Source organism: Bradyrhizobium sp. ERR14 (genome assembly GCF_014198235.1).
Taxonomy (GTDB): domain Bacteria; phylum Pseudomonadota; class Alphaproteobacteria; order Rhizobiales; family Xanthobacteraceae; genus Bradyrhizobium.
Genome location: NZ_JACIHD010000009.1, coordinates 55,371 through 111,885, shown reverse-complemented (window position 1 = coordinate 111,885; position 56,515 = coordinate 55,371). Strand labels below are relative to the sequence as shown.

54 protein-coding genes and 1 tRNA gene (1 of these 55 running past the window's edge) are annotated in these 56,515 nt (G+C 65.5%); 25 read left to right on the top strand and 30 right to left on the bottom strand.

Going from position 1 to position 56,515, the window contains the following annotated elements; genetic code table 11:
• From GGD62_RS24450 to GGD62_RS24435, 4 genes are all read left to right on the top strand, one after another.
• Positions 1–264, top strand: the 3' portion of a protein-coding gene (locus GGD62_RS24450) for an HIT domain-containing protein (protein ID WP_183710628.1). The gene continues 156 nt to the left of window position 1, outside the view; 264 of the gene's 420 nt are visible here — the last part of the coding sequence; the start codon falls outside the window, past its left edge; it ends in the stop codon at positions 262–264.
• Between the two features lie 10 nt (positions 265–274).
• On the top strand, positions 275–1,213 hold the full coding sequence (gene nudC / locus GGD62_RS24445) for an NAD(+) diphosphatase (protein WP_183710626.1): 939 nt from the start codon (positions 275–277) through the stop codon (positions 1,211–1,213).
• Positions 1,214–1,219: 6 nt separating this feature from the next.
• Entirely contained in the window at positions 1,220–2,143 is a 924-nt protein-coding gene (locus GGD62_RS24440; protein ID WP_183710625.1) for a sugar kinase, read from the top strand.
• A 97-nt stretch (positions 2,144–2,240) separates the two neighbouring features.
• A complete protein-coding gene (locus GGD62_RS24435; RefSeq protein ID WP_018320799.1) occupies positions 2,241–2,750 on the top strand; it encodes an Lrp/AsnC family transcriptional regulator in 510 nt (169 codons plus the stop codon).
• A gap of 162 nt (positions 2,751–2,912) precedes the next feature.
• On the opposite strand, the gene GGD62_RS24430 is transcribed toward GGD62_RS24435, so the two are convergent.
• The 4 genes from GGD62_RS24430 to GGD62_RS24415 form a co-directional block, all read right to left on the bottom strand.
• Positions 2,913–4,412, bottom strand: coding sequence for a phosphomannomutase/phosphoglucomutase (locus GGD62_RS24430; protein ID WP_183259372.1), 1,500 nt, complete (start codon positions 4,410–4,412; stop codon positions 2,913–2,915).
• A 190-nt stretch (positions 4,413–4,602) separates the two neighbouring features.
• Positions 4,603–5,115, bottom strand: a complete 513-nt coding sequence (locus GGD62_RS24425; protein WP_183710624.1) for a TIGR02281 family clan AA aspartic protease — start codon at positions 5,113–5,115, stop codon at positions 4,603–4,605.
• A gap of 119 nt (positions 5,116–5,234) precedes the next feature.
• A complete protein-coding gene (gene hrpB, locus GGD62_RS24420; protein ID WP_183710623.1) occupies positions 5,235–7,709 on the bottom strand; it encodes an ATP-dependent helicase HrpB in 2,475 nt (824 codons plus the stop codon).
• A 130-nt stretch (positions 7,710–7,839) separates the two neighbouring features.
• A complete protein-coding gene (locus GGD62_RS24415) occupies positions 7,840–9,156 on the bottom strand; it encodes a UDP-glucose/GDP-mannose dehydrogenase family protein (protein WP_183710622.1) in 1,317 nt (438 codons plus the stop codon).
• A gap of 194 nt (positions 9,157–9,350) precedes the next feature.
• Here GGD62_RS24415 and GGD62_RS24410 point away from each other — a divergent pair, with 194 nt between their 5' ends.
• The 3 genes from GGD62_RS24410 (at position 9,351) to GGD62_RS24400 (ending at position 14,525) form a co-directional block, all read left to right on the top strand.
• Positions 9,351–10,418, top strand: coding sequence for an acyltransferase family protein (locus GGD62_RS24410; protein ID WP_183710621.1), 1,068 nt, complete (start codon positions 9,351–9,353; stop codon positions 10,416–10,418).
• Between the two features lie 194 nt (positions 10,419–10,612).
• Positions 10,613–13,708, top strand: a complete 3,096-nt coding sequence (polA, locus tag GGD62_RS24405) for a DNA polymerase I (RefSeq protein WP_183710620.1) — start codon at positions 10,613–10,615, stop codon at positions 13,706–13,708.
• A gap of 181 nt (positions 13,709–13,889) precedes the next feature.
• A complete protein-coding gene (locus tag GGD62_RS24400) occupies positions 13,890–14,525 on the top strand; it encodes a LysE family translocator (protein ID WP_104465485.1) in 636 nt (211 codons plus the stop codon).
• Between the two features lie 120 nt (positions 14,526–14,645).
• Here the strand turns inward: GGD62_RS24400 and GGD62_RS24395 are convergent, their stop codons facing one another.
• Positions 14,646–15,272 carry a glutathione S-transferase family protein gene (locus GGD62_RS24395; protein WP_183710619.1) on the bottom strand — a complete coding sequence of 209 codons (627 nt, stop codon included), beginning with the start codon at positions 15,270–15,272 and terminating at the stop codon, positions 14,646–14,648.
• Positions 15,273–15,443: 171 nt separating this feature from the next.
• Between GGD62_RS24395 and pyrE the strand changes: the two genes are divergently transcribed.
• Together pyrE and GGD62_RS24385 are read left to right on the top strand one after the other, a co-directional pair.
• Positions 15,444–16,007 carry an orotate phosphoribosyltransferase gene (gene pyrE / locus GGD62_RS24390; protein WP_018320808.1) on the top strand — a complete coding sequence of 188 codons (564 nt, stop codon included), beginning with the start codon at positions 15,444–15,446 and terminating at the stop codon, positions 16,005–16,007.
• Positions 16,008–16,257: 250 nt separating this feature from the next.
• Complete coding sequence (locus GGD62_RS24385) at positions 16,258–17,031, top strand: DUF2865 domain-containing protein (RefSeq protein ID WP_183710617.1); 774 nt, start codon at positions 16,258–16,260, stop codon at positions 17,029–17,031.
• A 163-nt stretch (positions 17,032–17,194) separates the two neighbouring features.
• Here the strand turns inward: GGD62_RS24385 and GGD62_RS24380 are convergent, their stop codons facing one another.
• The 7 genes from GGD62_RS24380 to GGD62_RS24350 form a co-directional block, all read right to left on the bottom strand.
• Entirely contained in the window at positions 17,195–17,626 is a 432-nt protein-coding gene (locus GGD62_RS24380; RefSeq protein ID WP_183710615.1) for a hypothetical protein, read from the bottom strand.
• A 293-nt stretch (positions 17,627–17,919) separates the two neighbouring features.
• Complete coding sequence (gene pdeM, locus GGD62_RS24375) at positions 17,920–18,591, bottom strand: ligase-associated DNA damage response endonuclease PdeM (protein ID WP_049815010.1); 672 nt, start codon at positions 18,589–18,591, stop codon at positions 17,920–17,922.
• Positions 18,592–18,633: 42 nt separating this feature from the next.
• Complete coding sequence (locus tag GGD62_RS24370) at positions 18,634–21,306, bottom strand: ligase-associated DNA damage response DEXH box helicase (RefSeq protein ID WP_312014285.1); 2,673 nt, start codon at positions 21,304–21,306, stop codon at positions 18,634–18,636.
• 78 nt (positions 21,307–21,384) lie between these two features.
• Positions 21,385–21,750, bottom strand: coding sequence for a nuclear transport factor 2 family protein (locus tag GGD62_RS24365; RefSeq protein WP_183710612.1), 366 nt, complete (start codon positions 21,748–21,750; stop codon positions 21,385–21,387).
• Positions 21,751–21,966: 216 nt separating this feature from the next.
• Positions 21,967–22,317: a RidA family protein gene (locus GGD62_RS24360; protein ID WP_018320814.1), complete on the bottom strand. Its 351-nt coding sequence runs from the start codon at positions 22,315–22,317 to the stop codon at positions 21,967–21,969.
• 134 nt (positions 22,318–22,451) lie between these two features.
• Complete coding sequence (locus GGD62_RS24355) at positions 22,452–23,372, bottom strand: PHB depolymerase family esterase (RefSeq protein ID WP_183710610.1); 921 nt, start codon at positions 23,370–23,372, stop codon at positions 22,452–22,454.
• A 3-nt stretch (positions 23,373–23,375) separates the two neighbouring features.
• Entirely contained in the window at positions 23,376–25,034 is a 1,659-nt protein-coding gene (locus GGD62_RS24350; RefSeq protein WP_183710608.1) for an FAD-binding dehydrogenase, read from the bottom strand.
• Between the two features lie 279 nt (positions 25,035–25,313).
• Between GGD62_RS24350 and GGD62_RS24345 the strand changes: the two genes are divergently transcribed.
• From GGD62_RS24345 to GGD62_RS24325, 5 genes are all read left to right on the top strand, one after another.
• Positions 25,314–25,784 (top strand): hypothetical protein, encoded by a 471-nt coding sequence (locus tag GGD62_RS24345; protein ID WP_018320817.1) that lies wholly within the window; start codon positions 25,314–25,316, stop codon positions 25,782–25,784.
• A 221-nt stretch (positions 25,785–26,005) separates the two neighbouring features.
• On the top strand, positions 26,006–26,200 hold the full coding sequence (locus tag GGD62_RS24340) for a hypothetical protein (protein ID WP_179740025.1): 195 nt from the start codon (positions 26,006–26,008) through the stop codon (positions 26,198–26,200).
• A 24-nt stretch (positions 26,201–26,224) separates the two neighbouring features.
• Positions 26,225–26,815, top strand: coding sequence for an SCO family protein (locus GGD62_RS24335; RefSeq protein WP_183710606.1), 591 nt, complete (start codon positions 26,225–26,227; stop codon positions 26,813–26,815).
• A 250-nt stretch (positions 26,816–27,065) separates the two neighbouring features.
• Positions 27,066–28,001 (top strand): transporter substrate-binding domain-containing protein, encoded by a 936-nt coding sequence (locus GGD62_RS24330; protein WP_183710786.1) that lies wholly within the window; start codon positions 27,066–27,068, stop codon positions 27,999–28,001.
• A gap of 174 nt (positions 28,002–28,175) precedes the next feature.
• The gene (locus tag GGD62_RS24325; protein ID WP_183710604.1) at positions 28,176–29,819 is read left to right on the top strand and encodes a lysine--tRNA ligase; all 1,644 of its coding nucleotides are present in this window, start codon (positions 28,176–28,178) and stop codon (positions 29,817–29,819) included.
• 111 nt (positions 29,820–29,930) lie between these two features.
• Here the strand turns inward: GGD62_RS24325 and GGD62_RS24320 are convergent, their stop codons facing one another.
• Complete coding sequence (locus tag GGD62_RS24320; RefSeq protein ID WP_018320822.1) at positions 29,931–30,683, bottom strand: carbonic anhydrase; 753 nt, start codon at positions 30,681–30,683, stop codon at positions 29,931–29,933.
• A 107-nt stretch (positions 30,684–30,790) separates the two neighbouring features.
• Positions 30,791–31,402, bottom strand: a complete 612-nt coding sequence (locus GGD62_RS24315) for a TetR/AcrR family transcriptional regulator (RefSeq protein ID WP_179740023.1) — start codon at positions 31,400–31,402, stop codon at positions 30,791–30,793.
• A 100-nt stretch (positions 31,403–31,502) separates the two neighbouring features.
• Between GGD62_RS24315 and GGD62_RS24310 the strand changes: the two genes are divergently transcribed.
• Complete coding sequence (locus GGD62_RS24310) at positions 31,503–31,961, top strand: ester cyclase (protein WP_312014284.1); 459 nt, start codon at positions 31,503–31,505, stop codon at positions 31,959–31,961.
• Between the two features lie 29 nt (positions 31,962–31,990).
• The gene (locus GGD62_RS24305) at positions 31,991–32,482 is read left to right on the top strand and encodes a DUF3237 domain-containing protein (protein ID WP_183235640.1); all 492 of its coding nucleotides are present in this window, start codon (positions 31,991–31,993) and stop codon (positions 32,480–32,482) included.
• Positions 32,483–32,533: 51 nt separating this feature from the next.
• On the opposite strand, the gene GGD62_RS24300 is transcribed toward GGD62_RS24305, so the two are convergent.
• A complete protein-coding gene (locus GGD62_RS24300; protein ID WP_018320826.1) occupies positions 32,534–33,184 on the bottom strand; it encodes a helix-turn-helix transcriptional regulator in 651 nt (216 codons plus the stop codon).
• Between the two features lie 319 nt (positions 33,185–33,503).
• Between GGD62_RS24300 and GGD62_RS24295 the strand changes: the two genes are divergently transcribed.
• Complete coding sequence (locus GGD62_RS24295; protein ID WP_018320827.1) at positions 33,504–33,848, top strand: DUF952 domain-containing protein; 345 nt, start codon at positions 33,504–33,506, stop codon at positions 33,846–33,848.
• Positions 33,845–34,942 (top strand): quinone-dependent dihydroorotate dehydrogenase, encoded by a 1,098-nt coding sequence (locus tag GGD62_RS24290; RefSeq protein ID WP_018320828.1) that lies wholly within the window; start codon positions 33,845–33,847, stop codon positions 34,940–34,942. Before GGD62_RS24295 ends, GGD62_RS24290 begins: the two co-directional genes overlap by 4 nt.
• 133 nt (positions 34,943–35,075) lie before the next feature.
• Here the strand turns inward: GGD62_RS24290 and GGD62_RS24285 are convergent, their stop codons facing one another.
• From GGD62_RS24285 to GGD62_RS24265, 5 genes are all read right to left on the bottom strand, one after another.
• Positions 35,076–36,401 carry an MATE family efflux transporter gene (locus GGD62_RS24285; protein WP_183710602.1) on the bottom strand — a complete coding sequence of 442 codons (1,326 nt, stop codon included), beginning with the start codon at positions 36,399–36,401 and terminating at the stop codon, positions 35,076–35,078.
• Between the two features lie 3 nt (positions 36,402–36,404).
• Complete coding sequence (locus GGD62_RS24280; protein ID WP_183710600.1) at positions 36,405–37,139, bottom strand: MBL fold metallo-hydrolase; 735 nt, start codon at positions 37,137–37,139, stop codon at positions 36,405–36,407.
• A gap of 21 nt (positions 37,140–37,160) precedes the next feature.
• Positions 37,161–37,466, bottom strand: a complete 306-nt coding sequence (locus GGD62_RS24275; RefSeq protein ID WP_018320831.1) for a DUF6460 domain-containing protein — start codon at positions 37,464–37,466, stop codon at positions 37,161–37,163.
• Positions 37,467–37,771: 305 nt separating this feature from the next.
• Complete coding sequence (locus GGD62_RS24270) at positions 37,772–39,646, bottom strand: ATP-dependent DNA ligase (protein ID WP_183710598.1); 1,875 nt, start codon at positions 39,644–39,646, stop codon at positions 37,772–37,774.
• Complete coding sequence (locus GGD62_RS24265; protein ID WP_179740038.1) at positions 39,643–40,680, bottom strand: ligase-associated DNA damage response exonuclease; 1,038 nt, start codon at positions 40,678–40,680, stop codon at positions 39,643–39,645. Before GGD62_RS24265 ends, GGD62_RS24270 begins: the two co-directional genes overlap by 4 nt.
• Before the next feature lie 131 nt (positions 40,681–40,811).
• Between GGD62_RS24265 and GGD62_RS24260 the strand changes: the two genes are divergently transcribed.
• A complete protein-coding gene (locus GGD62_RS24260) occupies positions 40,812–41,738 on the top strand; it encodes a class I SAM-dependent methyltransferase (protein WP_183710596.1) in 927 nt (308 codons plus the stop codon).
• A 115-nt stretch (positions 41,739–41,853) separates the two neighbouring features.
• Positions 41,854–43,083, top strand: a complete 1,230-nt coding sequence (locus GGD62_RS24255; RefSeq protein ID WP_183710594.1) for an ABC transporter substrate-binding protein — start codon at positions 41,854–41,856, stop codon at positions 43,081–43,083.
• 197 nt (positions 43,084–43,280) lie between these two features.
• Here the strand turns inward: GGD62_RS24255 and GGD62_RS24250 are convergent, their stop codons facing one another.
• From GGD62_RS24250 to GGD62_RS24205, 10 genes are all read right to left on the bottom strand, one after another.
• The gene (locus GGD62_RS24250; protein ID WP_183710592.1) at positions 43,281–44,123 is read right to left on the bottom strand and encodes an amidohydrolase; all 843 of its coding nucleotides are present in this window, start codon (positions 44,121–44,123) and stop codon (positions 43,281–43,283) included.
• A gap of 3 nt (positions 44,124–44,126) precedes the next feature.
• Positions 44,127–45,104 (bottom strand): aldo/keto reductase, encoded by a 978-nt coding sequence (locus GGD62_RS24245; RefSeq protein ID WP_183710590.1) that lies wholly within the window; start codon positions 45,102–45,104, stop codon positions 44,127–44,129.
• Between the two features lie 102 nt (positions 45,105–45,206).
• Complete coding sequence (locus tag GGD62_RS24240) at positions 45,207–46,139, bottom strand: sugar-binding protein (protein ID WP_179740001.1); 933 nt, start codon at positions 46,137–46,139, stop codon at positions 45,207–45,209.
• A 95-nt stretch (positions 46,140–46,234) separates the two neighbouring features.
• On the bottom strand, positions 46,235–47,317 hold the full coding sequence (locus tag GGD62_RS24235; RefSeq protein ID WP_183710589.1) for an ABC transporter permease: 1,083 nt from the start codon (positions 47,315–47,317) through the stop codon (positions 46,235–46,237).
• Positions 47,317–48,075: an ATP-binding cassette domain-containing protein gene (locus GGD62_RS24230; RefSeq protein ID WP_183710588.1), complete on the bottom strand. Its 759-nt coding sequence runs from the start codon at positions 48,073–48,075 to the stop codon at positions 47,317–47,319. Before GGD62_RS24230 ends, GGD62_RS24235 begins: the two co-directional genes overlap by 1 nt.
• Before the next feature lie 12 nt (positions 48,076–48,087).
• Positions 48,088–49,410, bottom strand: a complete 1,323-nt coding sequence (gene xylA, locus GGD62_RS24225) for a xylose isomerase (protein WP_183710587.1) — start codon at positions 49,408–49,410, stop codon at positions 48,088–48,090.
• On the bottom strand, positions 49,411–50,865 hold the full coding sequence (gene xylB, locus GGD62_RS24220; protein ID WP_183710586.1) for a xylulokinase: 1,455 nt from the start codon (positions 50,863–50,865) through the stop codon (positions 49,411–49,413).
• A gap of 82 nt (positions 50,866–50,947) precedes the next feature.
• Entirely contained in the window at positions 50,948–52,003 is a 1,056-nt protein-coding gene (locus tag GGD62_RS24215; protein ID WP_183710585.1) for a LacI family DNA-binding transcriptional regulator, read from the bottom strand.
• A gap of 243 nt (positions 52,004–52,246) precedes the next feature.
• Positions 52,247–52,828 carry a helix-turn-helix domain-containing protein gene (locus tag GGD62_RS24210; protein ID WP_183710584.1) on the bottom strand — a complete coding sequence of 194 codons (582 nt, stop codon included), beginning with the start codon at positions 52,826–52,828 and terminating at the stop codon, positions 52,247–52,249.
• Positions 52,829–53,013: 185 nt separating this feature from the next.
• Positions 53,014–53,087: transfer RNA gene (locus GGD62_RS24205), tRNA-Gly, on the bottom strand.
• Positions 53,088–53,262: 175 nt separating this feature from the next.
• On the opposite strand from GGD62_RS24205, the gene GGD62_RS24200 reads away from it, so the two are divergent.
• From GGD62_RS24200 to GGD62_RS24180, 5 genes are all read left to right on the top strand, one after another.
• Positions 53,263–53,841, top strand: a complete 579-nt coding sequence (locus GGD62_RS24200) for a methylated-DNA--[protein]-cysteine S-methyltransferase (RefSeq protein WP_092251977.1) — start codon at positions 53,263–53,265, stop codon at positions 53,839–53,841.
• Between the two features lie 91 nt (positions 53,842–53,932).
• Positions 53,933–54,772, top strand: coding sequence for a helix-turn-helix transcriptional regulator (locus GGD62_RS24195; protein WP_183710582.1), 840 nt, complete (start codon positions 53,933–53,935; stop codon positions 54,770–54,772).
• Between the two features lie 130 nt (positions 54,773–54,902).
• Entirely contained in the window at positions 54,903–55,262 is a 360-nt protein-coding gene (locus GGD62_RS24190) for a hypothetical protein (RefSeq protein ID WP_018320847.1), read from the top strand.
• A 205-nt stretch (positions 55,263–55,467) separates the two neighbouring features.
• Positions 55,468–55,827, top strand: a complete 360-nt coding sequence (locus GGD62_RS24185) for a VOC family protein (RefSeq protein WP_026202432.1) — start codon at positions 55,468–55,470, stop codon at positions 55,825–55,827.
• Positions 55,828–55,993: 166 nt separating this feature from the next.
• A complete protein-coding gene (locus tag GGD62_RS24180) occupies positions 55,994–56,395 on the top strand; it encodes an SRPBCC family protein (protein WP_179739989.1) in 402 nt (133 codons plus the stop codon).
• Positions 56,396–56,515: the final 120 nt, after the last annotated feature.

Here is a 56,515-nt window from a genome sequence, read left to right as displayed (position 1 = left end):
CTCGACGAGGTGCACCAGGCGCAGCTGATGACCGAGATCTCCCGCGTCTCGCGCGCGCTGAAGGAGATCACCAGATGCGACAAGCTCAATGTCGCGGCGCTCGGCAACCTCGTGCCGCAGCTTCATGTTCACATCATCGCGCGGCGCACCAGTGACGCGGCCTGGCCGCGGCCGGTCTGGGGTGTGATGCCGCCGTTGGCGCATGACGCCGCAGAGGTTCAGAATTTTATCAGCGCGCTTCGCCGCAAGATCTGGTTGGGTTGAAAGAACGATAATGTCAGCATTCAACGCATTTCCGCTGGGACAGCCGGCCTTCGTCACCAACATCCTCGATCGCGCCGCGCATCTGCGCCGCGACGACCAAAAGCTGTTCGCGATGGAGCAGAAGCCCTCCTCGCGCGCTTATGTCGTTTACCGCGACTCGCTCCTGATCAAGCGCGAGGGCGACAAGATTCGCGCGCTGCTCGCGATCGATGAGGCGCTGAAGTGCGGCGCCAATCCCGGCACGATCTTCCTGGGGCTGCGGGACGGCGCCGCGATGTTCGGCATGGGCCTGTCGCAGGCCGCGGCCGAGAAGCTGGTCGGACGCGAGGACTACACCGTGACCGAGCTGCGCGGCATGGCGATGCAGGGCGCGATTCCCCCCGACGAGCTGTCGGCGATCGCGATGGCGAAGTCGATGGTCGGTTGGCACCAGCGCCACGGCTATTGCGCCAATTGCGGCTCTCGCAGCGCGATGAAGGAAGGCGGCTGGAAGCGCGAGTGCCCGGCTTGCAAGGCCGAGCATTTTCCCCGGACTGACCCTGTCGTGATCATGCACGTCGCCTCCGGCGACAAGTGCCTGCTCGGCCGCCAGAAGCAGTTTCCGGCAGGGATGTATTCGTGCCTCGCCGGCTTCGTCGAGGCCGCCGAGACCATCGAGGACGCGGTGCGCCGCGAGATCCTGGAAGAATCCGGGATCCGCTGCACCGACGTGCAATATTACATGACGCAGCCCTGGCCCTATCCGTCGTCGCTGATGATCGGCTGCAGTGCGAGGGCCGTGAGCGAGGACATCGTCGTCGATCACTCGGAGCTGGAGGATGCGCGCTGGTTCACGCGCGAGGAGGCCGCCCTGATGCTGACGCGGACGCATCCGGACGGGCTCGCCGGCCCGCATCCCTTCGCGATCGCCCATCATTTGCTCGGCCGCTGGGTGCACGACAAGAGCTGACCGCCGATGGCCGCATCTGGGATCGCGCCGCGCATCCTCTGCATCGGCATTCCCGTGCGCGACCTCACCTTTCGGGTCGAGGCCGTGCCGGCGCGCGGCAGCAAGGCCAACGCCAGCCACCTCTTGGAGATCTGCGGCGGCAACGCGCTCAATGCCGCGATTGCAATTGCGCGACTTGGTGGTCACGTCTTTTTCGCTGGCCCCATGGGCGATGCGCGAGAGACATCGAGCGGCTTCATCCTCGACCAAATGGCGCAGGAGAGCATCGACACCACGCACATCGTGCGCATGCCTGATGTGACCACGCCGGTGTCCGCGATCATGATCGAGCCCTCGGGCGAACGGACGCTCACGATCTATCGCGATCCCGGCCTGTGGAGCGTGAAGCTGCCTGATGCCGACGAATTGCTGGCCGATTGCCGCGCCGTCCTCGTCGAAAGCCGCTGTGCCTCATTCTGCATTGATCTCTGCGCCGAGGCCCGGCGACGCGGCATTCCCGTCATCGTCGGCGTCGATCGCGCGATGTCGTTGCAGGACGGCCTGCTGACCGCCGGCTCGCATCTGCTGTTCGCCAGCGAGCAGGTGCAGGAGACCGCCGGCATCGCCGACGACGCCGAAGCGTTGCAACGCCTGGCCAGGCTGACGCCCGCCTTCCTTGCCGCAACCCGCGGCCCGCTTGGTACCATCTGGCTGAACGAGACAGGCGAGCTGGAGGAGACCGCGGCCTTCCCGGTCCAGGCGGTCGATACGCTCGGCGCCGGCGACGTGTTTCATGGCGCCTTCGCGCTCGGCCTCGCTGAGAGCGGCGACGTGCGGCAGGCGCTGCGATTCGCCGCGGCCGCGGCAGCACTGAAATGCACTCGCCATGGCGGTGGCATGGCTGCACCCCAACGCATTGAAGTTGAAGAGTTTTTGCGAGGGAGGCCCTAGATCAATTCCATGGATGAGCCGAGATTATGGGCTTGCTGGGGAAAGATTTTCTCTATATCAGGGAAATCGGCCCCTGAAATGGAACAAAGTTCTTCAAATGACCGACGTCGCCGTCCAGATCCCCGAGACCAGCCGCCGCCTCGATGCCATCGACCGCAAGATCCTGATGGTGCTGCAGGAGGATGCCTCGCTGTCCGTCGCCGAGATCGGCGACCGCGTCGGGCTGTCCTCGACCCCCTGCTGGAAGCGGATCCAGCGCCTGGAGGCTGACGGCGTGATCCTGAAACGGGTGGCCCTGGTCGACCAGAACAAGATCGGGCTCGGCATCTCCGTGTTCGTGTCGGTGGAAAGCTCCGATCATTCCGACGCCTGGCTGAAGAAATTCGCCGAAGCCGTCAGCGCCATGCCCGAGGTGATGGAGTTCTATCGCATGGCCGGCGACGTCGACTACATGCTGCGCGTCGTGGTCGCGGACATGCAGGCCTATGACGTATTCTACAAGAAGCTGATCAGCGCCGTGCCGCTGAAGAACGTCACCTCGCGCTTCGCGATGGAGAAGATCAAGTCGGTCACCGCGCTGCCGATCCCGGCGGTGGTGGCGGCGTAGGTCGCGCCACACAGACGCTGTCATCGCCCGGCGAAGGCCGGGCGATCGAGTATTCCAGAGACAGCGATTGGATACGGAGAAGCTGCGGCGTACTGGATTCCCCGCTTTCGCGGGGAATGACAGCGGAGAGACAGGCACGGATCGTGCCTCACTCGAGCAACCTCAAATCTTCTGATTGTACTCGCCGACCTCGGGATGCGTGCGCAGCACGCTGTTCACCATCTCGAACATGTCGTGCATGCGCTGCTCGGATACCGGGCTCTCGACCACGACGACGAGCTCGGGCTTGTTGGAGGAGGCGCGCACCAGGCCCCAGCTGCCGTCCTCGACCGTGACGCGCACGCCATTGACGGTGACGAGATCGCGGATTGCCTGCCCGCCGATCTTGGCGCCCTTGGCCTGCAAGCCCTCAAAATGCTTCACCACCTGGTCGATGACGCCGTATTTGGTCTCGTCGGCGCAATGTGGCGACATGGTCGGCGACGACCATGTCTTCGGCAGCGCGTTCTTCAGGTCCGCCATCGACTTGCCCGGCGCGCGGTCGAGCATGTCGCAGATCGCGATCGCCGACACCAGGCCGTCGTCATAGCCGCGTCCATACGGCTTGTTGAAGAAGAAGTGGCCGGACTTCTCGAAGCCCGCCAGCGCGCCGGTCTCGTTGGTGCGGCGCTTCATGTAGGAATGGCCGGTCTTCCAATAGGCGACCTTCGCACCCTGCTTCTGCAGCACCGGATCGGTGACGAACAGGCCGGTCGATTTCACGTCGACGATGAACTGCGCGTCCTTGTGGATCGCCGACATGTCGCGCGCCAGCATCACGCCGACCTTGTCGGCAAAAATCTCCTCGCCGGTATTGTCGACGACGCCGCAGCGGTCGCCGTCGCCGTCGAAGCCGAGGCCGACATCGGCCTTGTGATGCAGCACCGCATCGCGGATCGCGTGCAGCATCTCCATGTCTTCGGGGTTCGGATTGTATTTCGGGAAGGTGTGGTCGAGCTCGGTGTCGAGCGGGATCACCTCGCAGCCGATCGCCTCCAGCACCTGCGGCGCGAAGGCGCCGGCGGTGCCGTTGCCGCAGGCCGCAACGACCTTGAGCTTGCGCTTCAGCTTCGGACGAGAGGTGAGATCGGCGATGTAGCGCGCCGGATAGTTCTCGTGGAATTGGTAGGAGCCGCCGGCCTTGTTCTTGAATTCGGCGCCCAGCACGATCTCCTTCAGCCGCGTCATCTCGTCGGGACCGAAGGTCAGCGGACGGTTGGCGCCCATCTTCACGCCGGTCCAGCCATTGTCGTTGTGCGAGGCGGTCACCATCGCGACAGCGGGCACGTCGAGATCGAACTGCGCGAAATAGGCCATCGGCGTCACGGCGAGGCCGATGTCGTGCACCTTGCAGCCCGCCGCCATCAGGCCGGAGATCAGCGCGTATTTGATCGAGGCCGAATAGCCACGGAAGTCGTGGCCAGTGACGATCTCCTGCTTGATGCCGAGTTCGGCGATCAGCGCGCCCAGCCCCATGCCGAGCGCCTGCACACCCATCAGGTTGATTTCCTTCTGGAACAACCAGCGCGCGTCGTATTCGCGAAAGCCCGTGGGCTTCACCATCGGCTCGGATTCGAAGGCGTAGGTGTTGGGCAGCAATACGGATTTCGGCTTGGGGAACATTGAGACGGTCTCGTGAAAAAGGGCAGGAATTGATGCAGCCTTAGCGAATGCCAGGCCGCAGCGGAAGGCGGGAATGAAGGCTTATGGCCGATAATTGCGGCAGTTTGGTAACGAAGAAACGTTACCGCGAGGGCGGTCGAGGCAAATAGCTATCTTGAAATGGACGGCGCTTGATCGCGAAAGGCTCCGCCTACTGCTCCAGCACCATCTGGCCGTTGGAATATTCGAAGCGCTTCAGGCGGGAGAGGAAGGAGAGGCCGAGCAGGTTTTCCGACAGCGCCTCGTCGGGCAGCACCATGGCATCGACGTCGCGCACGACCAGACCGCCGACCTCGAGCATCGCGATGCGGGTGCGCGCGGCCTTGATGGTGCCGTTGGCGGTGGAGACGGTGGCGTTGTAATCGCCGCGCGAGGGACGCAGGCCGAAGCGGGCGGCCGAGGTCTCATTCAGCGCAACCACGGAGGCGCCGGTGTCGAGCATGAAGCCGATGCGCTGGCCGTCGATCCGGCCCTCGGTCTGGAAATGACCGCGGCCATCGCGGGAAATGGCAAGGCTGCGGCCCCCGGCAGGCGCGGCTGCCGCGACGGCGAACGTGGTGCGCGGCACCGAGCTTGCGGAGGCGGAGCTCATCTTGTCCGCCATCTGCGCCATGAAGGTGCCGAGGCCGATCATGACGGCTGCGATGATCATAATGTTACGCATCACACCACTTCCGAGCCGGAAAGCCCGATTTCAACACGCGACACGCCAGGCCGCGAGCATTGCTGCGGCCAGAGCGATGCTATTTTGACGAAAAGGATGAGCGGACGGTTAACGCGCCCTCACGTTCCGCGCGGCTTGGCGCGTCGGGTCGGCACTGCGCTGGCCGGATCGTCCGGCCAGGGATGACGGGGATAGCGGCCGCGCAGGTCGGAACGGACCGCGGCGTAGCTGCCGCGCCAGAAACCGGGAAGGTCGCGCGTCACCTGCACCGGGCGCTGCGCCGGCGACAGCAATTCCAGCACCAGCGGCACCTTGCCGGCCGCGATGGAGGGATGGCTGTTGAGGCCGAACAATTCCTGCAGCCGCACCGCGATGGTCGGCCCCTGCTCGGCCTCGTAGTCGATCGCGAGCACGCTTCCTGTCGGCGCCTCGAAATGCGTCGGCGCCTCGCGCTCGAGCCGCGCGCGCATCTCCCACGGCAGCAGCGCCATCAGCGCGTCGGAGAGATCGCCGGGCGAGATGTCCTTGAGTGCGATCTTGTCGTAGAGCGCCGGCACCAGCCAGTCGTCGCGGCGCGCGATCAATCCCTCGTCGGACAGGTCGGGCCAGCTGTCGCCCTCGGCCTTGCGCAGGAACAACACCCGGTCGCGCCATTGCTTTGCAGCCTTCGACCAGGGCAGCCGATCGAGGCCGGCGGCGATCAATCCATCCGCGAAAATGCGCGCGGTGTCCTCGGAGGGCGACACGGCCAGTGTCGCCTCGGACAGCGTGATCGCGTGCAGCACGCGCTTGCGCCGCGCGCGCAGCGCCATGGCGCCGCGGTCGAACGAAATCTCGTCGGCGCTCTCGATATGCTCGGCGAAATGCCGCTCGATCTCGCTCTCAGTGATCTGCGCAGCGAGCAGGATACGCCCGCTCGCCGCCGTTCCCGTCATCTCGCCAATCGCGATATAGGGCGCGCGGGCGAGCGAGGAGGTCTGCTCGACGGCAGCGCCACGACCGTTGGCAAGCACGAAACTGCCATTGCCGCGATTGCGCGCGACGCGGTCCGGGAACGCATAGGCGAGCATCAAACCGGTCGAGAGATCATCCTGCGGTCCCGCCTTCTCCGAAGCCGCCACTTGCGAGGCCCAGCGCCGTGCCAGATCGCGGGCGCTGCCGGCGCGCGGCGAGCGGTCGCGGCGGAATTGATCGCGCCGGTGCTCGAGATCGACGCTGTCACCGCCAAGCCCGCGCTCGGTGATGATGGCCGCGATCTCGGCGGCGGCTTCGCCCTCGCCTGCGCGATGCGAATCCACGATCATGCGCGCCAGCCGCGGCGGCAGCGCCAGTGCACGCAGGCTTTTTCCCTCTGCGGTGATGCGGCCATCGCCATCGAGTGCGTTGAGCTCGGAGAGCAGGCTTTTTGCCTCCTTCCAAGCGGGCGCCGGCGGCGGATCGAGGAACGACAGCGCGGCAGGATCGCCGACGCCCCATTGCGCGAGATCGAGCACCAGCGATGAGAGATCCGCGCTGAGAATTTCCGGTTGCGTGTACGGCGCGAGTGAAGCCGTCTGCGGCTCGTCCCAGAGCCGGTAGCAGATACCTGGCTCGGTACGGCCGGCGCGACCGCGGCGCTGATCCACTGCCGCGCGCGCGGCGCGCACGGTCTCGAGCCGCGTCAGCCCGATGTCCGGCTCGTAGCGCGGCACGCGGGCAAGACCGGAATCGACCACGATGCGCACGCCTTCGATCGTCAGCGAGGTCTCCGCGATCGACGTCGCCAGCACCACCTTGCGCGTGCCCTTGGGCGCCGGCGCAATGGCTCGGTCCTGCACGGCGGCATCGAGCGCGCCGAACAGCGGCACGATCTCGATCGAGGCGTCCTGCACGCGTTCGCTGAGAAAGTTCTGGGTGCGACGGATTTCGGCGGCGCCGGGCAGGAACGCCAGCACGGAGCCGCTGTCGGCACGCAGCGCGGATGCAATCGCATCCGCCATCTGCCGCTCCACCGGCGCGTCCGTCTTGCGGCCGAGATAGCGCGTCTCGACGGGGAAGGCGCGGCCCTCGCTCGCGACGACGGGTGCATCGCCAAGCAGCTTTGCGACGCGTGCACCATCGAGCGTTGCCGACATCACGAGGATGCGCAAGTCCTCGCGCAGGCCGGTTTGGGCGTCACGGGCCAGCGCCAGGCCCATGTCGGCATCGAGCGAGCGCTCGTGGAATTCATCGAACAGGACGGCGGCAACGCCTGACAACTCGGGATCGTCGAGGATCTGGCGGGTGAAGATGCCCTCGGTCACCACCTCGATGCGCGTGGTGCGCGAGATCTTCGAGCCGAACCGGACGCGATAGCCGACGGTCTCGCCGGCGCGTTCGCCCAGCGATTTGGCCATGCGGTCGGCGCTGGCCCGCGCCGCGATGCGCCGCGGCTCCAGCACAATGATCTTCTTGTCCTTCGCCCAGGGCGCATCGAGCAGCGCCAGCGGCACGCGCGTGGTCTTGCCGGCGCCGGGCGGCGCCACCAGCACGGCGGCATTGTTGGCCTCCAGCGTGCGCGACAAATCGTCGAGCACGGCATCGATCGGGAGGGGCGTGTCGAAACTGCGGGGCAAGATCTCGCATCCGTCATCACCCGCCTTGCGCGCCGGGCGGGTGATCCAGTCAACTCAGATCCCGATCATCACGAAGATCGGGATTACTGGATACCCCGCCTTCGCGGGGTATGACAATCGTGTGTGGCGATCAGCCCTGCACAGGCGGCCGGCCGATGCTGTCATAGGTGAAGCCGGCGGCTTCCATGTCCTCGGGGCGGTAGATGTTGCGCAGGTCGACGACCACGGGCTGCGCCATGACGCTCTTCAGCCGGTCGAGATCGAGCGCACGGAACTGCACCCATTCGGTAACGATGACGAGCGCATCAGCGCCTTGCGCGCAGGAATAGGCGTCCTCGCAATAGGTGATATCGGGCAGTTCGCCCTTGGCCTGCTCCATGCCGACGGGATCGAAGGCTTTGACCTTCGCGCCCATGTCGATCAGGCCCGTCACCAGCGGGATCGACGGCGCATCGCGCATGTCGTCGGTGTCTGGCTTGAAGGTGAGGCCGAGCACCGCAATGGTCTTGCCGCGCAACGAGCCGCCGAGCGCCTGACTCACCTTGCGCGCCATCGCGCGCTTGCGGTTCTCGTTGACCGCCAGCACGGATTCGACGATGCGCAAGGAGACATCGTAGTCCTGCGCGATCTTGATCAGGGCCTTGGTGTCCTTCGGGAAGCACGAGCCGCCAAAACCGGGACCGGCATGCAGGAATTTGGTGCCGATGCGGTTGTCGAGGCCAATGCCGCGCGCGACCTCCTGGACGTTGGCGCCCGCCTTCTCGGAGAGATCGGCGATCTCGTTGATGAAGGTGATCTTGGTCGCGAGGAACGCGTTCGCGGCGTATTTGATCATTTCGGCTGTGCGACGCTCCGTGAACATCAGCGGCGCCTGGTTCAACGACAGCGGACGGTAGATGTCGCCCATCACCTTGCGGCCGCGCTCGTCGGAGGTGCCGACCACGACGCGATCGGGAAACTTGAAGTCACGGATCGCCGCGCCCTCGCGCAGGAACTCGGGGTTCGAGGCGACCACGACGTCGGCGTTGGGATTTGTCTCGCGGATGATGCGCTCGACCTCGTCGCCGGTACCCACGGGCACGGTCGACTTCGTCACGACGACGGTGAAGCCGGTGAGGGACCGCGCGATCTCTTTCGCTGCGGCGTAGACGTAGGACAGATCGGCATGGCCGTCGCCGCGGCGCGACGGCGTGCCGACCGCGATGAACACGGCATCAGCATCGGCGACCGGCTTGGACAAATCGGTGGTGAAGTCGAGCCGCTTGGCCTTGACGTTGGTCGCGACCAGCTCGTCGAGCCCGGGCTCGTAGATCGGGATCTCGCCGCGATGGAGCGCCGCAATCTTCTTCTCGTCCTTGTCGACGCAGGTGACGTCGTGACCGAAATCAGCAAAGCAGGCTCCGGACACCAGTCCCACATAACCCGTGCCGATCATCGCGATGCGCATGAAAATCCCTGTTTTAGATTGGTTAACGAAACCCCGACACGGGGCGGTTTAGCATTTTCCCGAGGGGAGGGAACAGTCCGCAGGCAAAAAAGCGGCATGGGAATTGAACCGGTAAAGAAGTCGGAAACCGTGCAGGCCCCACACTGCCCCGCCCCCGAACAGGACGGGCGCAGCGCGCCTCGAAAAGAGACACCATGGCACCATCTGGCACAATCGCAGGGAGCGGAGGCAGCCAAGCCCCTTCTGCCGCGCGTGTCGACTGGATCGACTACGCTAAAGGCATTTGCATCATCATGGTCGTGATGATGCATTCGGTGCTGGGGGTCGAGCTCGCCGCCGGCGAGACCGGTTTCATGCATGTCGCCGTGGCCTTCGCAAAGCCGTTCCGGATGCCGGATTTCTTCCTGATCTCGGGCCTGTTCCTGCCGCTGGTGATCGATCGGGACTGGCGAACCTATCTCGACCGCAAGGTGGTGCATTTCGCCTATTTCTATGTCGTCTGGGTGACGATCCAATTCGGCTTCAAGGCGCCGGCTTTCGCGGCGGAGTCCAGCTGGCACCACGTTGGCCTCCTGTATCTTGAATCCTTCATCGAGCCGTTCGGCACGCTGTGGTTCATCTATCTGCTGCCGGTCTTCTTCGTCGTCACAAAACTGACACGCAAATTCCCGCCGCTCGCGATCTGGCTGGTCGCCGCCGCCCTGGAGACGGCCCGGATCTCGACCGGCTGGACCGCGATCGACGAGTTCTGCTCACGCTTCGTCTACTTCTATTCGGGCTATCTGTTCGCACCTTACGTGTTCGCGCTGTCCGATCGCGCGCGGAAACATCCCGCCCTTGCGCTCGCAGCGCTCGCGACCTGGGTGCTGGTCAATGCCGGCCTGGTCGGGTCGGGGGCCAGCGAATGGAAGATCGTCTCGCTCGTGCTCGGCTTTGCCGGTGCCTGCGCCATCATCACGATGGGCACGCTGCTCGCGCGCGCGCAGTGGCTAAACTTTTTCCGCTTCTGTGGCGAGCATTCGATCGTGATCTATCTCGCCTTCTTCCTGCCGATGGCGGCGACGCGGACGCTGCTGCTGCGCACCGGCATCATTCCCGATATCGGCACGGTGTCGCTAATCGTCACCATTGTCGGCGTGGTCGGAGCGCTCGCGATCTGGCGGGGCGCCTTGCTGTTCAATGCCCGCTTCCTGTTCGAACGGCCGAACGCGTTCTGGATCGCGCCAAAGAAGGCTGGCGTGCGATTGCAGGCGGCGGAGTAGTCACGCTCTCGCTGTCGTCGCCCGGCTTGACCGGGCGACCCAGATTCCAGAAGCAGTCGTTGTCGACCGATAGGCCGCGGCGTACTGGATTCCCCGCTTCCGCGGGGAATGACAGCGGGGGATAGTGGCACCAGCAAGCCAAAAATCCCCCTCCCAAGGCTGTCAAAGCCCGCAAAAATTCATACATTGCGGCCATGCCCAAAACATCCCCGAAGACGACCGCCAAAGCTGACACCAAGGCTGCCGCGCCCAAGGCCGCCGCCGACACCAAGCCCGCCGCGACAGCTGCTGCCAAACCTGTCGCGGCCAAACCGGTTGCAGCAAAGGCGGCCGGCAAGGGCGACCACGTCTTCCTGGTCGACGGTTCCGGCTACATCTTCCGCGCCTATCACGCGCTGCCGCCGCTGAACCGCAAGTCCGACGGCCTGCAGGTCAACGCCGTGCTCGGTTTCTGCAACATGCTGTGGAAGCTGCTGCGCGACATGCCGGAAGACAACCGGCCGACGCACCTCGCGATCATCTTCGACAAGTCGGAGGTCACGTTCCGCAACAAGATCTACCCCGAGTACAAGGCCCACCGGGCGCCGGCGCCTGACGATCTCATCCCGCAATTTGCGCTGATCCGCGAGGCGGTCCGCGCCTTCGACCTGCCCTGCCTGGAACAAGTGGGCTTCGAGGCCGACGACCTGATCGCAACCTATGTGCGACAGGCCTGCGAGCGCGGCGCCAGCGCGACCATCGTGTCCTCCGACAAGGATTTGATGCAGCTCGTCACCGATTGCGTCACCATGTACGACACCATGAAGGATCGCCGCATCGGCATCCCCGAGGTGATCGAGAAATTCGGCGTGCCGCCGAACAAGGTCGTCGAGGTGCAGGCTTTGGCCGGCGATTCCACCGACAACGTGCCCGGCGTGCCCGGCATCGGCATCAAGACGGCGGCGCAGCTGATCACCGAATATGGCGACCTCGATCAACTGTTGTTCCGCGCCGGCGAGATCAAGCAGCCCAAGCGGCGCGAGGCGCTGCTCGAGAATGCCGAGAAAGCGCGGATCTCGCGGCAGCTCGTGCTACTCGACGACAAGGTCGACCTCGAGGTGCCGCTGGACGACCTCGTGGTCCACGAGCCCGACGCACGCAAGCTGGTCGCCTTTCTGAAAGCCATGGAATTCACGACGCTGACGCGGCGCGTCGCCGAATATTCGCAAATCGATCCCGCCAATGTCGATGCCGACCCTGGCTATGCCAGCGGCGCCAGCGTGTTCACGACGCTGCCGCCCTCGGATGTCGTGCCTGCGCCGGGCGGCGATACGTCGGCGCAAGCCCGGGCGAAAGAGCCCAACAAGTCAGCGGGCAAGGAGGACAAGGCTGCGAGCGCGAAGGGCGCCCCGATCTCGCTGGCCGCCGCGCGCGAAGAGGCGCTGCGCAAGCTTCCGGTCGATCGCGCCAAATATCAAACAATCAAGTCGCTCAAGGAGCTCAACGCCTTCATCACGCGTATCCACGATACCGGTCATGTCGCGGTCGAAATCCGCGGAAACTCGATCGATCCGATGCAGGCCGACTTCTGCGGCATCGCGCTGGCGCTGGCGCCGAACGAGGCCTGCTATGTGCCGCTGGCGCACAAGCAGTCCGGCGGCGGCGCCGGCCTGTTCGACGCCGGCCTTGCGCCGGATCAGGTCAGGCACACGGATGCGATCGAAGCGCTGCGGCCGGTGCTGGAATCGGCGGGCATTCTCAAGATCGGCTTCGACCTCAAATTCACCGCCGTCATGCTGGCGCAGCACGGCATCACCTTGCACAACACCGACGATGCGCAGCTGATCTCCTACGTGCTCGATGCCGGCCGCGGCTCGCATGCGATCGAATCGCTGTCCGAGCGCTGGTTCGGACACGCCATGCTGAAGGAGAGCGAGCTGCTGGGCAGCGGCAAGGGCAAGATCACCTTCGACCAGGTGCCGATCGACAAGGCCGCGGCGCTGTCGGCCGAAAGCGCCGATGTCGCCTTGCGCGTCTGGCGCGTGCTTAAGCCGCGCCTCGTCGCCGAGCACATGACCGCGGTCTACGAGACGCTGGAGCGGCCGCTGGTCGCGGTGCTTGCGCGCATGGAGCGGCGCGGCATCTCGATCGACCGCCAGGTGCTGTCGCGCCTGTCCGGCGACTTTGCCCAGACCGCAGCGCGCGTCGAGGCCGAGATCCAGGAGATCGCGGGCGAGCCGGTCAATGTCGGCAGCCCGAAGCAGATCGGCGACATCCTGTTCGGCAAGATGGGACTGTCAGGCGGCACCAAGACCAAGACCGGGGCCTGGTCGACCACCGCGCAGGTGCTGGACGAGCTCGCCGAGCAGGGCCACGACTTCCCGAAGAAGATCCTGGAGTGGCGCCAGGTCTCGAAGCTGAAATCGACCTACACCGACGCGCTGCCGACCTACGTCAATCCGCAGACCCATCGCGTGCACACGACTTACGCGCTGGCGGCGACCACGACGGGCCGGTTGTCGTCGAACGAGCCGAATTTGCAGAACATTCCGGTGCGCACCGAGGATGGCAGAAAAATCCGCCGCGCCTTCATCGCAACACCGGGGCACAAGCTGGTGTCCGCCGATTATTCGCAGATCGAGCTGCGGCTGCTGGCGGAGATCGCCGACATTCCCGTGCTGAAGCAGGCGTTCCGCGACGGTCTCGACATTCACGCCATGACGGCGTCGGAGATGTTCGGCGTGCCGATCAAGGGCATGCCGAGCGAGATCCGCCGCCGCGCCAAGGCGATCAATTTCGGTATCATCTACGGCATCTCGGCCTTTGGCCTCGCCAACCAGCTCGGCATCGCCCGCGAGGAAGCCTCGGCCTACATCAAGAAATATTTCGAGCGCTTCCCCGGCATCCGCGCCTATATGGACGAGACGCGCGATTTCTGCCGACAGAATGGCTACGTCACCACGCTGTTCGGCCGCAAATGCCACTATCCCGACATCAAGGCCTCAAACGCCTCGGTGCGCGCCTTCAACGAGCGCGCCGCGATCAACGCGCGGCTGCAGGGCACCGCGGCCGACATCATCCGCCGCGCCATGACGCGGGTGGAGGATGCCCTCGCCGAGAAGAAGCTGTCGGCGCAAATGCTGCTGCAGGTGCATGACGAATTGATCTTCGAGGTCCCCGACGCCGAGGTCGAGGCGACGCTGCCGGTCGTGCAGCACGTGATGCAGGACGCGCCGTTCCCGGCGGTGCTGCTGTCGGTGCCGCTGCATGTCGATGCGCGCGCCGCGAATAATTGGGACGAGGCGCATTAGTTCTTCTTTTACTTCTCCCCGCTTGCGCTCGCTGACGCCACACAGTCGGTGTCGTCCCCGCGTTCGCGGGGACGACGTTGGAGTGACATGCGAGAACCTGAATTGTCCTCCGAGCAATTGCGCGATGGCCCCAACTCGCCTCGCATATTAGAACCGTGCCATCTCCCGCACCGGTTCACCCATGCCCCACACCTCTGCCCTGCTCGGCTTCGCCCTCGTCTGCCTTGGCCTCGTGCTCACGCCGGGGCCGAACATGATCTACCTGATCTCGCGCTCGATCACGCAAGGACCGGCGGCGGGCATCGTCTCGCTCGGCGGCGTGGCGCTCGGCTTCGTGTTCTACATGCTGTGCGCGGCGTTCGGCATCACGGCGCTGCTGCTCGCCATTCCCTTCGCCTATGACGCGCTGCGCTTTGCCGGCGCGGGCTATCTGTTGTGGCTTGCCTGGCAGGCGGTGAAGCCGGGCGGACGCTCGCCATTCCAGGTGAAGCAGCTCGCGATCGACAGCCCGCGCAAATTGTTCGCGATGGGTTTTGTCACCAACCTGCTCAACCCGAAGATCGCGATGCTTTATCTGGCGCTGCTGCCGCAGTTCATCGATCCCACCGCCGGCAGCGTGCTGACGCAGTCGGTCGTGCTCGGGGCAATCCAGATTGCGATCAGCGTCAGCGTCAACGCGATGATCGCGCTCGCGGCGGGATCGATCGCGCAGTTCCTGGCGAACCGGCCAAGCTGGATGCTGGTGCAGCGCTGGCTGATGGGCACGGTGCTGGCCGGGCTCGCGGTGCGGATGGCGGTCGAAGCGAAGAAGGTGTGAGGCACACTGTCATGCCCCGGCTTGACCGGGGCATCCAGTACGCCGCGGCCGCTCGGATCAATCACCGCCGTCTCTGGAATACTGGGTCGCCCGGTCAAGCCGGGCGACGACAGCGTCAGATCAATCCAGCTTCGCGTCCATGCCCCGCTTCACCGCCGGGCGGGCCATCAGGGTCTCGTACCAGCGCTTGACGTTGGGGAAGTCCGCCAGCTCAACCTTGTGGCGAGGGTGGCGCCAGGCCCAGCCCAGGATGGCAAAATCGGCAATCGAGAGCTCGCCGGCGACGAAGTCGCGGCCGTCCAGCTGGCGGTCGAGCACGCCGTAGAGCCGGCGGGTCTCGGCCATGTAGCGCTTCAGGCCGTAGGCACGGTCCTGCTCGTTCTCGAGTGCGATGAAATGGTGCACCTGGCCCGGCATCGGGCCGAAGCCGCCCATCTGCCACATCAGCCATTCATAGACCGGGATGCGGGCGCCCAGCGATTTCGGCAGGAATTTGCCGGTCTTTTCACCGAGATAGAGCAGGATCGCGCCTGACTCGAAGATGCTGACGGGCTTCCCGTCCGGGCCTTCAGGATCGACGATCGCCGGGATCTTGTTGTTCGGGGAGAGCTTGAGGAACCCCGGTGCCATCTGCTCGCCCTTGGTGATGTTCACCGGGATCACCTTGTAGGGCAGCCCCATCTCCTCCATCGCGACCGAGATCTTGCGGCCGTTCGGCGTGTTCCAGGTGTGCAGCTCGATGGTCATTCCCATGTCCTTCCCCAACAGATTGGCATTCCACCTACTCCAGAAGGTCGCGCCCCCACAACCGGCGGTCCGGGATGGCCGATCCCTGTTGACGAGGGACGCCCCCTCTGGAATGTCGCGGCCGTCGCGGATAAATTCCGCCTCCTCCAAAAACGCTCCCGAGGGACCGCCGTGTCGAAATCAGCCTCCCGCGCTCGCCTGTTCGAAATCATCCGCCGGCGCTCATTCGGCCGCGGCGAGGTGACGCTCGCGTCGGGCCGCAAGAGCGATTTCTACTTCAACCTCAAGCCGACCATGCTCGACCCCGAGGGGGCGACCCTGCTCGCCGAGCTGACCTATGAGGCGCTGAAGGACGACAATCTCGATTTCATCGGTGGCCTCGAGATGGGCGCGGTGCCGCTCGCCGGCGCGCTGGCGCAGATCTCCTGGATCAAGGGCCATCCGATCGCGGCGTTCTTCGTGCGCAAGAAGCCGAAGGAGCATGGCGCGAAACTCGCGATCGAGGGCCTGCCCAAGGGCGAGACGCTCGCCGGCAAACGTGTCGTGATCGTCGAGGACGTCACCACGACAGGCGGCTCGGCGATGAAGGCGGTGGAATCGGTGCGCGAGACCGGCGCCGAGGTGGTGCTGGTGCTGACCATGGTCGACCGCGAGGAAGGCGCCACCGACACGTTCGGTGCGGCCGGCCTGCCGTTCCGCTCGCTGTACAAGGCCTCGGAATTCTTGAAGGCCTGACGCGGCGAAACATCCCTTGCCGTCATGCATCAGTGTGCCCCGGAAGCAACCATCCGTCCAAAGCTGCGCCCGGCCCTAAAGAGGCCACCGCCTCGTCTTGAAACCGCCTCCGCTCAACTGCTCATTTACCATCGCGCCTTATGGTGAATCATGTGCTGAGACCCCTTGAGGTCCCAGCCGGTTCGGAAGCGTCGGGTGGAGTAAGCGTTTGCGTACAGTCCTGTCCCATGCGCGCCGGCGGCGTCGCGCGATGCTTGTGGCCGCCACCCTTGGAGCATTTGCGGCTCCGGCCCCGGTTTCGGCCGAGGGCCTGTTCGATTTCTTCTTCGGCGGCATGCAGCAGCAGCGGCCGCAGCGCGAGGTGCCGCAACAGTCGAGCCCCTACGCCGATCCCTTCACCGGACAGCAAAATGCCGCAACCCCGCAATATGTGCCGCCGACCCGCGCGGCGGCGGCCGGCGGCTCCGGTCCGGCCTTCTGCGTCCGGAGTTGCGACGGCAAATATTTTCCGCTGATGCGCGGCCTCGCGTCACCGGCGCAGATGTGTCAGGCGTTCTGTCCTGCCAGCGCGACCAAGGTCTATTTCGGCTCCTCAATCGACGGTGCCGCCTCGCAAACCGGCGAGCGCTACGCCGACAGCGAGAACGCGTTCGCCTATCGCAAGGCGCTGCGCGCCGACTGCACCTGCAACGGCCGCGAGCCGGTCGGCCTTGCCCCGGTCGATCTCGCGCTGGACTCCTCCCTGAAGGCCGGCGACGTGATCGCCACCACTGACGGCCTCGTCGCCTATACCGGCATCCGCGTCGGCAATGACCAGGCCGCCGACTTCACCCCGGTTGCCTCCTATCCCGGCCTCACCGCGCAAGTCCGCGCCCGCCTCGGCGAGATGAAGGTGGCCCCGGTGCGGGCGGAGACGGTGTCGGCAGATGCGCCGGCTGCGGAGATCGTGCGTGAGACGCTGCCCGATGTGACGGTGCCGAAGACGGCGGCGCAGAAGCCGGCGAAGCGGGCGGGGCTGGATTAAAGTCACTTTCGTGTCCCGGACGCGCTGCAACGCTCATTGACGTTGCTGCGCAGAGCCGGGACCCAGAATGCCGCGAGCATGGGCCCGGCTCTGCAGCGCACCGCTGAACCGGACGATGCTTCGCATCGCCGGGAGAGCGTTGCGCTGCGTCCGGGGCACGAGACTATCGTCCGATGATCACCCCGATCACGTTCGGCGCCGCCAGATATTTCTCCTCGATCGCCGCGCGCGCGGCGGCGCGGTTTTCCGGCGTCAAGAGGCCGCGCTTCTCGGCCAGGATCATCCAGCAGAAGCCCCACCAATCCGTCAGCATGCCCTGATCGCCGACGAGGTCGTAGCCCTGCTCGGCCGCGAAGATGCGCGCATGTGCTTCGTCCAGCGTGTCCAGAAACAGATGATCCTCGGCCGAGAACAGATCGTCGCTGACGTCGTCGATGGTGTAGCCCCAGATCGACTGGCACACCGCGTTGAACTCGCGGTCGAACTGGTCGTCGTCGACCCTCTGGCGTCGTGCCGCCTGATGCAGCCGCGACAGCGAGCGCGCGAAATCGGCGATCCGGGTGAGGGCAAATTGATCGAAGGCGATGGTGGACATGTAGTCCTCGCAAAGTCTGACAGACGCTAGATATTGTGTCGGCGACGCGCCGAATCACAATGATATATCAAAGACTTGCTAAAGTGTTCTTAATTTGTTCCGAACTCGGCGACTGTCCCCGTCAGTTTTGATCGCCCGAAATGAAAGGGGCCGCTTCGCAGCGGCCCCTCGCCGGTTACAATTCTTGTTCGGGATGAGAAATTCCAGCCCCGGCAAGCGTAACGTTAGAACCGTCAACGGGCTTGGGCGATTCCGGAAAACTACTGAACGTAGTGCTGTCCCAATTTTTGGCGTCAGAAGCAGCGTGAAGCCGCAATGGCGTGGACGCGGCGGTCGCCCAGCAAATGGGCGACAAAACCATTGGCCGGAAATATCTTCGCGAAGGCGACGTCGCGGATGCTGAGGCCGCCGGCATAGGCGCCGAACGCCGGCATCACCGCACGCATCCCATCGGAGGCGAAGCAGCGGCGCTCCAACGAGCGGCCGCGCGCGGAGACGCGCGCCTTGGGATGGAGATGGCCGGCGATCTCGCCGCACGCACCGGTCGGCTCGTGACGGAAGGTGATCGGGCCGATCGCGACCTCGTCGGCGACGGTGCCGCCGAGATCGCGCGGCAGCATGGGATCGTGATTGCCGGAGATCCAGATCCAGTCGCGGCCGGTCTGGAGCGCGGCGACGGCATCGCGATCGTCGGCCGACAACCGCTCATGCGCGGTGCGGTCGTGAAAGCTGTCGCCGAGTGCGATGACGGTGCGCGGATCATGGCGGGAGATGACAGCAGCGAGACGGCTCAGGGTCGCGAGCGTATCGTAAGGCGGCAGCAGCACGCCGCGGGTGGCGAAGCTGGAGCCTTTTTCCAGATGCAGGTCGGAGACGACGAGCAGGCGCTGCTCGTCCCAGAACAGCGCGCCGGAGAGATCGGCGGCGAAGGTTACATCGCTGATGGTGACTGTGGACACGCGCATGTCGTCGACATCCTCCGAAACCTGCGCGCCAGTCGTCACGTCTTACCCGCTTCTATCCATCGCCTCTTTGACGAGCTCATCGGCGGCTTCGGCCAAGAGCTCGTCTGCAGCTTCGCCATAAACTGACTCGCGGCCGATTTCCAGCATCACGGGCACGGCGAGCGGAGAGACGCGGTCGAGTTCCCGGTGGGTGATGCGGCCGTGGATGCGCATCAGCATGTCGCTGAGGCGGCGCAGATCGAGCAGGCCGGTGGCGGCATCGGCGCGGGCGGCGCGCAGCAGGACGTGATCGGCCTGGTGCTTGCGCAGCACGTCGTAGACCAGATCGGTCGAGAACAGCACCTGGCGGCGGCTCTTCTCCTCGCCGGTATGCCGGCGCGCGATCAGCCCGGAGATGATCGCGCAGTTGCGGAACGTGCGCTTCATCAGTGCTGACTCGGCAAGCCAGGCCTCGAGATCGTCGCCGAGCATATCAGGGTCGAACAGCGCGTTGAGATCGATCCGGCCATCACGGATCATGAAGGAGAGATCACCGAGCGCCCAGATCGCAACCGCATATTCGTTGGCGACGAAGCCAAGCGGCCGCGCACGGGCGCGCTCCAGCCGGCGCGTCAGCAGCATGCCGAGGGTCTGATGCGCGAGACGGCCCTCGAACGGATAGCAAACGATGTAGTGCTTGTTGGCGCGCGGAAAGCTTTCGACCAGCAGCTCGCGCACCGCCGGCACGCGCGAGACGTCCTTTTGCAGCGACAGCCAGTCGCGCACCTGCTCCGGCAAGCCGCCCCAGGCGCGGCCGTCATCGAGCAGCCGGCGCACGCGCTCGGCGAGATAGGTCGAGAGCGGAAACTTGCCGCCCATATAGGACGGCACTTTCGGGTCCTTGTCGTTGGCGCGGGAGACATAGACCTGGTCCTCCACCAGCGTTTCATAGCGCACCACCTCGCCTGAGAACACGAAGGTGTCGCCGGGGCTCAAGCCCTCGATGAAGGCCTCCTCGATCTCGCCGAGCAACCGACCCCCGCGCGCGATGACGCCGGTCGAGCCCGCTCCGCCGCCGCGCGAGCGCACCAGGCGCACCTTCAGCATGTCATCCTCGACGATGGTGCCGACATTCATCCGGTAGCTCTGCCGCACCTTGGGATTGGCGACACGCCAGCGCCCCTCCTTGTCCTGCTTGATACGGGCGAAGCGTTCATAGGTCTTCAGCGCGTAGCCGCCGGAGGCGACGAAATCGACGACGTCGTCAAAATCCGGCCGCGACAGGTCGGCGTAGGGCGCGGCGGTGCGCACTTCGGCATACAGATCATCGCTGAGGAACGGCTCGCCGCAGGCACAGCCGAGCACGTGCTGGGCCAGCACGTCGAGCGCACCGGTGCGCAGGGGCGGCGTGTCCTGCGCGTTCTCGGCAATGGCATCGATAGCGACGCGGCACTCCAGCACTTCGAAACGATTGGCCGGCACCAGCACCGCGCGCGAAGCTTCGTCGAGACGGTGATTGGCGCGGCCGATCCGCTGCATCAGGCGCGAGGAGCCCTTTGGCGCGCCGATATTGACGACGAGATCGACGTCGCCCCAGTCGACGCCGAGGTCGAGCGAGGAGGTGCAGACCACGCCGCGCAGGCGCCCCGCCGACATCGCGTCCTCGACCTTGCGGCGCTGGGCGACGTCGAGCGAGCCGTGATGCAGCGCAATCGCGAGCCCGTCGTCATTCATGCTCCAGAGATTCTGGAACAGCATCTCGGCCTGGCTGCGGGTGTTGACGAAGACCAGCGTGGTCTTGTTCGCCTTGATCAGCTCGTAGATCTCAGGGAGCGCGTGGCGCGCGCTGTGGCCGGCCCAGGGCAGGCGCTCGCGCGTATCCAGCATCTCGACTAGCGGCGGCGCCGCGCCGCCGGCGATGACGATGTCGGCTGCTCGCTCCCTGCCGTCGGGCTGCGGCACCAGGAAGCGCGCGAGCTGATCCGGCTCGGCCACCGTTGCCGACAGCCCGATTGCGCGCATCTGCGGCGCCAGCCGCCACAGCCGCGCCAGCCCGAGCGAGAGCAGATCGCCACGCTTGGACGTCACCAGCGCGTGCAGCTCGTCGAGCACGATCCGCTTCAGCGAGGAGAACAGGAACGGCGCGTCATCCGAGGACAGCAGCAGGGCAAGCTGCTCGGGCGTCGTCAGCAACACATCAGGCGGATAACGCCGTTGCCGCTGGCGCCGCGACACTGGCGTGTCGCCGGTGCGGGTCTCGACCTTGATCGGCAGCGCCATCTCTGCGATCGGCCGCTCCAGATTGCGCGCGATGTCGACGGCAAGCGCCTTCAGCGGCGAGATGTAGAGGGTGTGCAGGCCGCCGGTCCGCTGCACGCTGCGGCCGGTGGATACGAGGCTTTTGTTACCTCCCCCCTTGTGGGGGAGGTCGGCAGCCGCAGGCTGACGGGAGGGGGGTAGCCCCACGAGCGGTGCGTGTGGCCACCCCCCTCCCCGCCCCTCCCCCACAACGGGGGAGGGAGAAGAAAGCTCCACCAGCGTCGGCAGGAATCCCGCCAGCGTCTTGCCGGCGCCGGTCGGTGCGATCAGCAGCGCACTAGCGTCCTCGCGCGCCTTCTCCAGCAGCGCCAATTGATGCGCGCGCGGCGACCAGCCGCGGGCTGCGAACCATTGCTGGAAGCGGCTCGGCAGCAGCGTGGCCGGCTCGGCCGATGTTTGGAGGATACGGGGCGGCACGGCATGACAGGTAAGCCGTGAAGATCACTTCGTCGAGGGGTGCCGCCCTCCCCGCCTGCACGAGGAGGGCCAGCGGTCTCACGCCCCGGCGGGTACTTGATCCAGAAATCCGGTCACGCTTCTGATGCGGCCGTCCTTCAGCACGGCGAAATCCGTGCCCTTGATCGGGCTGTCGGTGCCATCGGGACCAAGTCCCCATGAAAAGCGGATGTGATCGCCGTAGCCGTTGGGCTCGCCGATCAGCTTGAACCTGAAATCGGGAAAGCGCTGCTGCACGCCTGCGATCAGCGCCTCGATGCCGTCGCGGCCGTCGCCCTTCATCAGGGGATCGACATAGCTCGCATCGCTCGTCCAGTTTTCGCTGAGCAGCTCGCGGCGCCGGCCGGCGGTGCGCTCGTTCCAGAGCTCGATGTAGCGGCGGGCGATGGTGATGGGGTCGGTCATGGTGCTCTCCTTCGATGACGCCGTGGTTGGCTGTCCCTGACTATCGAAGGATGGCGCGCGCCGATCGATTACCTCGTAGGTCATGCGCATGATCCGGAAAAGTGTAGAGCGGTTTTCCGGCCAGATCATGCGCAAAAAGAACTGAGCCGCGCGAAAAAAATGGAGCGCAATGATGTTGTCATCGCGCTCCATTCGCATGCGAATTGATCGTGAAGATTACTTCGCGGCCGTGACCATGATCTCGACGGTGTATTGCGGCGCCGCCAGCTTGGCTTCGACGGTGGCGCGGGCGGGGGTATTGCCGGCCGAGACCCAGGCGTCCCACACTGCGTTCATCTCGCCGAACGTCTTCATGTCGGTGATGTAGATCGTGGCCGAGAGCAGCTTCGACTTGTCGGTGCCGGCCTTGGCGAGATGGCCGTCGATGGTCGCCAGGATGTCCTGGGTCTGCTTCGTCACGCTTTCGCCGGCGGCCTTGTTGGCGACGACGCCGGCGAGATAGACGGTGTTGCCATGCACGACGACCTGGCTCATGCGCGGGCCGGTTTCGAAACGCTGAATGCTCATTTACGGATCTCCTCACTGGAATGGCGGCCCTGTCTAGCCCAGCACCTCGCGCCGTGCCACCCCGGGCACGCATGCGTTGCCTGCGGCGCATGCGTTGCCGGGCACGCATGCCGTCAACGCCGAGCATGTGCGCCTCATGGAAACTGACTGAAAAAAGCCCAGATCGTCTCGGCGCCATCGATGTCGCCGTTCTGCGGCCCGAGCAGGCCGGCTGCGACCCTCGGGAAGCGGGCATCCGGAGAAAATCCAGGCATGCGGTGGCCGCCATGGTTGATGCGATAGAGCACGACGTCGTGTCCCCTCGGGCAGCGCGATGAGATCCGGGTCACTGTCGATTGGTCTGCAGGCGCCTTGTCGGGCAAGTCGGTCACGCTGGCATCGTCGGTCTCACAGCCATTGAGATTACGCCAGAACGCCAGCGTCTCCTCGGTCGACCAGAACCCGTCCGCGGCAAAATAGCTCGATCCGCGACCGCCCTCATACGGGACCAGCTGGTCGGCCGTTCCGTTCATGAGCAGCATCGGCAGAGGCCTTGACGGATGGCAGGTGACGGCGGCCTCGTCGGTGAGATTCATGATCACGCTCGCGCCTGCCGCAAACAGATCGGCGCGGGCGCAGACCATGGTCATCGCCATGGCGCCGCCATTGGAGACGCCCGCGACGAAGACGCGCTTTGCATCGGCCGTGCCGTCGGCCACCAGCTTCTCGACGAGCTTTGCGAGGAAGGCAACGTCGTCGGTGCCCGCGGGCGGTCCGCGCAGCGCAGGCCCCGCCTTGGTTCGCGCGTCCGCCCAGGCATTGTTGAGCCCGTCCGGAAAAACCACGGCCAGGCCCTCGCGCTTTGCGACCTGCGGCCAGGCCGTCCGTGTGACCATGTCGGCGCCGCGCTGGGTCTTGCCGTGCAGCACGATCACGAGCGGTGCCGGCTTCTTCGCGGGAAGCTGCGCGGTGTAGGACCGCTTCACGCCGTTGACGTCGATCGTCTCGGCAGATGCGACCGACGCGGCAGCCAATGCCGCGAGCAGCGCGCCGATGCGCAGCATCCACCGCCGCATCACCTACCCCACCGCTTTCGCAGCGGCCCGGCCGGCATTGCGGCCTGAGAACAGGCAGCCGCCGAGGAAGGTGCCTTCCAGCGAGCGATAACCATGCACGCCGCCGCCGCCGAAGCCGGCGGCCTCGCCGACCGCATAGAGGCCGGGAATGACGGCGCCCTCGCCCCCGAACACACGCGAGTCGAGATCGGTCTCGAAGCCGCCCAGCGTCTTGCGGGTGAGGATGTTGAGCTTGACCGCGATCAGCGGCCCTTGCGCGGGATCCAGGATCCTGTGCGGGGAGGCGGTGCGGATCAGCCTGTCGCCGATATAGCGGCGCGCATTGTGGATGTTCATCACCTGCGCGTCCTTGACGTAAGCGTTGGCGATCTCGCGGTCGCGCGCCTCGATCTGCATCCTGATGTGCTCGAGCTTGAGAAGGTCGCTGCCGGCAAGCCTGTTCATCTCCGTAACAAGGTCCTCGATCTTGTCGCGCACGATGAAGTCGACACCATGGCTTTTGAATGCTTCGACCGGCGCGGGGGCGCCCTTGTTGGTGGCGCGGCGCAAGGTCATGCGCCAGCTCTTGCCGGTGAGGTCGGGATTCTGCTCCGAGCCCGACAGCGCAAACTCCTTCTTGATGATGCTCTGGGTCAGGATGAACCAGGAATAATCATAGCCGGTCGACATGATGTATTTGAGCTGGCCGAGCGTGTCGGAGCCCGGGAACAGCGGCGCCGGCAGCCGCGTGCCTGTGGCGTCGAACCACATTGAGGACGGGCCGGGCAGGATGCGGATGCCGTGGCGCGGCCAGATGGGATTCCAGTTCTGGATACCCTCGACATAATGCCACATGCGGTCGCGATTGATCAGCCGCGCGCCTGATTTCTCGGTGATACCGATCATGCGGCCGTCGACATGTTCGGGCACGCCGGAGATCATGAACTTCGGAGGATCACCGAGCCGCTTCGGCCAGTTCTGCCGCACCAGCTCGTGATTGCCGCCGATGCCGCCGGACGCCACGATCACGGCCTGCGCCTTCAGCGCAAACTCGCCGACGACGTTGCGCGAGGAGCTCTTGCCGCGCTCGACGTTGTCAGGCGCGAGGACGGCGCCGCTGACGCCATCCACCGTGCCGTTGGTGATCGAGAGCGCATCGACGCGGTGGCGGAACCTGAAGCTCAGCCGGCCGCTTTTCATCGCCTCGCGCGCACGGCGCTCGAACGGCTCGACGAGCCCGGGCCCGGTGCCCCAGGTGACGTGAAAGCGCGGCACCGAATTGCCGTGGCCCATCGCGTCATAGCCGCCGCGTTCGGCCCAGCCGACCACCGGGAAGATGCGATGGCCCATCGCCCTCAGCCAGGCGCGCTTCTCGCCGGCGGCGAATGCCACATAGGCCTCGGCCCATTGCCGTGGCCAGAAGTCCTCGTCGCGGTCGAAGCCGGCGGCCCCGATCCAGTCCTGCATGGCCAGGTCGAAGGAATCCTTGATGCCGAGCCGGCGCTGCTCCGGCGAATCGACCAGGAACAATCCGCCGAACGACCAGAACGCTTGGCCGCCGATCGACTGCTCGCCTTCCTGGTCGACCACGATCACGCGCTTGCCCGCATCCGCGATCTCGGTTGCGGCAACCAGTCCCGATAGGCCCGCGCCGACAACGATGACGTCAGTCTCTTCAGCCATGTGTTTCCCCCTCCATGATTCCCCCGCCACAGGTTCCTCCCTGTAGTCGCCCGGATTGAAGCCAGCGGTTGTAACTGAGATCAAGGGTGTGGCGCATAAGACATCATTAACTTGTTCCACTTTGGGATAGAGACCCATCGGGTGCAGCGCGGACGCAACACTGGATTTGAATTTGTTTTGAGCGAGCCGGCCTGCCTAGACAAAACCGCGGTTACGACAGACGCTAGTCGCGCATCACCACCGAACACGCAGATTCGAATTCGACTGGGGCGGGGGACAATGAAGTTTCTGACGGGGTTGCTTGCGGCGGTTCTCCTGATCGCTTGCATGGGGGCTTCTCACGCGGTGGTTCGGATCGCGGATGACCGCGGTGGCCGGATCGGAACCTATGTCGACAAATACCAGGACCTGCGGCAGTCAGGTGACACCGTCATCATCGACGGCCTCTGCGCCTCGGCCTGCACCATCGTCCTCGGTGCCATCCCGCACGACCGCATCTGCGTGACCTCGCACGCGACGCTCGGCTTCCACGCCGCGTGGGATTTCGGCACCAACGGCCGCGCCGTCACCAACGCCGAAGCCACCCAGATGCTCTACGCGATGTATCCGTCGCAGGTGAAACGCTGGATCACCCAGCGCGGCGGCCTCACCCCGCACATGCTGTTCCTGAAGGGCAAGCAGCTCCAGGCCATGTACAAGCCCTGCTACCTGGATGCGCAAGCCTCGGCCAACAAGCCGTCGTCGCGGTAGGCGCACATTCGTCACTCCTAGCACTGCTCATGGCCGGGCTTGTCCCGGCCATCCACGTTTTTGGGCTCGGTGCGTGGATGGCCCGGGGCAAGCCCGGCATGACGAGGATGGGACGTACTTCCGCACCCCGTGATCTCCCTCACGGCCGCCGCGCTTGCCCGGCCACGCCGCAGCGCCTATTTGAAAGGCAGGGAACCCCGACCTTCGCCCCGATCGTTGTCATGGCTCAATTGCTGCACCCCTCGCATCCGCTACAGGACAATTCGCCCACTGCCGGCCGCACGCCGTTCGTGCTGCTGTTGGCGGGCGCGGGGCTCGGCGGATTGCTCGTGCTCGGCGCGCTGGCGCTGTGGTTCCACTACGGCACGCAGATGTTCTTCGAAATGATCAGGACCGGTTTCGCCGCCTGCTTCTGATCCGCCACAGGAAGTTTTTCGCTCATGAGTTCCGCCGCCCGTCCGCTGGTGATTGCGACCGCCTTCGCCGCAAGCCTCGTTGTCGGCCTCCTGATCATGTTCTGGGCCATGGGCGGGGTCAGCAAGGTGGCGCAGCCGGCCGCGATCGGCGGCCCGTTCCAGCTGACCGACCAGAACGGCAAGGCCGTCACCGACAAGAGCCTGAAGGGCAAGCCGACCCTGATCTTCTTCGGCTACACCCATTGCCCAGATGTCTGCCCGACCTCGCTGTTCGAGATCTCGGAAGTGCTGCGCGCGATGGGCAAGGATGCCGACAAGGTCAATGCCGTCTTCATCTCGGTCGATCCCGAGCGCGATACCCCGGCGACCATGAAGGAATATCTGTCGAGCTTTGATCCGCACCTCGAGGGCCTGTCCGGCGATCCCGCCGAGACCGCCAAGGTCATCACCTCCTACCGGGTCTACGCCAAGAAGGTCCCGACCAAGGACGGCGACTACACCATGGACCACACCGCGCTGATCTATCTGATGGACCGCGACGGCCGGTTCGTCTCGCCGTTCAATTTGAAGCGGACGCCGGACGAGGCGGCGACGGATTTGAAGAAGTATCTCTGAGAAGAGAGCAGGATCGAGCGGCATTCTCGGTGCAACCTCTCCCGCTTGGGGGAGGTCGGCGCGCACAGCGCGCCGGGTGGGGGCTCTCTCCACATTGGGGCTCTCGCCCGCGGAGATACCCCCACCCCGGCCCTCCCCCGCAAGCGGGAGAGGGAGCGCACCTCGACTTGGCCGCATTCCATGCTCGCGTTCCCGTCGGGATGGTCTATAACGCCCTCCGATCCCAATGAAATTCGTTCATTTCCGGCCGATGGCTCCATCGCAACAGGCGAAATCGTCCAAATCTGCCCGTAGCTTGCTGGCGGGGCTAGCCGTCGGCGCCTGCCTGCTCATCGGCTTGCCCGACGTCCAGGCCCAGGCGCCCGCCAAGCGGCCCCCGGCGGCGCCTCAGGCCACGCCGCAGGTCGCGCCCCAGGCCGCCCCGCAGGCCGTGCCCGGGTTCTGGGACCCGCGGCGGCGACCGGAGCGGCCGGACCTGTCGCGCCTGACCGTGATCCGCTTCCTGACCGAGACCGACTATCCGCCGTTCAATTTCACCGGCGCCGACGGCAACCCGGCCGGCTTCAACGTCGATCTGGCCCGCGCGCTGTGCGAGGAGATCAAGGTCACCTGCACCGTGCAGATGCGCCGCTTCGAGACGCTGGTCGACGCGCTCTCCTCCAACCGCGGCGATGCCATCATCGCCTCTATGGCGGTCAGCCCGCAGCTGCGCGCCCGCGTCGACTTCACCGACCCCTATTACCGCGTGCCGGCGCGCTTCGCCTCGCGCAAGGACGCGGTGATGCCGGAGATCCGCCCCGAATATCTCGAGGGCAAGAAGGTCGGTGTCATCGCCGGCTCCGCGCACGAGGCCTATCTCAAGGCGATGTTCACCGACGCCGAGCTGCACCCGTATCCCAACGACGACGCGATGCGCGCCGCCCTTCGCAAGGGTGAGGTCGATTTCATCTTCGGCGACGCCATCTCGCTGGCGTTCTGGATCAATGGCACCGATTCCGGCGATTGCTGCGCCTTCTCCGGCGGCCCCTTCGTCGAGAGCCGTTTCTTCGGCGAAGGCATCGGCATCGCCGTGCGCAAGGGCAACGACGTGCTGCGCCAGGCCCTGAACTGGGCCCTGTTCCGCGTCTGGGAAAAGGGCCGCTACACCGATCTGTGGCTGCGGTATTTCTCGGTGAGCCCGTTTTAGCCCTGCGCCCGCGACGAGCAAACTGCCGTTGGGTGGGCAAAGGCGCGTCACCCACGTCTTTGAGGTGGTGGGCACGCTTCGCTTTGCCCACCCTACGATCCCCGCGATAGTTGCTCCGCAACTTTTGCATTCTGCCCGGAAATCGCTATTTTCCGCGGCCCGGAGGCCCCCTTGATGTCCGTTATCGATCCCAACATGAGCCCGAGCGATTTGCGCGCGCTCGCCGAACAATCCAACGCCTGGCCGTTCGAACAGGCGAAGGCCATTGTCGCGCGGCTGAAGAAAAGCCCGAAGGACGAGGTGCTGTTCGAGACCGGCTACGGACCGTCAGGCCTGCCGCATATCGGCACGTTCGGCGAGGTCGCGCGCACCTCGATGGTGCGCCATGCCTTCCGCGTGCTGACCGAGGACAAGGTCAAGACGCGCCTGCTCGCATTCTCCGACGACATGGACGGGTTTCGGAAAGTGCCGGACAACGTCCCCAACAAGGAGATGCTAGCCGCGCATCTCGGCAAGCCGTTGACGCGGGTGCCGGATCCGTTCTCCAACGAGTACCCCTCGTTCGGTGCACACAACAACGCGCGCCTGCGCGCGTTTCTGGATCATTTCGGCTTCGACTACGAGTTCGCGAGCTCGACCGACTATTATACGTCCGGCCGCTTCGACGCGACGCTGCTCAAGATGTTGGCTGCCTACGACAAGGTGATGGCGATCATCCTGCCGACGCTGGGACCCGATCGCCGCGCGACCTATTCGCCGTTCCTGCCGATCAGCAAGACCAATGGTGTCGTGCTGCAAGTGCCGATGATCCGCCGCGACGTCGCCGCCGGCACCGTGACCTATGTCGACCCCGACACGAACCAGGAAGTGGAGACGCCCGTCACCGGCGGCAACGTCAAGTGTCAGTGGAAGGCCGACTGGGCGATGCGCTGGGTCGCGCTCGGCGTCGATTACGAGATGGCCGGCAAGGATTTGATCGATTCGGTGAAGCTCTCGGGCGCGATCGCCAGGGCGCTCGGCGGCACGCCGCCCGAAGGTTTCAACTACGAGCTCTTCCTCGACGAGCAGGGCCAGAAGATCTCGAAGTCGAAGGGCAACGGCCTCACCATCGACGAGTGGCTGCGCTACGCCTCGCCGGAATCGCTGTCGCTGTTCATGTATCGCGAGCCGAAGGCGGCCAAGCGGCTGTATTTCGACGTCATCCCGCGCAACGTCGACGATTATCAGCAGTTCATCGACGGCTTCGCCAGGCAGGATGGCAAGCAGCAGCTCGGCAATCCGGTTTGGCACATCCACAACGGCAAGCCGCCGCAGGGCGACATGCCCGTCACCTTCCAGCTCCTGCTGACGCTGGTGTCGTCGTCGAACGCGGAGAATGCCGAGACGCTGTGGGGTTTCATCGGCCGTTATCGTCCGGGCGTCTCGCCGCAGACGCATCCCAAGCTCGATGCCATGGTCGGCTACGCCATCAATTACTACCGCGACTTCGTCGCGCCGACGAAGCAGTTCCGCGTGCCCTCGGACAGCGAGCGCGCGGCGCTGCAGGACCTGCGCGATGCGCTGTCACAGCTTGCGCAGGACGCATCGGCCGAGGACATCCAGAACGTCGTCTACGAGATCGGCCGCCGCGAGCCGTTCCTCGATCAGGGCAAGAAGGGCAAGGACGGCCGTCCCGGTGTCACGCTGGACTGGTTCAACATGCTCTATCAGGTCCTGCTCGGCCAGGAGAAGGGCCCGCGCTTCGGCTCCTTCGTCGCGGTGTACGGGGTGCAGAACGCGGTCAACATGATCGACGGCGCGCTGGCGCGGAGCGCGTGAGGCAAGAGGTAGCCCGGATGGAGCGAAGCGCAATCCGGGGTTCTCGCAAATTGCACGCCTGGTCCCGGATTACGCTGCGCTCCATCCGGGCTACGGACCGTTTGCTTCAGCTCAAATCGATTTCAGCACGTAGCGCCGGTTGTCCTTCTGCACCGGGCGCGCGTTCATCGGATAGAGTTTTGCGAACGCAGCGACGTCAGCGGCGGACACCTGAATCGGGGTGGTCAGCAGCAACCATTCGACCACTTCCGAACAGGGCGGGGTCGTCAGCGAGCCGGGATAGCGGAAGTAGCTCAGCTTTTGCGGCAGCATGGCGTGCGGATCGATGCTCGCATCCGCCTTCACCGCCGGGCCTTCCGCCGCCGGCATGGTCTTGACGATCTTGCCGAACGCCGGGTTCGGCCTGCCCTCGGCCATCAGCACGCCGACCACGGCGAGGCCGCCGGCTTCGTTGCGATGGACAAAATGCGCCTCCATCGGAAAATTCTTGCCGCCGATCATGTGCTCGCTCGGCCGGTGGAAGTGCACCTGAAGCAGCTTGTACTTGACGTCGCCGAGCATCAACGTGCTGCCCTCGGCGAAGTTGAGCTGGATCGTGTGTCCGTTGTTGACGATCGTGTCGGCGCTCTTGCCCCAGTTCAGCTTCAGAACCGGCAATTGCGACTTGATCGTCCCCTCGATGTCGATCGGCGACTGCTGCAGGCCGACCGCGCAGGCCTTGTTGGCCGCATCGAGATCGCCCCATTTGGCCGGACCGCCGACGCCCTCATAGCTCCAATGCGCGCCTTCGGCTGCGAAGGCCGGCTTGCAGAGCGGACAAAGCGCAAGACCCGCGAGAGCCTTCAATGCGTGACGGCGATTCATCGTATTCCCCCAGAGATGAATTTGACTGGCAATATCGGCCGCAACCTATGCGAGAGCGGCGGTGAGTCGCAATGGCGATGCAAGAGTGACGCGAGCCGGAAGCGGATTCAGACCTTCTGGCGAAAGGTCTCCAGCACGGCCGCGACGATCTTCTGCCCGTTTCTGCGGAGCTTCCTGGAATCCTCGGCGTGGGGCAGCAGCAGTCCGATCTTGCAGATCATGGCGTCGATCATCCGGCTGAGCAGATCGACATCGTCCGCGTGCAACTCCCCATCGCGCTTCAGCGCCCGCAGCGTCGCGATCAGGAGCGCGGTCGGGTAGGTCTCCTCGATCTCGCGATAGCGCGGCTCGCCGAGCACGGCCTGCGCTTCCTGGATGACGATGCGCGCGTAGTCCGGCTCTTCGCAGGCGTCGAGATAGGCGTCGATGCCGGCGCTGAGACGATCCCAGATCTTGCGCTCATTGCGCGCCGCGATCTCGATTCTGCCGGCCGCCTCGCGCTGCATGGCGACGACGACGGCGTCGAACAGCGCCTTCTTGTCCTCGAAGTGATGGTAGAACGCGCCGCGCGTGACCCGCGCCGCCCGCGAGATCGCCTCCATGCCGGCGGCCTGAAATCCGTGGGCTGCAAACGCTTCGCGGCCGGCATCGAGCAGCGCCTGCCTGGTGGCCTCGCTGTACTCTTCCCGACGACTTCTCGGAGGATCCTTCGCCCGCATCGCGCGCAACCTAACGCTTGACGCGTCGGTATCAAACCGCATATAACATACATAGTGTATGTATTAGACATATAAAATGTCAAAAGCTGGCGAGGTAGCCGTGGACGGCAAACGCATGTTCGAGCTGGCGGAAGGGCTGGCGATCGCGAAGAGCCGGCAGGATGTCGCTACGGCGCTGGAAGTCCTGCATCCGGACATGGTGCTGGAGACGCCGGCTTTCGGCACCAGGGCGCAGGGTCTCGCCGAAAACGAGCGCATCCTGACAAGCTTCTTCAAGTCCTTCCCGGACTATCACGTCACCCTCGACGGCCACGCCAATTCCGCCGACACGCTGGTCTGCTGGGGCACCGCGCGGATGACGATGACGGGGGATCGCTTCGGGGCCGTGCCGAACGGCCGTCGCGCCGAGCTGCCGGTGTTCATCGCCTTCGCCTTTCGCGACGACAAGATCGCGCATGAGCGCTTCGTCTTCGATCTCTCCGAGCTCTGCGCCCAATCCGGCGTCTCGACCGACGCGGTCAGGCGCAAGCTGTTCGGCGAAGCGACGCAGGCGGCGTAACTCCATCCACGCAACAGGAGCGTCAGACCATGGCCGATCCCCGCATCAAGCCCGTCGGTGACCTCGCGACCAGACTTCTCTTCGACATCGTTGTCGACCTCGATCCGCGCCTTAATTTCGGCGCCGGGCCGGTCGGGCAGCGCGTGCTGTTCGGGGCGGCCAAGGGCTCGTTCGAAGGCCCGCGCCTGCGCGGCGAGGTGCTGCGGGGCGGCGGCGACTGGGCCTTGTTCCGCGCCGATGGCACCATGACGCTCGATGTGCGCCTGTCGCTGCGGACGCATGATGGCGAGCTGATCTACATGACCTATGGCGGCCGCTGGGTGACGCCGCAGGCTTTGCGCGCCGAGATGGCGGATCCCGCGCAACGCACCAAGGTCGATCCCGCCGGATATTACTTCCGCACCAATCCGCTGTTCGAGACCGGCTCGCAGACCTACGCCTGGCTCAATGACATCGTCTGTGTCGGCAAGGGTTATCTCGTCGAGGGCGCCGTCGCCTACAAGGTCTTCGAGGTACTGTGAGAGCTTCCGTGGATGCGTTGAGTGCGTCGCACGTGAGCAGCCCCCTCGCCTTCACTGGCTCGCCCACATGATGCGCGCCATCCACGCCACATCGCTCGCCGCCATGGTGCGCCCGGCCTGCGACGCATCGAGCGATTGAAGCTCCAGCGCCTTCGCGGTGCGGCGCCCCAGCGTCGCGACCATCACCTCGCCCGCCCTGGTCTTCACCACCACGCGATCGCCTTTGCGGATCGGTGCGCCGGGTGAGACCAGGATGAGGTCGCCGTCGCGATAGGCGGGTAGCAGCGCATCGCCGGAAATCTCCAGCGCAAAGGTGTGGCTGTCCTCGGTGGGAAGCGCGATTTCGGTCCAGCCCTTGCCGGATGGAAAGCCGGCCTCATCGAAAGCGCCGCTCGCGCCGGCCAGCGCGAAGCCGAGCAGCGGTACCGAGCGGCCGTCGCCGGCGTCATCGTCGATCAGCCGCGCAAAGCTCTCAATCGAGGACTCGGCCGCGGCCAGCGCCTTTGCGATCGATTCGGTCGAGGGCCAGCGCTCGCGGCCGTCGGAGGTGACGCGCTTGGACCTGTTGAAGGTGGTGGGATCGAGCCCGGCGCGCTTGGCAAGACCGGACGGCGACAGACCGGCGCGCGCCGCCAACCGATCCAGGGCGACCCAGATCTGGTCGTGCGTCAGTATCCTCTGCGCTTTGGCCTGCCTGACCATGCAAGGTCCAGCCCGTCGCAACTCAGGAAAACTATCCTCAAATCAACCGGTTTTCCGTTTTTCGCGCAAGAGGCGGCGGAGCAGCCGCCTTCAAGCGAAATGGATACCGGCTGGCCCCAGGAAAACGCCGCAAGAAAACGCACCAAAACAGGAATTTAGAGACCCGTTCCGATTTCATCGGAGCGGAATAGGCTCTAAGCCTTGAGTTCGGAAGGGGCGGCCTTTACGGTCGCGCCCGGGTTTCGGGGACCCGCACGCGGCGAAAAAACCCAAGAAACTCAAAGAGCTGACTCAAAGAACAAACAGGGCTGCGCAAGCGGTGGTCAAGATCTACAAAATCTGTCCGGCCTCGGCCTGGCGTGAGGCGGAACGGCAGGGTGTCTACCGGGGCAGCGCGGACGATGCGCGCGACGGCTTCATCCATTTCTCCACCGCTGCCCAGGTTCCCGAGACCTTGCGCAAGCACTATGTCGGACAGCGCGCGCTGTTCCTGGTCGAGGTCGATGGCGACGCGCTCGGCAGCGAATTGCGCTGGGAGCGCTCGCGCAATGACGAGCTGTTTCCACATCTCTATGGCGAGCTCGACCTCGGCGCGGTGCTGTCGGTGATGAACCTCAACATCCGCTCGGACGGCGGCCACGACACTCCGGAGCTGCTGCCGTGATCCGCGCTTTCGACGCCTTTTCGCTGCCGGTGCTGCGCTGGCTCGATCCGGAAGACGCCCATCGCCTCGCGATCCAGGGATTGCGCTTCCTGCCGCCGGTCAAGCCGCGCGCTGACGATCCCAAGCTTGCGATGCGCGCCTTCGGGCTCAACTTTCCCAATCCGATCGGCATGGCCGCGGGCTTCGACAAGAGCGCCGAGGTGCCCGACGCGCTGCTGCGGCTCGGCTTCGGCTTCGTCGAGATCGGCTCGGTGACGCCGAGGCCGCAGAGCGGCAATCCGCGGCCGCGGCTGTTTCGTTTGGAGCGCGATGAGGCCGTCATCAACCGCATGGGTTTCAACAATGACGGCGCGGACGTCGCCTTGCGCCGGCTCGCCGCGCGCGCGCAGCATGGCGGCATCGTCGGCGTCAATGTCGGCGCCAACAAGGACTCGCCGGACCGCGTCGCCGACTACGTCAAGCTGATCGAGACCTTTGCGCCGGTGGCGAGCTATTTCACCGTCAACGTCTCTTCGCCGAACACGCCGGGCCTGCGCAATTTGCAGGAAGGCGCGCTGCTCGACGATCTCCTCGCCAGGGTGATCGACGCGCGCGAGCGTGTGCGCCAGAAGGCCGGCGACACGCCGGTGCTGCTCAAGATCGCGCCCGATCTCAGCCTCGCCCAGCTTGACGATGTCGTGCAGGTGGCGCGCTCGCGCCGGGTCGACGGCATGATCGTGTCGAACACGACGATCGCGCGGCCGAGCACGCTGCGGGAGGAGATGCGCGCCAAGGAGCAAGGCGGCCTGTCCGGCCGGCCGCTGTTCCGCCTGTCGACGCGGATGGTCGCGGAGACCTATGTGCGCGTCGAGGGCGCGTTCCCGCTGATCGGCGTCGGCGGCGTGGATTCGGGCGGTGCCGCGCTGACCAAGATTCGCGCCGGCGCCAGCCTGATCCAGCTCTATTCGTCGCTGATCTACAAGGGCCTCGGCCTCGTCGACGAGATCAAGCGCGACCTCACCTCGACGCTGCTCCGCACCGGGCGGGATTCGCTGTCCGAGATCGTCGGCGCCGATGCTGCGACGCTCACGGCGGAAGACTGGCCGGGGATGTGACGCGGTCTCTGCCCCGGACGCAGCGCAGCGCTCCTTCAGCGGTGCGCTGCAGAGCCGGGGCCCATGTCACGCGTTCTGGGTCCCGGCTCTGCGCAGCAGCGTTTCACGCTGCAGCGCGTCCGGGACACGAGAGCTACGTCTTGGCGAACGTCGCCCGGAACTGCGCGGGATAGCGTGCGGCCTGCAAGCCGCCGCGCGAGAGGTACGAAGCCATCAGCGCGCACCACAGCCCGGCATTGCCGAGCGATTGCAGCGCCCACCAGGCGGCGAGGAAGATCAGCAGCGAAGCCAGCATCAGATTGCGCATCTCGCGCGCCCAGGTCGCGCCGATATAGATGCCGTCGAAGCCGAAGGCGAACACGCCGGGGATGGGCACGAGCACGACGAACGGCAGGAATTCGCGCGCGGCACGGCGAACGTCGTCACTCGCCGTCATGAAATCGATCAAGGCGGGCCCGAACAGCGCGAACAGTCCCGACACCACCAGCGCGAAGCCGAGCCCCCATAGCAGCACCAGCCGGGTCGAATCCGCAAAGCCCTTTGCATCGCGCGCGCCAACGGCGCGGCCGCACAGCTGCTGCGCTGCGTTGGCGAGACCGTCGAGGAAGAAAGCGCTGACCAGCAGGAAATTGTTGAGCACGGAGTTGGCGGCCAGCGTAACGTCGCCGGCCTGCGCGCCCTTGGCGGTAAAGAACAGGAATACGGCGATCAGCGCCGCGGTGCGGATCAGGATGTCGGTGTTCACCGCCAGCATCCGCAACAGCTTGTCGCGGTCGAGCAGGGTCGCGTACGGCACGGCGAAGCCGCCATCGGCATAATGGCGGCAGACGATCACGCCGAGGGCGAACCCGACCGCTTCCGACAACAGCGCGGCGATCGCGGCACCGGCGATGCCGGTGTCGTAGATCAGCACCAGCAGGATCGTCGCCGCCATGTTGACGAGGTTGATGACGACCTGAAGCATCAAGGCCGAATTGGCACGCGCCTGGCCGATCAGCCAGCCGAGGATGACGTAATTGGCGAGCGCGAACGGCGACGACCAGATCCGGACCTTGAAGTAGGTCTTCGCGGCCTGCGTCACACCCTCGCTGCCGCCCATGAGATCGAACAGCAATGCGGCCAGCGGCAGTTGCAGCACGATCAGCGCGGCGCCGATCAGGCCGGCAACGATGAAGCCGCGCGCCAGGATCGCGGTCGGCTCGCGCGTGTCGCCCGCGCCCAGCGATTGCGCGGTGAAGGCGAGCGTGCTCATCCGCAGGAAGCCGAACAGCCAGAACAGGCAGTCGAAGATCACCGAGGCCATCGCGACGCCGCCAAGCAGCGCGGCATCGTCGAGGCGGCCGATCGCCGTGGTCGAGACAATGCCGATCAGTGGCGTGGTCAGGTTCGCGACCATCGCCGGCCCGGCGATGGCGAACACTTCACGTGTGCCGACTTTGGGATGGACGGGCGCGTGCATGGTTCAGAACACGACGACCATGCCGTCCTCGGCCGCCATATGGGGCAGCGTGTCGAGGCGCGACAGCATGTCGTCGCTCATATGGGTGAGGACGAGCCGCTTGGCGCCGATGTCGGGCAGATGCTGTTCCAAGGTCTTCAGGCTGAGATGGTTCTTCACCACCTTCTCGTACATATAGGCTTCAGCGATGAAAAGATCCGCGCCATGCGCCAGCGGAATGAGCGTCTCCGCCCATTCGGTATCGGCGCTATAGGCGAGCGTGCGGCCCTCGGCCTCGACGCGGTAGGCGAGGAAGGGGCCGCCGGATTCACCGTGCACGACCGGATAGGGCGTCACCGTCACGGTGCCGAACGTCCGGCTTTGCTCGGGCGAGAGCTCGACGACATCAAGCTCGAAGCGCTGCTGGGTCTTCGAGGAGTGCTCGAACAGCGCCTCCATCACCTCGCCGAGCCGCGTCTCGATGCCTTGCGGGCCGGCGATGGTGAGCGGCCGCGTCCGCCGCGAGAATTGCGCGTCGAGCAGGACAAACGGCAGCCCGGCAAAATGATCACCGTGGAAATGCGTGATCAGGATGAGATCGATGTCCTCGCACGCGATCTCGAGCCGCTTCAGCGCCGGCAGAGCCGACGCACCGCAGTCGATCAGGAAGTTGGCCTCGCGCCCCGAGACATGGAAGCAGGTATTGAGCCTGCCGCCGGAGCCGAAAGCATCGCCGCAGCCGACAAAACGCAATTGCATCGGCTGCGGACCTTCAAAATCTCACCGGCCGCGCGGCGTGCCGAACACGCGCGAGAGCAGCCAGATCGGGATCACGATGACTGCGCCGAGCAGGAAGTAGCGCCACAGCCAGTTGATGGTGTCGAAGCCGAGATCCCAGAGACGCTGGAACAAGAGGCGAATGCTGGTGAGGATGTTCCAGGGATCGAAGCCGATCGCGGCGAGCACGACGCCGACCAGAATCGAGAGCAGGACCAGGCGAAACGCGACCGCCAGCGGCGAGCCGCCGAGAAAGCGGTTCAGCCCGTCGTTGCGGCCGGCCGGCAAATCTCTGACGTCTTGGACCATCTCAAACTCCTGTAGGCGGATTCGACCCATTATAGGGCACGGCGAGGCACATGGGGAACCCGTGACGGACCGTCAATCGGGTTACGGGAGTTTAATTCGGGTAGCCTCGGTTTGGGAGCGCTGCCGGCCGCGGTCGCCAACCTCTCCCGCTTGCGGGAGAGGTCGCGCCGAAGGCGCGGGTGAGGGCTTTCTCCTCTAGGGGATTGTCCCATCGCGGAGACAGCCCTCCCCCAACCCTCTCCCGCAGGCGGGAGAGGGAGCGCATCTCCGCCTTGGCGACAATCGAGCGCTCTCATAAAACGCACTCACACCTCAATCTCCGCCGCCTCCGCCTTCAGCATCCTCTCCAGCGTCTCCAGCCGATCGGCCTCGCGCGGCGGCTTGTCCCAGCGCAGGCGGCTGATGCGGGGGAAGCGCATGGCGACGCCGGATTTATGGCGCGGCGAGCGCTGCAGGCCCTCGAACGCCACCTCCAGCACCAACCCCTTGTCGCCTTCGTGCACGACGTGGCGGACGGGACCGAATTTTTCCGTGGTGTTGCGGCGGACGAAGCGATCGATCTGCAGCAGCTCCTCGTCGGTGAAGCCGAAATAGGCTTTGCCGACCGGCACCAGCTCGTCACCACTCTCGCCGGCGGTCCAGACGCCGAAGGTGTAGTCGGAATAAAAGGACGAGCGCTTGCCGTGACCGCGCTGCGCATACATCAGCACGGCGTCGATGATGTGCGGATCACGTTTCCACTTCCACCACTGCCCCTTCGGCCGGCCCGGCAAATAAGGCGCATCGCGCCGCTTCAGCATCACGCCCTCGACGGCGTCCGCGTCTTCGCCGGCACCGGCGCTTGCGGGATCGGCGCGTGCGGCGGTGAGCGCGTCCCAGCTTGCGAAGGCGACGGTGGGCGACAGATCGATGCGGGGATCGTCGAGCTTCTTGATGAACGTCTCCAGACGCTCGCGCCGTTCCGCGAACGGCAGCTCACGCAGATCATTCTCGTCGTCGCCGAGCAGATCGTAGGCGCGAAGGTGGATCGGAAATTCCTTGATCAGCTTTGGCGAGACGACCTTGCGATTGAGCCGCTGCTGCAGGACGTTGAAGCTCTGCACACAGCCCTCGCGCAGGATTAAGAGTTCGCCGTCGATCGCGCCGGGCAGGCGCAGCGACGGCACGAGATCGGGAAAGCTCCCCGTGATGTCCTCGCCGGTGCGTGAATAGAGCCGCGCCGTGATGTGGCCGCGATCATCGCGGCCCGCCACCGCCTGCACGCGGATGCCGTCCCATTTCCACTCGGCGATGTAGTCGGCGGGATCGAGCGCGGCGAAATCGCTGTCCTCGATCGCATGCGCCAGCATCACGGGCCGGAACGGCGCGGGATCGCGGTTGACCGGCTTTTCGGCACGGCCTTCCAGCCATGCGAACAGGTCGAGATAGGGTGGCGCAAGGCCAGGCCAGATCAGCTCGACCTCATGCGGATCCTTGTCGCCGAGCGCGGCCGCCGCGGTCTTCGCCAGCCGCGCGGAGATACCAATCCGAAGCGCGCCAGTGACGAGTTTCAGCAGCGCCCAGCGTCCGGTCTCATCAAGCTCGTCGAGCCAGCGCTCGAGCTGCTTCGGCAGCTCGGTCTTGCCGAGCGTGCGCAAGGTGGTGACGACCTCGGTCAGGGTCGGCGGCGGCGGGTTGTTGTGGTTGCGGGCGTGAGGGGACTCATCAGCATCTCGCCCGCGGGACCCCCCTCCCTGACCCTCCCCCACAAGGGGGGAGGGAACGGAGAGGCTCGTGCGTCCCTCACTTTGGAAATCGCTGAGAGATATTGTGCTCGCTGACAACGCCGCACTGCGCTGCGCTCCCTCCCCCCATGTGGGGGAGGGCGGGGGAGAGGGGTGGCCCGGAAAAGACTGCGAATTGTTTTGCGCCTTCGGCCACATCAGCGCCACCGTCTCCGAGAGATCGCCGACATAGTCGTAGCTCAAACCGAACAGCACCGGATCCGTACGCGATGCGATGAGATCGCGGATCAGGGCGGGCTTGGCGTGCTTGAAGCTGAGCGCGCCGGTGAGCGCGGCCAGCGCGTAGCCGCGGTCGGGGTCTCCAACCTCGCGGAAATAGCCGGTGAGCAGCCGCAGCTTGTTGTTGCGGCCGGGCTCATAGGCGAGACGGTCCAGGAGTTCGGCGAAGCGGTTCATGCCTCGGCCTCGTCTGTGGCCGGTGTCTCGCTCTCCTCCTCGTCGCCATAGCCGACGAGATCGAGCGGCTGCGCGCGCAGGCCCCTGCTCTGGCACCAATGCACCAGCGCATCTTCCTGGCCGTGCGTGACCCAGATCTCGCCGGCGCCGGTCGCGGCGATGGTGGCGGTGAGGCCGTCCCAGTCAGCATGATCGGAGATCACCAGCGGCAGCTCGATGCCACGCTGCCGCGCCCGGGCGCGCACGCGCATCCAGCCCGATGCGAACGCGGTGACGGGATCGGGAAACCGCCGCGTCCAGAGATCGGAGGTCGCCGAGGGCGGCGCCAGCGTGATGGTGCCGGCGAGCGCCGCCTTCTTCACGCCCTTCACCGGCCTGAGCTCGCCGAGATCGATGCCGCGGCTCTGGTAGTACTCGGTGATCTTCTCCATCGCGCCATGCAGATAGATCGGGGCGTCATAGCCGGCCTGCCGCAGCAGGGCGATCACGCGCTGCGCCTTGCCGAGCGAATAGGCCCCGACGAGATGCGCGCGCTCCGGAAACAGCGTGACCGAGGCCAGCAGCTTCTTCACCTCATCGCTCGCATCGCCATGCCGGAATACCGGCAACCCGAACGTCGCCTCGGTGATGAAGACGTCGCAGGGCACCAGCTCGAACGGCGTGCAGGTCGGATCGGGCGCGTCCTTGTAGTCGCCGGAAGCGACGATGCAGGTGTCCTTGCAGGTCACAGCAATCTGTGCCGAACCCAGCACATGGCCGGCCGGGTGGAATTTCACGCAGACGTCGCCGAGCCGGATCTCCTCGCCATAGTTGATGACTTGCGTCGATCCGGCAAAATTCTCGCCGTAGCGCAGCCGCATCATGTCCAGCGTTTCCTGCGTCGCCAGCACCGCACCATGGCCGGCGCGGGCATGGTCGGAATGGCCGTGGGTAATCACGGCCCGCTCGACCGGGCGAACGGGGTCGATATGGAAGCCGCCGGGCTTGCAGCACAGGCCGGCAGCAACTGGCAGCAGGATGTCTTGGGGGCGCATGGTGGTCATATAGGAAGCGAGCGCCTCCAATTCACCCGTCATGCGCGGACTTGACCCGCGCCTCCATCCACTTAAACAGTTGCTTTTTTGATGGATTGCCGGCGAGCCGGCACGACGAGTGTTGGTTCCCAATGCCCCTCCGCCTGTTCCAGACCTCCGGCGATCTCATGGCCGACCGCCGCTTCGAGTTCGCGCGCGACCTCCAGCTCAAGGGCGACCTGCCCGCCGCCGCTGACCTCATAGAGCAGGCGATCGAGCTTGCGCCGAACTTCACCTCGGCCTGGTTCACGCTCGGCGAGATCCGTCAGCAGCTCGGCGAGCGCGACAAGGCGATCGAGGCTTTCCGCAAGGCGCGCGATTCCGATCCTGATGACCAGCACGGCGCCGGCCTGCATCTGATGCGGCTCGGCGACGCCGAGATGTCGGAGATGCCCAAAGCTTACGTGCAGGCGCTGTTCGATCAATACGCGCCACGCTTCGAGCATGCGCTGATCAACGATCTCGGCTACCGCGCCCCCGCGCTGATCTTCAAGGCGGTGCTGGCCGCGCGCGTCGCGGCGAAGAAGCCAGCCTTCTTCAAGCGCACCATCGATCTCGGCTGCGGCACCGGCCTCGCGGCCGCCGCCTTCGCCAAACAGGTCGACCATTTCATCGGCATTGATCTGTCGCCCGGCATGATCAAGGAGGCGCGCGCCACCAACCTCTATGCCGAGCTCGAAGTCACCGACATGATCGAAGGGTTGCAGAGCAAGGGCGATGGATGCGCGAACCTCGTCGTCGCCGCGGATGCGTTCGTCTATCTCTCCGATCTCGCGCCGGTGCTGAGCGAAGCCAGGCGCGTGCTCGTATCCGGCGGCGTGCTCGCCTTCACGCTGGAGACGCATGACGGCAGCGGCATCGTTCTTGGCGAAGGCCTGCGCTATGCCCATTCGGCGGAATATGTGCGCGGCGCCATCGCCAAGGCCGGCCTCAAGCTCCTGACACTGGAGCCGGCCTCGCCGCGGATCGAGAACAACGAGCCGGTGCGCGGCCTTGTGATCGTTGCCGAAAAAACTTGAGTTTAGGCGCTAACGCCCCGTGATTTGAGCGTCATTGCGTCGCAAAGCCGTGACTTCCCACTTGCGAGCCGTGCTGCGTTCCCAGCACAATGCGCGCATCAGGGAGAAAACAACAATGACCAAGAATCCATCGCGGCGCGATTTCAGCGCCGCCGCGCTCGCCACCATCGCCGCATCCACCTTGCCCGCGCCTTACGTCTGGGCTGCGGAGAAGAAATATGATGCGGGCGCCAGCGACACCGAGATCAAGATCGGCCAGACCGTGCCGCATTCCGGCCCCGGCTCGCTCTACGGCGTGCTCGGGCGCATCGGCGAAGCCTATTTCCAGATGCTGAACGAGAAGGGCGGCATCAACGGGCGCAAGGTCAAGTTTCTCACCATGGACGATGCCTATAGCGCCCCGAAATGCGTCGAGGCGACGCGGCGCCTGGTCGAGCAGGAGGAAGTGCTCGCGTTGTACGGCTCGCTCGGCACCGCGCCGCAGACCGCCGTGCACAAATACCTGAACTCCAAGGGCGTGCCGCAGCTGCTGCTCAACACCGGCGCGTCGAAGTGGAATAACCCGAAAGAGTTCAAATGGACGATGGCGGGCCTGCCACTCTATCCGACCGAGGCGCGCATCCTGGCGCGGCACGTCGTCAGCGTGAAGCCGAATGCCAAGATCGGCATCCTCTACCAGAACGACGACTTTGGTCGCGACTTTCTCGGTCCCTTCAAGAAGGTTTTGGAAGAGGCCGGCGGCACTGCAAAGGTGATCATGGAGCAAACCTACGATCTCACCGAGCCGACCGTCGATTCCCAGCTGATCAATCTCTCCAAGTCGGGCGCTGACGTCTTCTACAACATCTCGACCGGCAAGGCGTCGTCGCAGTCGATCCGCAAGGTCGCCGAGCTCGGCTGGAAGCCGCTGCAGCTTCTTTCCGCCGGCTCGACCGGCCGCTCGATCCTCAATGCCGCGGGCCTCGAGAATGCCACCGGCATCGTCGCCATCCGCTACAACAAGGAGGTCGGCCTGCCCAAATGGGAGAAGGACCCCGACGTGATGGCGTTCGAGGAATTGCGCATGAAATACACGCCGGCCATCGACCCCGACAACACCATCGCCTTCGCCGGCTACGGCCAGGCCGTGACCATGGGCGAGATCCTGCGTCGCTGCGGCGACGACCTCACCCGCGCCAACGTGCTGAAGCAAGCCTCGACGCTGGCTGGCTTCCACTCGCCCTACTTCCTCGACGGCGTCACATACAGCTATACGCCCGGGGACTACACGCCGATGAAGACGCTCTTCATCTCCACCTTCACCGGCAAGGACTGGGACATCTCCGACAAGCCGATGTCGGAATAGGCTGAGGCGCGCGCCGCGGCTTCCTCCCTTCTCCCCTTGTGGGAGAAGGTGGCGCGAAGCGCCGGATGAGGGGTTGCTTCAGCAAACTCAAATGCAAACGATAGCTCGCGGAGAGAGACCCCTCACCCGTCTCGCCGCTCCGCGGCGAGCCACCCTCTCCCACAAGGGGAGAGGGTAAGAGCGCGCATTTGCTGCAATTAACTTAACCGATACGCAGCCTTGGCATTCGCACCAAACGCCTTGTCCCGCAGAAGCGGGCCAAGCTTCGCCAGACAGGCTTCCAGCGCGCTCTTGATCTCGCCATAGCTCCCCGCAAGCAGGCACACCGGCCAGTCCGAGCCGAAGATCAGCCTGTCTTCGCCAAAACACCTCGCGGCGTGCGCGACGAACGGAAACAGGCGTTCCGCATCCCAGTCGTTCCAGACCGCTTCGGTCGCAAGCCCTGAGATCTTGCACCAGACATTGCCGCAAGCCGCGAGCGCCTTGATGCGATCGGCCCACTCGGCGCTGCCGCCGTCGGCGATCGGCGGTTTGGCCGCGTGGTCGAGCACGAACCGCGCTTGCGGAAAGGCCTGCGCGGTTGCGATCGCCGACGGCAGCTCGCGGGCGCGGACGAGGAAATCGTAGGTGAGATCGCGGGCGAACAATGCGGTGAGGCCGCGCTGGACGTCCTCGCGCAGCAGCCAATCGGGATCGGCTTCATCGTGGACCTGGTGGCGGATGCCGACCAGCTTGCCGCCGCCGGGTGAAGCGCGAAGCCGATCAAGGGTTTCGCCAAGCGTACCATCCGTCAGATCAGCCCAGCCGACCACACCAACGACGAAGGGATTTTCGTGCGCAATGCGCAAGAATTCCTCGGTCTCCTCCAGCGCGGAGCGACATTGCACCACGATGCTGGCGTCGATGCCGTTCGCTTTCAACAGTGGCGCGAGATCGGCCGGACCGAAGGCGCGGCGGATCGGCGTCAGCTCGTCCGCTGCCATCCAGGGATAATCGGCGCGTGCAGGATCCCAGAAGTGTTGATGGGCGTCGATGATCATGCCTTACGCCCCGCCCGGCAGCGGCGAGCGCGCATCGACGAGGTTCCGTGCCCGCAGCTCGTGCCAGAACGCGGCCGGCACCGCACTCTCCGACATCGCGATGTTGTCGGAAACTTCAGCGGCATTGCGCGCGCCCATCACGGCGACCGTGACGGCCGGATGCGCCGTGCAGAACTGGAGCGCGGCGGCCTTCAGCTCGGTGCCATGCTTGCGGCAGAGCGCGTCGAGCTCCAGCGCTCGCGCCACCAGCGTTGCGTCGGCGTCCTGATAATTGAACTTCGCACTGGTGTGCGGATTGGCCAAAATGCCGCTGTTGTAGATGCCGCCGAGCAGGATGCCGATGCCTTTCGCCGTGCAGAGCGGAAATAGCGCATCCAGCGCGCCCTGGTCGAGCAGCGTGTAGCGCCCGGCGAGCAGGAAGCAGTCGACCGGCACGGCTTCGGCGAAACGGACCTGCATCTCCGACTGGTTCATGCCGGCGCCGATCGCCTTGACGGTGCCGTCCTCGCGCAAGCGCTGGAGCGCGCGAAAGGCACCATTGACCGCCTCGTCATAGTGATCGTCGGGATCGTGCACCAGGAGGACGTCGACACGGTCGAGCCCAAGGCGACCCAGGCTCTCCTCCACCGATCGCAGCACGCCGTCATGACTGAAATCGAACACGGGCCGCTCGCGCGGCGTACCCTTATAGTGCTCGTCCTCGGCGGCGCCGCCATCGGGCGCGCGCAGCAGGCGGCCGACCTTGGTCGAGATGGCGTAAGACTCGCGCTTCTGCTGTCGCAGGAAGGCCCCTAATCGCCGCTCGGCGAGGCCGAAGCCGTAGAGCGGCGCGGTATCGAAGAAGCGCACCCCAAGCGACCAGGCGCGCGCGATCGTCGCTTCCGCATCGGCATCGCTGACCGGGCTGAACAATCCGCCGAGCGGGGCGGAACCGAGACCGATTGAAGTGACGTCGAGCGAGCCGAGCCGCGACCGTTTCATTCCCATTGCCTTGTCTTCATTCCAACGGTCCAGATCATCTCCCCCGCTTGCAAAAATCGCAAGCGGGGGAGGCATGCAGGAGCGCGGGGCTGGCGGACGCTCCTACTTCAACATCTGCGCGACGTTGTCCTTGGTGACGAGATCGAGGCCTGTGTAGACGATCTCCGGCACCTTCTCGCCCTTCTTGATGGCGAGCAGCGTGTCCATCGCCTTCTCGCCCATCTCGAACGGACGCTGGCCGACCAGCGCGTTGGCATAGCCGTCGCGCAGCAGCTCGAGCTGCATCTTCAGCGTGTCGGCGACGACAAGCGTGAACTTGCCGGAATCGATGTCCTTCTTGTTCCTCGACGCGAAGGCCTTGAAGCCTTCAGGGGCGAACATCGGCCAGCCGCCGATGGGAACGATGGCGGCAAGATCCGGCGTTGCGGTGCGCATATCCGTCATCTGCTGGACCGCGAGTGCCGGATCGTCGTTGCAGAAGGTCGGGGAGCCCGCGACCTCCGTCCATTTCGAGCCCTTCAGCGCCTCGCGCACGCCGTCGACACGCTCGGCGAGGTTCTTGGCGCCGGGGCCGCCCGAGACCATGGCGTATTTGCCGCCATCGGGCCGCATCTTCACGAGCTGCTTGCCGAGCGCGACGCCGAACTCCTTGTTGTTGGTGCCGATATAGGCGATGCGCTTGGAGCCCGGCGCATCGGCATCGAAGGTGATGACGGGGATGCCGGCGGCCGTCGCCGCCTCGATCGACTTGGTCATGGCCGCGACGTCGGCGACCGAGATGGCGAGACCGTCGACCTTCTGCGTGACGAAGTCCTGGATGATCTGGGCCTGCGTCGCCGGCTCATGCTCGACCGGTCCCTTGTAGATGCACTCGATATTGCCGAGCTCCTTGGCGCGCTTCAGGCAGCCGTCGCGCGCGAAGTCGAAGAACGGATTGTTCATCGCCTTGGGCACGATGACGAAGCGGTAGTTCGCGGCGAATGCCGGCGTTGCCATCATTGCGACGGCGATGCCGGCAAGAAGCAGTTTCCTCATGGTCTCCTCCACCCTTGTTTGGTGCCTATCCTCTCGAAAGCGCCCGGGAAGCGGACAGGCGGCGTTTTGTTTGCCTTCCCGAGATGACGTCACCTTCAGCTCATCCGCGAGCGGATCCGGTCGACCAGCACGGCCAGGATGATGATCACGCCCACCAGCGTCTGCTGCCAGTAGGAGGAGACCTGCGCCAGCACGAGGCCGTTGCGGATCACCTCCAGCAGCACGCAGCCGACGATGGCCCCGAGCGGACCGCCGATGCCGCCGGCGAGGTTTGCGCCGCCGATGACGGCCGCCGCGATCACGTTGAGCTCGTAGGACGTCGCCATGTTGGCGGGCGCCGATCCGAGCCAGCCGGAGATGATGATGCCCTGGAGGCCGGCTGCGAGCGCGCAAATCACATAGACCTCGATCTTCACCCGCACGACCGGGATGCCGGTCAATTCGGCGGCCTTCTCGTTGCCGCCGAGCGCGAAGACGTGGCGACCGAACGAGGTGTGATGCAGGACCACGGCCATCGTCAGTGCGAGGATCACGAGATAAATGAAAGGCACGGGCACGCCAAGCACGTCGCCCGAGGTGAGCGCGTAGAAACGATCGGCATCGGGTCCGCCCGGAAAGCTGCCGCGGCCGTTGGAGACGACATAGCCGAGCCCGCGCACGATCGAGAGCATGCCGAGCGTGGTGACAAAGGGCGACAGGCCGAGCACGGCGATGCAGAAGCCGTTGACGAGGCCGGCGATCAGCGCGACGCCGAGGCCGGCGAGGATCGAGATCAGCAGGATCAGGCCCGGCACGTTGGCAATTACGGTCTTGCCGTCGGCCGCCAGATGCACGAACAGCGCGCCCGCCGGCGAGCCGGGCGCCGACAGCTCGGTCATCACCATCGAGGTGATCATGGCCGAGAAGCACATCATCGATCCCACCGACAGGTCGATGCCGCCGGTGATGATCACGAAGGTGACACCGAGCGTCGCAATGGCGATGAAGGAAAAATTCTTCGCCACGTTCTGCATATTGCCTTCGGTGAAGAAATAGGGGCTGGCGAAATGCATGATCGCCAGCAGCACCGCGAGCGCGAGCAGCACGTAACCGGTCTGGGAGGCGAAGATGCCGCGCTGCCACCATCTGATCCGGCCGACATTGGTGAAGCTGATCGGGGATTCCATGGGCATGGCCATCACGCCGCCTCCTTCGCGCCGGTGATGAGCGCGGTGACTTCCTCTGGCGAGGTCTGGTGGATCGGCTTGTCGGCCCGCTTCTCGCCGCGGCGCATGACGATGACGCGGTCGCAGACCGCGAACACGTCGGGCATGCGGTGCGAGATCAGCATCACGGCGACGCCCTGCTCCTTCAGCCGGTGGATCAGGCCGAGCACCTGCTCGACCTGGCGCACCGAGATCGCGGCGGTCGGCTCGTCCATCATCACCAGCCGCGCATTGGAGAGCCGCGTCCGCGCGATCGCCACCGCCTGGCGCTGGCCGCCCGACATCTGCTTGACGAGGTCGTCGGGGCGCGTCTCCGAGCGCAGCTCGCCGAACAATTCCAGCGCGCGCGCCGCCATCGCCTTGTGGTCGAGCAATGCGATGGGCCCGAACCTGCGCTTCAGCTCGCGGCCCAGGAACACGTTGGCCGCCGCCGTGAGATTGTCCGATAGCGCGAGGTCCTGGTAGACGACCTCGATGCCGACGGCGCGGGCATCGACCGGCCGGTTGAAATGAACCGCGTTGCCGGCAAAGCGGATCTCGCCGTGGCTGGGGCGGAAATTGCCGGCGATGATCTTGACCAGCGTCGACTTGCCGGCACCGTTGTCGCCCATCAGGCCGACCACCTCGCCCGGCATGACCTGCATGTCGACGCCATGCAGCGCGCGGATCGCGCCGAACTCCTTACCGATGCCGGTCAGCTCGAGGACCGGTGTCGCGTCAGCGTTTGTCATCAGCAGCCTCGCTCAGACATAGCGGTTGACCAGGGATTCCAGATATTCCTGCCGGCCCGAGCGCGGCTGCGGGTCGAAGCCGGGACGGAGCGCGCGATCGGCGAGATCGGCGAGCGAACGCTGACCGCCGAGAATGGCCCGACCCTCAGTGCCGGCCCATCCCTCGTATCGCTCGGTGAGCGGCGCCGTGAGCGCGCCGGCATCGAGCATGTCGGCGGCGGCGAGGAACGCGCGCGCACAGGCATCCATCGAGCCGACATGGGCGTGGATCAGATCGTCCGGGTCGATCGACTGCCGCCGGATCTTGGCGTCGAAATTGAGCCCGCCGGTGGTGAAGCCGCCACGGTTCAGGATCTCGTGAAACACCAGCGCCAGTTCCGGGACGTTCATCGCGAACTGGTCAGTATCCCAGCCGAGCAGATCGTCGCCGCGGTTGACGTCGAGCGAGCCGAACACGCCGAGCGCCTCGGCTAGCGCGACCTCGTGATGGAAGGAATGGCCGGCGAGGATGGCGTGGTTCTGCTCGATGTTGAGCTTGACGTCTTTCAAGAGGTCGTAGCGCGCAAGGAAGCCGTAGCAGGTGGCGACGTCGAAATCATATTGATGCTTGGTCGGCTCCTTGGGCTTCGGCTCGATCAGGATCGGCCCCTTGAAGCCGATCTTGTGCTTGTGCTCGACGACCAGCGAGATGAAGCGGCCGAGCTGGTCGAGCTCGCGCTTGAGATCGGTGTTGAGCAGCGTCTCATAGCCCTCGCGTCCGCCCCACAGCACGTAGTTCTGGCCACCGAGCCGATGCGTCACCTCCAGCGCGGCGCGGACCTGGCCGGCGGCATAGGTGAATATCTCCGGGTCCGGGTTGGTCGCCGCGCCCGCCATGTAGCGACGATGCGTGAACAGGTTGGCGGTGCCCCAGAGCAGGCGCACCTTGCTCGATGCCATCTTCGCTTCGAACAGATCGGCGATCGCATTGAGATTGGCGACGGATTCCGCGAGCGAGCCACCTTCCGGCGCGGCATCGACGTCGTGGAAGGTGAAGTAGGGCACGTCGAGCAGGCGAAACAGCTCGAAGGCGATATCGGCCTTGGCCCGCGCCTGCGCCATCGCATCACCGCCCTGGTGCCACGGCCTCAGGAACGTCTCGCCGCCGAAGGGATCGCCGCCCGGCCAGCAGAACGAATGCCAATAGCAGACCGCAAAGCGCAGATGATCCTCCAGCCTGCGGCCGTGCACGAGGCGGTCCTTGTCGTACCAGCGGAACGCGGGCGCCTGTCCCGCGTCCTTGCCGGCGAAGGCGACAGGTGTGGTTGCATCGAAGAATTTGGCTGACGCGTTCACTTAAGGAGACTCCTTCAATGCGGGATAAAGCTCGCGCCATCGCCGGTAGGCCTCGTCATAGGCCTCCGTGACGGATGCGCGGGGCGTGAAGCTCGCGAGCCGCCGCGGGCGGGTGCAGACCGCTGCGGGTCTCTCGCCGGTCACAGCGAGCCGGCCTAGCCTGGAGGCACCGAGGGCCGCCCCCACCTCGCCTTCCTCGACGCGGTGAACGGGAATGCCGAGCACGTCGGCACAGATCTGCGCCCACAGCGGGGAGCGCGAGCCGCCACCGACGAGATCGAGCGCGGCAACAGGTCCGCTCGCCGCGCTCAGCGCCGCCAGATTGTCGCGCGCGGCGAAGGCGACGCCTTCGAGCACGGCCTGCACGATCTGCGTCCGCCCGGTCGCACCGCGCAGGCCGACGAAGGCGCCGCTGGCGGCGGCATCGTTGTGCGGCGTGCGCTCGCCGTCGAGATAGGGCAGGAATTTGATCGGGCTCGGCCCATCGACGCGCTCGCCGAGCGGCGCCAGCAGCGCTGGGGCCGGCGTCTCCATCACACCGGCAAGCCAGGCCAGCGAGGCCGCCGCCGAGAGCATCACGCCCATCTGGTGCCAGAGGCCGGGCAGCGCGTGACAGAACGCATGCACCGCCGAGGCCGGTGCCGGCGCGAAGCGGTCGGTGACGCGGAACACCACGCCGGACGTTCCCAGCGACAGGAACGCATCGCCCGGCGCGATCGCGCCGAGCCCGATCGCGCTCGCGGCATTGTCGCCGGCGCCTCCGGCGACAACGACGTCTTTCGCCATGCCCCAGCGCTGCGTGAATTCCGGCGCGAGCATCGCGCTTACCTCGCTGCCCTCGACGAGGCGCGGCATGTGGTGAAGATCGAGCCCGGTGGCATGCAGCAACAGGGGCGACCAGCGGCGCAGACCGACATCGAGCCACAGCGTGCCGGCCGCATCCGACATATCCTCGATCATCTCGCCGGTCAGGCGATAGCGTACATAGGCCTTGGGCAGCAGCACCTTTGCGACGCGCGCGAAGATTTTTGGCTCATGCCGCGCGAGCCACAACAGCTTCGGCGCGGTGAAACCGGGCATCGCGAGATTGCCGGCAATCGCATGCAGCGAGGGGCACCGCTGCTCCAGCACGGCGCATTCGGCCTGCGAGCGGCCGTCGTTCCAGAGGATCGCCGGACGCAGCGGCCGTCCATCCTCGTCGAGCAACGTCGCGCCATGCATCTGGCCCGACAGGCCGATGCCGCGGATCCGCGTGACCTCGCGTGGATGGCGGGCGGCGAGATCGTCGACCGCACCGATGGCAGCATCGACCCAGGAATCGGGATCCTGCTCGGACCACAACGGCGCCGGATGCGACAGCGCAAGCTCGCGCGCCGCCGTCGCGAGGATCGCGCCGGCTTCGCTCACGAGCACCGCTTTCACGCCGGACGTGCCGATGTCCAGTCCGAGATACAAATCGTCCTCCTCTTTGCCCTTTTGCGAGGCGCGATCTTGACGTCACGCTCTCCGCCACGGCCCGTTCGATATCCACCTGCCGCTAAGGCAGATTGTCCCGCATCACGATGTCGATCCTGATCTTCTCCTGTTCGCGCAAGATCGGCTCGCCGCGGGCGAGTGCGAGCAGCACGCGCACGGCGGCGCGCGCTTCGTGTCCGGGGTTCTGCGAGATCGCGGCATCCATCACGCCCTGCAGCAGCAGCCGGCGGGTCAGCACGGTGACGTCATGACCGACAAACACGACCTTGTCGCGGCCGGCATCGCTCAACGCCTCGTTACTCAAGGCCTTGGCGACGCCCTGGGTGCCGGCGCCGACGTTATAGAGGCCGACGATGTCGGCATGCTTGCCGAGCAGCCGCGCCAGCACCTGTTCGGAACGATCGTCCTCGTCGCGCCCTTCCAGCACCGGCAGCACGCTGAGGCCGGAAAATTCCGACGCCATCACCTGGTTGAAGCCGAAAATGCGCTCGGCATGGTCGCGCAGGCCCTGCGAGCCCGCGACGATCGCAACCTTGCCGGATCTTTGGCCGACCAGCCGTCCGACCAGCGCGCCGGCGGTGCGGCCCGCCGCGATGTTGTCGATGCCGACATAATGGTGGCGGCGCGACGACGGCACGTCCGAAACCAGCGTCACCACCTTGGTGCCGGCATCGACGAGATCGTTGATCGCGGCACGGACGCTCGGATGATCCAGCGCCACCACGGCGACGCCATCGTAATCGCCCGACAGCGCCTCCAATGAGGCCGCGAGCACGGAGGGGGCAAACACGTCGGTCGCGACCATCTCGACGCTGAGCCGGCGGGCCGACAGCCAGGCGGACATCTCGCCGAGATAGGCCTCGATCTGCTGCATGAACGGGTTCGGCCCCGAGGGCATCACGAAGGCAAAGCGGCGGGCGCGGCCACGGGCGAGCTCGGCGGCGGCGACGTGCGGCTGGAACGCGTTGCGCTCAATGGCCGCCTGGACGCGCCGCACCGTGTCCGGCCGCACCCCCGGGCGATTGTGCAGCACGCGATCGACCGTCGCCAGGCTAACGCCCGCCTCGCGGGCGATGTCCTTCAGCGTCAGCGCGGTCGCGGTGAGGGTCTCGGCCATCGCTGAAGGTTAGCAGAGGTGTTTTGAGGTACGCAACTCATTTTGAGGATCGTCGCCGCATCGCCTCGAGTTGCGGTTGTAACCACAGAGGTAAACACGCCCCCTGCCCGACCCGCGTCTCGCTCGAACCCTGGACGCGTGGCCATCACCGCCTTGCCTGGGTCGGCAAGCGGGTCCAGCCGCTCCCGCAGCCGGCCAGAGCGTTGACCGGACCTGTCGACAGCTACAGGGCCTGCCCTGATCTCACATCTTCCCGTAGGAGGCGCCGCGCCGCGTGATGATGACGTAGCGCGCGTCCTGCCTGGTTTCGTTCTCGAAGATCACCGCGCGCATCACGTCGAAATCCAGGCAATCGCCTTCGCGCAGGCGCACCGCCTTGGCGTCGATGTGCACGGCGATCGCCCCCTCCAGCATCAGCAACTGCTGGGTAAAGGCGTTGCGGCCCCAGGGGCTGTACGGCACCCGCGCGCCGGCCGGCAGATCGACGACGATGATCTCGATGCCGCTCGCCGCATCCGTCGGCGAGGCGTGCCGGCGGCGATAGCCGCTGTCGGGGTCACGCCAGTGCGGCTGGTCGGCAAGCCGCACCAGCCGCTCCGGCGGCTTCTCGGCGAGCGCGACGACATCGCTGAGCGACACGTCGAGCGCCGCGCAGAGTCGTCCCAGCAGCGCAGCCGTCGCGCTGCTCTGCGCCCGCTCCACCCGCCCGATCATGGCGCGGCTGACGCCGGAACGCGCGGCGAGCTCGTCCAAGGTCATGCCGGCCTGCGTCCTCAGCGTCTTCAGGCGGCGACCGATCGCACGGTCGAGTTTCTGCTGGTCCATTTTTTCCGGTCTTGGCCTTCATCCGAACATGGCCCGGCACAAGGACCACAAGCCGCCGGGCGAGAGCAGCTTAGGGCGAGTAAGCAGTCAGCGCCGGGAGCGAGGAGCTAAGATATTGGAATCTCATGCACCGCGAATGCGCGCATTGTCAGGTTGTCGAACGGGACATTTCAATCGGGGAAGCTTGGAGCGGGCGAAGGGAATCGAACCCTCGTATGCAGCTTGGGAAGCTGCCGTTCTACCATTGAACTACGCCCGCTTATGCGCGGCTTGCGCGCCCGTCCTGATTAGCCGAGACGGCGCCTCCCGCCAAGCGGTTTGGCGCAACCGGCCGGCCGGTTATTAACGTCTTGGCAAGATTTTGGGTGCGTCGGATTGTGGCGGTGTTATGATCGCGTGTCTGGGGAGAGACGTGCACTGAGTGGGGCGTGTGCATGGTGGGGCGTGGCTACGCGATATTCGACACGGCGATCGGACGCTGCGGCATCATCTGGAGCGACACCGGCGTGGTGGCCGTGCAATTGCCGGAGGCGCGGGAGATCGACACCCGCCGCCGCATTTTTGCGATCCATCCCGAGGCGCGCGAGCAGCGCCCCTCCAACAATGCCGAGCTTGCGATCGAGGGCATCGTGAGCCTGCTGCAGGGCAATGATCCCGATTTTTCCGAGGTCAGCCTGGATGCCGGCGGGGTGCCCGGCTTCAACCGCCGCGTTTATGAGTTCGCCTGCTCCATTCCGCGCGGGGAGACGCGTACCTATCACGAGGTCGCCAAGGCGCTGGGGGCTTCAGGCGCGGCACATTCGGTGGCACAGGCCATCGCCAAAAATCCCTACATGCTGATCGTGCCCTGCCACCGGGTACTGGAGGCCGGCAATTACACCGATCGGCTCTCGCCGTATGGCGGGGTGATCTCCAAGCGGCGGCTGCTGGCGCTCGAGGGCGCCCAACCGGTCGCCAGCAAGACGCTGTTCGAGGTGCTGCTCCCCGTTGCTCCGCCGCGCGCGCCCAGCTAGGGCGCGATCATGGTCGCACCCTAGCTTTTTTGAGCATGATCTTATCGGACAACCGCTACACACTTGTCCGGATCATGCCTAGATAGGCGGGATGGACGCGACCACACTGCTGACGTCACAATCGATGATCGTTTCCGAGTTTCGCTGCGACGCGGGACCGGACGACACGCCATTTGCCGAATGCCGCACCGGGCATTCCATTGCCTATGTACGCTCGGGCAGCTTCGGCTGCCATTGCCGCGCCGGCTTCTTCGATCTGGTGGCGGGCTCGATGCTGGTCGGGGCCCCCGGCGAGGAATACACCTGCACGCATGAGCATGTCAGCGGCGATGTCTGCCTGTCGTTCTTCCTCAGCGCGGACATGGTCGATGCCCTCGGCGGGAGGCGCGAGATCTGGCAGGTCGGTGCTACGCCGCCGCTGCCCGAATTGATGGTGCTGGGCGAACTCGCCCAGGCGGCGGCAGATGGCAACAGCGATATCGGCCTCGACGAAGTCGGCCAGATCCTGGCCGGCCGTTTTATCGACGTCGTTTCGGGCAGGGCGCGCAAGCCGGCCACCCCCACCGCCCGCGACCGCCGCCGCGCGGTCGAGGCCGCGCTGTGGATCGACGACAACTCGCATGCCGAGGTCGATCTCGAACAGGCCGCCAAGCAGGCGGGCCTCAGCCCGTTCCATTTCCTGCGGCTGTTCTCGAGCGTGCTCGGCGTCACCCCGCATCAATATCTGTTGCGCTCGCGGCTGCGGCACGCCGCGCGGCTGCTCACCGATGACGACATCGCGGTCACTGATGTCGCCTACGACGTCGGCTTCGGCGATCTCTCCAACTTCGTCCGCACCTTCCACCGCGCTGCCGGCGTATCGCCGACCAAGTTCCGCCAGGCCTCGCGCGGGGAGCGCAGAATCTTCGCTGAACGCCTCGTCCTCAACTGAGACAGGTCGGCGGAATGGCGGGGTAATAGTCTGTTGACCAGACGGGCGCGTCGTACTGGGCTTACGGCACGCCGCGCGATATTACAACCAAAGAGCGAATCAACGCTCTTTGAGTGCGGCGACCCGGCAGATGAACAGTGCCCCGAGTGACGTGATTGCGGCCACACTGATCGCGCTTGCCGTCGGCCTCGCTTTCATCGCCGGCTGTGCCGTCTATTATGGCCGCCAGATCACCTCGCGCAGGATTCCGATGCAATGGGGCACCGACGGTCAGCCGGCCTGGTTTGCACCACGCCTCATCGGGCTCTGGTTCAGCTTCGGCGTCACGGCCGCCCTCTCCGCGTTCCTGCTCGTCCTCGCCCTTCATGACCCGCAGAAGCTCACGGCCCTGATCGTCGCAACGGTCAGCGTGATCGGAACGAACATGTGGGTTCACGTCTATCACCTGAAACGGGTGATCCGGTGGCAGTCGGAGGTGCCGGCGAGCTAAAGCGCGATGCGATGAGGATGAATCGTCATCGCGCTTTAGGTTGTTGTTTGAGCATGATCTCTTCGGAAAACCGCTGCGCACTTTTCCGGATCATGCTTTAGCCGGCTGCCGAGCGCAAGATTCTCCAAGAGCCGCCCGTCTCACCCCGACTAGGGTCGTCTCCGGCGCGCGCCATTTTCGGCGCGCTTTGCAAATGGAGACGATCATGTACGACCACATCGGACTTCGCGTTGCCGATCTCGACGCCGCCACGCGCTTCTATACCGCGGTGCTGGCGCCGCTCGGTTACGTCCTGTGCTCCAGCGGCGACGGCTATGCCGGCTTCGGGCCGAAGGGCGAGCCGGCGCTGTGGCTGCACCTGAACAAGGGCCGCAAGGCCGACGGCGCGCACATCGCGTTCCGCGCCGGAAATCATGACGCGGTCAAGGCGTTCCACAGCGAAGGCCTGAAGAGCGGCGGCCGCGACAATGGCGGCGCCGGGCCGCGCAAGGATTACAGCCCGACCTATTACGCGGCGTTCCTGATCGACCCCGATGGCAACAATGTCGAGGCGGTCTGTGTGTAGAAGCCGCCGCGCACGAGCACTCGTAGGGTGGGCAAAGCGACTTGTCCGACGTAGCTCGAAGAGCGAAGGCGGAAGCGTGCCCACCAACTGTCCCCGTCAATCCAAATGGTGGGCACGGCGCTACGCGCCTTTGCCCACCCTACAAAACTGCTTTTGAGGAAACTCCATGGCCTCCATCCACAACGACATCTCCATCAACGCCCCGGCGCGCGACGTCTGGGATGCGGTGCGCGATTTCGGCGCGCTGCATGAACGGCTGGCACCCGGCTTCGTCACCGCCTGCACGCTCGACGGCGATGCGCGTATCGTCACCTTCGCCAACGGCTCGGTGGCGCGCGAGGTGCTGGTCGATTGCGACGACGCGCGGCAGCGCCTCGTCTATGCCATCAACAACGAGCGGCTGAGGCACTACAGCGCGTCGGTGCAGGTGATCGCCGACGGCGAGCGGAGAAGCCGCCTGGTGTGGATCATCGACATGCTGCCGAACGAGCTTGCAGCCTACGTCCAGGGCCAGACCAAGGACGCCGTCGTTGCGATACATAAAGCGTTTCCGCCCGCTGCAGCCTAGCGGCGGTCCGCGCGGCTCTGTGAGTTTTCTCACAGAGCTCCGCCCTCGCCAGCCGTAACCATCGCGGCGTGCGTCCTGTTGGCTCCACTCTCCCGGCGGCGCCACGCACGCGAGGAGCAT

Excerpts from the sequence above, each read along its gene's own strand:
- nudC (WP_183710626.1), top strand. The coding sequence starts at position 275 with ATGTCAGCATTCAACGCATTTCCGCTGGGACAGCCGGCCTTCGTCACC.
- GGD62_RS24440 (WP_183710625.1), top strand. The coding sequence starts at position 1,220 with ATGGCCGCATCTGGGATCGCGCCGCGCATCCTCTGCATCGGCATTCCC.
- GGD62_RS24435 (WP_018320799.1), top strand. The coding sequence starts at position 2,241 with ATGACCGACGTCGCCGTCCAGATCCCCGAGACCAGCCGCCGCCTCGAT.
- GGD62_RS24430 (WP_183259372.1), bottom strand. The coding sequence starts at position 4,412 with ATGTTCCCCAAGCCGAAATCCGTATTGCTGCCCAACACCTACGCCTTC.
- GGD62_RS24425 (WP_183710624.1), bottom strand. The coding sequence starts at position 5,115 with ATGCGTAACATTATGATCATCGCAGCCGTCATGATCGGCCTCGGCACC.
- GGD62_RS24415 (WP_183710622.1), bottom strand. The coding sequence starts at position 9,156 with ATGCGCATCGCGATGATCGGCACGGGTTATGTGGGACTGGTGTCCGGA.
- GGD62_RS24410 (WP_183710621.1), top strand. The coding sequence starts at position 9,351 with ATGGCACCATCTGGCACAATCGCAGGGAGCGGAGGCAGCCAAGCCCCT.
- polA (WP_183710620.1), top strand. The coding sequence starts at position 10,613 with ATGCCCAAAACATCCCCGAAGACGACCGCCAAAGCTGACACCAAGGCT.
- GGD62_RS24400 (WP_104465485.1), top strand. The coding sequence starts at position 13,890 with ATGCCCCACACCTCTGCCCTGCTCGGCTTCGCCCTCGTCTGCCTTGGC.
- GGD62_RS24395 (WP_183710619.1), bottom strand. The coding sequence starts at position 15,272 with ATGACCATCGAGCTGCACACCTGGAACACGCCGAACGGCCGCAAGATC.
- GGD62_RS24385 (WP_183710617.1), top strand. The coding sequence starts at position 16,258 with ATGCTTGTGGCCGCCACCCTTGGAGCATTTGCGGCTCCGGCCCCGGTT.
- GGD62_RS24380 (WP_183710615.1), bottom strand. The coding sequence starts at position 17,626 with ATGTCCACCATCGCCTTCGATCAATTTGCCCTCACCCGGATCGCCGAT.
- pdeM (WP_049815010.1), bottom strand. The coding sequence starts at position 18,591 with ATGCGCGTGTCCACAGTCACCATCAGCGATGTAACCTTCGCCGCCGAT.
- GGD62_RS24365 (WP_183710612.1), bottom strand. The coding sequence starts at position 21,750 with ATGACCGACCCCATCACCATCGCCCGCCGCTACATCGAGCTCTGGAAC.
- GGD62_RS24360 (WP_018320814.1), bottom strand. The coding sequence starts at position 22,317 with ATGAGCATTCAGCGTTTCGAAACCGGCCCGCGCATGAGCCAGGTCGTC.
- GGD62_RS24355 (WP_183710610.1), bottom strand. The coding sequence starts at position 23,372 with ATGCGGCGGTGGATGCTGCGCATCGGCGCGCTGCTCGCGGCATTGGCT.
- GGD62_RS24350 (WP_183710608.1), bottom strand. The coding sequence starts at position 25,034 with ATGGCTGAAGAGACTGACGTCATCGTTGTCGGCGCGGGCCTATCGGGA.
- GGD62_RS24345 (WP_018320817.1), top strand. The coding sequence starts at position 25,314 with ATGAAGTTTCTGACGGGGTTGCTTGCGGCGGTTCTCCTGATCGCTTGC.
- GGD62_RS24340 (WP_179740025.1), top strand. The coding sequence starts at position 26,006 with ATGGCTCAATTGCTGCACCCCTCGCATCCGCTACAGGACAATTCGCCC.
- GGD62_RS24335 (WP_183710606.1), top strand. The coding sequence starts at position 26,225 with ATGAGTTCCGCCGCCCGTCCGCTGGTGATTGCGACCGCCTTCGCCGCA.
- GGD62_RS24330 (WP_183710786.1), top strand. The coding sequence starts at position 27,066 with ATGGCTCCATCGCAACAGGCGAAATCGTCCAAATCTGCCCGTAGCTTG.
- GGD62_RS24325 (WP_183710604.1), top strand. The coding sequence starts at position 28,176 with ATGTCCGTTATCGATCCCAACATGAGCCCGAGCGATTTGCGCGCGCTC.
- GGD62_RS24320 (WP_018320822.1), bottom strand. The coding sequence starts at position 30,683 with ATGAATCGCCGTCACGCATTGAAGGCTCTCGCGGGTCTTGCGCTTTGT.
- GGD62_RS24315 (WP_179740023.1), bottom strand. The coding sequence starts at position 31,402 with ATGCGGGCGAAGGATCCTCCGAGAAGTCGTCGGGAAGAGTACAGCGAG.
- GGD62_RS24305 (WP_183235640.1), top strand. The coding sequence starts at position 31,991 with ATGGCCGATCCCCGCATCAAGCCCGTCGGTGACCTCGCGACCAGACTT.
- GGD62_RS24300 (WP_018320826.1), bottom strand. The coding sequence starts at position 33,184 with ATGGTCAGGCAGGCCAAAGCGCAGAGGATACTGACGCACGACCAGATC.
- GGD62_RS24285 (WP_183710602.1), bottom strand. The coding sequence starts at position 36,401 with ATGCACGCGCCCGTCCATCCCAAAGTCGGCACACGTGAAGTGTTCGCC.
- GGD62_RS24280 (WP_183710600.1), bottom strand. The coding sequence starts at position 37,139 with ATGCAATTGCGTTTTGTCGGCTGCGGCGATGCTTTCGGCTCCGGCGGC.
- GGD62_RS24275 (WP_018320831.1), bottom strand. The coding sequence starts at position 37,466 with ATGGTCCAAGACGTCAGAGATTTGCCGGCCGGCCGCAACGACGGGCTG.
- GGD62_RS24270 (WP_183710598.1), bottom strand. The coding sequence starts at position 39,646 with ATGAACCGCTTCGCCGAACTCCTGGACCGTCTCGCCTATGAGCCCGGC.
- GGD62_RS24265 (WP_179740038.1), bottom strand. The coding sequence starts at position 40,680 with ATGCGCCCCCAAGACATCCTGCTGCCAGTTGCTGCCGGCCTGTGCTGC.
- GGD62_RS24260 (WP_183710596.1), top strand. The coding sequence starts at position 40,812 with ATGCCCCTCCGCCTGTTCCAGACCTCCGGCGATCTCATGGCCGACCGC.
- GGD62_RS24255 (WP_183710594.1), top strand. The coding sequence starts at position 41,854 with ATGACCAAGAATCCATCGCGGCGCGATTTCAGCGCCGCCGCGCTCGCC.
- GGD62_RS24250 (WP_183710592.1), bottom strand. The coding sequence starts at position 44,123 with ATGATCATCGACGCCCATCAACACTTCTGGGATCCTGCACGCGCCGAT.
- GGD62_RS24245 (WP_183710590.1), bottom strand. The coding sequence starts at position 45,104 with ATGAAACGGTCGCGGCTCGGCTCGCTCGACGTCACTTCAATCGGTCTC.
- GGD62_RS24240 (WP_179740001.1), bottom strand. The coding sequence starts at position 46,139 with ATGAGGAAACTGCTTCTTGCCGGCATCGCCGTCGCAATGATGGCAACG.
- GGD62_RS24235 (WP_183710589.1), bottom strand. The coding sequence starts at position 47,317 with ATGGCCATGCCCATGGAATCCCCGATCAGCTTCACCAATGTCGGCCGG.
- GGD62_RS24230 (WP_183710588.1), bottom strand. The coding sequence starts at position 48,075 with ATGACAAACGCTGACGCGACACCGGTCCTCGAGCTGACCGGCATCGGT.
- GGD62_RS24215 (WP_183710585.1), bottom strand. The coding sequence starts at position 52,003 with ATGGCCGAGACCCTCACCGCGACCGCGCTGACGCTGAAGGACATCGCC.
- GGD62_RS24210 (WP_183710584.1), bottom strand. The coding sequence starts at position 52,828 with ATGGACCAGCAGAAACTCGACCGTGCGATCGGTCGCCGCCTGAAGACG.
- GGD62_RS24200 (WP_092251977.1), top strand. The coding sequence starts at position 53,263 with ATGGTGGGGCGTGGCTACGCGATATTCGACACGGCGATCGGACGCTGC.
- GGD62_RS24195 (WP_183710582.1), top strand. The coding sequence starts at position 53,933 with ATGGACGCGACCACACTGCTGACGTCACAATCGATGATCGTTTCCGAG.
- GGD62_RS24190 (WP_018320847.1), top strand. The coding sequence starts at position 54,903 with ATGAACAGTGCCCCGAGTGACGTGATTGCGGCCACACTGATCGCGCTT.
- GGD62_RS24185 (WP_026202432.1), top strand. The coding sequence starts at position 55,468 with ATGTACGACCACATCGGACTTCGCGTTGCCGATCTCGACGCCGCCACG.
- GGD62_RS24180 (WP_179739989.1), top strand. The coding sequence starts at position 55,994 with ATGGCCTCCATCCACAACGACATCTCCATCAACGCCCCGGCGCGCGAC.